Annotated in this window: 60 protein-coding genes, 13 tRNA genes, 1 rRNA gene, 2 pseudogenes, 1 CRISPR repeat array and 1 riboswitch (1 of these 78 running past the window's edge); of the genes and pseudogenes, 15 read left to right on the forward strand and 61 right to left on the reverse strand. The window is 58.0% G+C overall.

The window, feature by feature from the left end:
* From AXE86_RS04825 to AXE86_RS04860, 8 genes are all read right to left on the reverse strand, one after another.
* Positions 1-274, reverse strand: partial view of a hypothetical protein gene (locus AXE86_RS04825; protein WP_061945226.1) — the 5' portion only. It extends 281 nt beyond the left edge of the window; the window shows 274 of its 555 coding nt (coding positions 1-274); it begins with the start codon at positions 272-274; the stop codon falls past the left edge of the window.
* Positions 255-584, reverse strand: a complete 330-nt coding sequence (locus AXE86_RS04830) for a hypothetical protein (protein WP_061945228.1) — start codon at positions 582-584, stop codon at positions 255-257. The genes AXE86_RS04825 and AXE86_RS04830 overlap by 20 nt, the downstream gene beginning before the upstream one ends.
* A 157-nt stretch (positions 585-741) precedes the next feature.
* Positions 742-1,632, reverse strand: a complete 891-nt coding sequence (locus AXE86_RS04835) for a site-specific DNA-methyltransferase (protein WP_061945230.1) — start codon at positions 1,630-1,632, stop codon at positions 742-744.
* A 155-nt stretch (positions 1,633-1,787) separates the two neighbouring features.
* A complete protein-coding gene (locus tag AXE86_RS04840) occupies positions 1,788-2,051 on the reverse strand; it encodes a Txe/YoeB family addiction module toxin (RefSeq protein ID WP_009753315.1) in 264 nt (87 codons plus the stop codon).
* Positions 2,051-2,317, reverse strand: a complete 267-nt coding sequence (locus tag AXE86_RS04845) for a type II toxin-antitoxin system RelB/DinJ family antitoxin (RefSeq protein ID WP_050342403.1) — start codon at positions 2,315-2,317, stop codon at positions 2,051-2,053. The genes AXE86_RS04840 and AXE86_RS04845 overlap by 1 nt, the downstream gene beginning before the upstream one ends.
* 75 nt (positions 2,318-2,392) lie before the next feature.
* A complete protein-coding gene (locus AXE86_RS04850) occupies positions 2,393-3,028 on the reverse strand; it encodes an LUD domain-containing protein (protein ID WP_061945232.1) in 636 nt (211 codons plus the stop codon).
* Positions 3,029-3,100: 72 nt separating this feature from the next.
* Positions 3,101-4,186, reverse strand: a complete 1,086-nt coding sequence (gene mqnE / locus AXE86_RS04855) for an aminofutalosine synthase MqnE (RefSeq protein WP_198145291.1) — start codon at positions 4,184-4,186, stop codon at positions 3,101-3,103.
* Between the two features lie 159 nt (positions 4,187-4,345).
* Positions 4,346-5,113, reverse strand: a complete 768-nt coding sequence (locus tag AXE86_RS04860) for a cyclase family protein (protein WP_061945236.1) — start codon at positions 5,111-5,113, stop codon at positions 4,346-4,348.
* An 801-nt stretch (positions 5,114-5,914) separates the two neighbouring features.
* Here AXE86_RS04860 and AXE86_RS04865 point away from each other — a divergent pair.
* Entirely contained in the window at positions 5,915-7,942 is a 2,028-nt protein-coding gene (locus tag AXE86_RS04865) for an OPT family oligopeptide transporter (RefSeq protein ID WP_061945239.1), read from the forward strand.
* 106 nt (positions 7,943-8,048) lie between these two features.
* A complete protein-coding gene (locus AXE86_RS04870) occupies positions 8,049-8,468 on the forward strand; it encodes a pyridoxamine 5'-phosphate oxidase family protein (RefSeq protein WP_061945241.1) in 420 nt (139 codons plus the stop codon).
* Positions 8,469-8,743: 275 nt separating this feature from the next.
* Here the strand turns inward: AXE86_RS04870 and AXE86_RS04875 are convergent, their stop codons facing one another.
* The 21 genes from AXE86_RS04875 to AXE86_RS04970 form a co-directional block, all read right to left on the reverse strand.
* Positions 8,744-10,012, reverse strand: coding sequence for a pectate lyase family protein (locus AXE86_RS04875; protein ID WP_061945243.1), 1,269 nt, complete (start codon positions 10,010-10,012; stop codon positions 8,744-8,746).
* A gap of 234 nt (positions 10,013-10,246) precedes the next feature.
* Positions 10,247-10,642: a CRISPR direct-repeat array (repeat unit 35 nt; unit sequence GTTTCCGTCCCCTTGCGGGGATGTGGTTTTAAAAT).
* 354 nt (positions 10,643-10,996) lie between these two features.
* Positions 10,997-11,314, reverse strand: a complete 318-nt coding sequence (gene cas2 / locus AXE86_RS04880) for a CRISPR-associated endonuclease Cas2 (RefSeq protein WP_061945245.1) — start codon at positions 11,312-11,314, stop codon at positions 10,997-10,999.
* 10 nt (positions 11,315-11,324) lie between these two features.
* Entirely contained in the window at positions 11,325-11,747 is a 423-nt protein-coding gene (gene cas1, locus AXE86_RS04885; protein ID WP_257721074.1) for a CRISPR-associated endonuclease Cas1, read from the reverse strand.
* Positions 11,748-11,765: 18 nt separating this feature from the next.
* Entirely contained in the window at positions 11,766-13,118 is a 1,353-nt protein-coding gene (gene csm6 / locus AXE86_RS04890; protein WP_061945247.1) for a type III-A CRISPR-associated CARF protein Csm6, read from the reverse strand.
* 5 nt (positions 13,119-13,123) lie between these two features.
* Complete coding sequence (gene cas6, locus AXE86_RS04895) at positions 13,124-13,879, reverse strand: CRISPR system precrRNA processing endoribonuclease RAMP protein Cas6 (RefSeq protein WP_061945248.1); 756 nt, start codon at positions 13,877-13,879, stop codon at positions 13,124-13,126.
* Positions 13,863-15,095: a type III-A CRISPR-associated RAMP protein Csm5 gene (csm5, locus tag AXE86_RS04900; RefSeq protein WP_061945250.1), complete on the reverse strand. Its 1,233-nt coding sequence runs from the start codon at positions 15,093-15,095 to the stop codon at positions 13,863-13,865. The genes cas6 and csm5 overlap by 17 nt, the downstream gene beginning before the upstream one ends.
* A complete protein-coding gene (csm4, locus tag AXE86_RS04905; protein ID WP_061945252.1) occupies positions 15,092-16,102 on the reverse strand; it encodes a type III-A CRISPR-associated RAMP protein Csm4 in 1,011 nt (336 codons plus the stop codon). Before csm4 ends, csm5 begins: the two co-directional genes overlap by 4 nt.
* A complete protein-coding gene (csm3, locus tag AXE86_RS04910) occupies positions 16,099-16,836 on the reverse strand; it encodes a type III-A CRISPR-associated RAMP protein Csm3 (protein WP_335338505.1) in 738 nt (245 codons plus the stop codon). The genes csm4 and csm3 overlap by 4 nt, the downstream gene beginning before the upstream one ends.
* Positions 16,836-17,261 (reverse strand): type III-A CRISPR-associated protein Csm2, encoded by a 426-nt coding sequence (csm2, locus tag AXE86_RS04915; protein ID WP_061945256.1) that lies wholly within the window; start codon positions 17,259-17,261, stop codon positions 16,836-16,838. The genes csm3 and csm2 overlap by 1 nt, the downstream gene beginning before the upstream one ends.
* The gene (gene cas10 / locus AXE86_RS04920; protein WP_061945258.1) at positions 17,254-19,674 is read right to left on the reverse strand and encodes a type III-A CRISPR-associated protein Cas10/Csm1; all 2,421 of its coding nucleotides are present in this window, start codon (positions 19,672-19,674) and stop codon (positions 17,254-17,256) included. Before cas10 ends, csm2 begins: the two co-directional genes overlap by 8 nt.
* 135 nt (positions 19,675-19,809) lie before the next feature.
* Positions 19,810-19,944, reverse strand: coding sequence for a secretion protein HlyD (locus AXE86_RS13160; RefSeq protein WP_071884687.1), 135 nt, complete (start codon positions 19,942-19,944; stop codon positions 19,810-19,812).
* A 28-nt stretch (positions 19,945-19,972) separates the two neighbouring features.
* On the reverse strand, positions 19,973-20,377 hold the full coding sequence (locus tag AXE86_RS04925) for a type II toxin-antitoxin system HicB family antitoxin (RefSeq protein WP_061945260.1): 405 nt from the start codon (positions 20,375-20,377) through the stop codon (positions 19,973-19,975).
* A 17-nt stretch (positions 20,378-20,394) separates the two neighbouring features.
* The gene (locus AXE86_RS04930; RefSeq protein ID WP_061945262.1) at positions 20,395-20,577 is read right to left on the reverse strand and encodes a type II toxin-antitoxin system HicA family toxin; all 183 of its coding nucleotides are present in this window, start codon (positions 20,575-20,577) and stop codon (positions 20,395-20,397) included.
* Between the two features lie 57 nt (positions 20,578-20,634).
* Positions 20,635-21,123: an energy coupling factor transporter S component ThiW gene (thiW, locus tag AXE86_RS04935; RefSeq protein ID WP_061945264.1), complete on the reverse strand. Its 489-nt coding sequence runs from the start codon at positions 21,121-21,123 to the stop codon at positions 20,635-20,637.
* On the reverse strand, positions 21,117-21,920 hold the full coding sequence (gene thiD / locus AXE86_RS04940; protein WP_083501156.1) for a bifunctional hydroxymethylpyrimidine kinase/phosphomethylpyrimidine kinase: 804 nt from the start codon (positions 21,918-21,920) through the stop codon (positions 21,117-21,119). Before thiD ends, thiW begins: the two co-directional genes overlap by 7 nt.
* 12 nt (positions 21,921-21,932) lie before the next feature.
* Entirely contained in the window at positions 21,933-22,754 is an 822-nt protein-coding gene (gene thiM / locus AXE86_RS04945) for a hydroxyethylthiazole kinase (protein ID WP_061945266.1), read from the reverse strand.
* Between the two features lie 16 nt (positions 22,755-22,770).
* Entirely contained in the window at positions 22,771-23,943 is a 1,173-nt protein-coding gene (gene cytX / locus AXE86_RS04950) for a putative hydroxymethylpyrimidine transporter CytX (protein ID WP_061945268.1), read from the reverse strand.
* Positions 23,944-23,992: 49 nt separating this feature from the next.
* Positions 23,993-24,099: riboswitch (TPP riboswitch) on the reverse strand.
* A gap of 7 nt (positions 24,100-24,106) precedes the next feature.
* Positions 24,107-24,985, reverse strand: coding sequence for a PRC-barrel domain-containing protein (locus AXE86_RS04955; RefSeq protein ID WP_061945270.1), 879 nt, complete (start codon positions 24,983-24,985; stop codon positions 24,107-24,109).
* Between the two features lie 26 nt (positions 24,986-25,011).
* Complete coding sequence (locus AXE86_RS04960) at positions 25,012-25,899, reverse strand: tetratricopeptide repeat protein (protein ID WP_061945272.1); 888 nt, start codon at positions 25,897-25,899, stop codon at positions 25,012-25,014.
* Positions 25,900-26,237: 338 nt separating this feature from the next.
* Positions 26,238-27,527, reverse strand: coding sequence for an O-acetylhomoserine aminocarboxypropyltransferase/cysteine synthase family protein (locus AXE86_RS04965; RefSeq protein WP_061945274.1), 1,290 nt, complete (start codon positions 27,525-27,527; stop codon positions 26,238-26,240).
* Between the two features lie 73 nt (positions 27,528-27,600).
* On the reverse strand, positions 27,601-28,467 hold the full coding sequence (locus tag AXE86_RS04970; RefSeq protein WP_061945276.1) for a helix-turn-helix transcriptional regulator: 867 nt from the start codon (positions 28,465-28,467) through the stop codon (positions 27,601-27,603).
* Between the two features lie 249 nt (positions 28,468-28,716).
* Here AXE86_RS04970 and AXE86_RS04975 point away from each other — a divergent pair, with 249 nt between their 5' ends.
* The 6 genes from AXE86_RS04975 (at position 28,717) to AXE86_RS05000 (ending at position 35,141) form a co-directional block, all read left to right on the forward strand.
* Positions 28,717-30,507: an L-fucose isomerase gene (locus tag AXE86_RS04975; RefSeq protein ID WP_061945278.1), complete on the forward strand. Its 1,791-nt coding sequence runs from the start codon at positions 28,717-28,719 to the stop codon at positions 30,505-30,507.
* Positions 30,508-30,521: 14 nt separating this feature from the next.
* Positions 30,522-31,994 (forward strand): rhamnulokinase, encoded by a 1,473-nt coding sequence (locus AXE86_RS04980; RefSeq protein WP_061945280.1) that lies wholly within the window; start codon positions 30,522-30,524, stop codon positions 31,992-31,994.
* Positions 31,988-32,431 (forward strand): RbsD/FucU family protein, encoded by a 444-nt coding sequence (locus tag AXE86_RS04985; RefSeq protein WP_061945282.1) that lies wholly within the window; start codon positions 31,988-31,990, stop codon positions 32,429-32,431. Before AXE86_RS04980 ends, AXE86_RS04985 begins: the two co-directional genes overlap by 7 nt.
* A 12-nt stretch (positions 32,432-32,443) precedes the next feature.
* On the forward strand, positions 32,444-33,130 hold the full coding sequence (locus AXE86_RS04990; protein ID WP_061945284.1) for a class II aldolase/adducin family protein: 687 nt from the start codon (positions 32,444-32,446) through the stop codon (positions 33,128-33,130).
* A gap of 31 nt (positions 33,131-33,161) precedes the next feature.
* Positions 33,162-34,499 carry an L-fucose:H+ symporter permease gene (gene fucP / locus AXE86_RS04995; protein ID WP_061945286.1) on the forward strand — a complete coding sequence of 446 codons (1,338 nt, stop codon included), beginning with the start codon at positions 33,162-33,164 and terminating at the stop codon, positions 34,497-34,499.
* A 189-nt stretch (positions 34,500-34,688) separates the two neighbouring features.
* Positions 34,689-35,141, forward strand: a complete 453-nt coding sequence (locus AXE86_RS05000; protein WP_061945288.1) for a Dps family protein — start codon at positions 34,689-34,691, stop codon at positions 35,139-35,141.
* Positions 35,142-35,250: 109 nt separating this feature from the next.
* Here AXE86_RS05000 and AXE86_RS05005 read toward each other — a convergent pair whose 3' ends face one another.
* Both AXE86_RS05005 and AXE86_RS05010 read right to left on the reverse strand, forming a co-directional pair.
* Positions 35,251-36,438 (reverse strand): MFS transporter, encoded by a 1,188-nt coding sequence (locus AXE86_RS05005; RefSeq protein ID WP_232294928.1) that lies wholly within the window; start codon positions 36,436-36,438, stop codon positions 35,251-35,253.
* 120 nt (positions 36,439-36,558) lie between these two features.
* Positions 36,559-37,590: an AI-2E family transporter gene (locus tag AXE86_RS05010; protein WP_061945292.1), complete on the reverse strand. Its 1,032-nt coding sequence runs from the start codon at positions 37,588-37,590 to the stop codon at positions 36,559-36,561.
* Positions 37,591-37,725: 135 nt separating this feature from the next.
* On the opposite strand from AXE86_RS05010, the gene AXE86_RS05015 reads away from it, so the two are divergent.
* A complete protein-coding gene (locus AXE86_RS05015) occupies positions 37,726-38,004 on the forward strand; it encodes a hypothetical protein (RefSeq protein ID WP_061945294.1) in 279 nt (92 codons plus the stop codon).
* A 204-nt stretch (positions 38,005-38,208) separates the two neighbouring features.
* A pseudogene (locus AXE86_RS13565) lies at positions 38,209-38,412 on the forward strand (DUF4160 domain-containing protein); the annotation flags it as partial.
* Between the two features lie 52 nt (positions 38,413-38,464).
* Here the strand turns inward: AXE86_RS13565 and AXE86_RS05020 are convergent.
* The 11 genes from AXE86_RS05020 to AXE86_RS05070 all read right to left on the reverse strand — a co-directional run bounded on the left by AXE86_RS05020 (position 38,465) and on the right by AXE86_RS05070 (position 45,988).
* Positions 38,465-38,776, reverse strand: coding sequence for a type II toxin-antitoxin system RelE/ParE family toxin (locus AXE86_RS05020; RefSeq protein WP_061945296.1), 312 nt, complete (start codon positions 38,774-38,776; stop codon positions 38,465-38,467).
* The gene (locus tag AXE86_RS05025; protein ID WP_061945297.1) at positions 38,766-39,026 is read right to left on the reverse strand and encodes a type II toxin-antitoxin system prevent-host-death family antitoxin; all 261 of its coding nucleotides are present in this window, start codon (positions 39,024-39,026) and stop codon (positions 38,766-38,768) included. Before AXE86_RS05025 ends, AXE86_RS05020 begins: the two co-directional genes overlap by 11 nt.
* Positions 39,027-39,135: 109 nt before the next feature.
* A complete protein-coding gene (locus AXE86_RS05030; RefSeq protein ID WP_061945299.1) occupies positions 39,136-39,570 on the reverse strand; it encodes a F0F1 ATP synthase subunit epsilon in 435 nt (144 codons plus the stop codon).
* A gap of 3 nt (positions 39,571-39,573) precedes the next feature.
* Entirely contained in the window at positions 39,574-40,986 is a 1,413-nt protein-coding gene (atpD, locus tag AXE86_RS05035) for a F0F1 ATP synthase subunit beta (protein ID WP_061945301.1), read from the reverse strand.
* A 42-nt stretch (positions 40,987-41,028) separates the two neighbouring features.
* Positions 41,029-41,877: an ATP synthase F1 subunit gamma gene (gene atpG / locus AXE86_RS05040; RefSeq protein WP_061945303.1), complete on the reverse strand. Its 849-nt coding sequence runs from the start codon at positions 41,875-41,877 to the stop codon at positions 41,029-41,031.
* 18 nt (positions 41,878-41,895) lie between these two features.
* Entirely contained in the window at positions 41,896-43,413 is a 1,518-nt protein-coding gene (atpA, locus tag AXE86_RS05045) for a F0F1 ATP synthase subunit alpha (protein ID WP_009753343.1), read from the reverse strand.
* A 17-nt stretch (positions 43,414-43,430) separates the two neighbouring features.
* A complete protein-coding gene (locus AXE86_RS05050) occupies positions 43,431-43,970 on the reverse strand; it encodes a F0F1 ATP synthase subunit delta (protein WP_061945305.1) in 540 nt (179 codons plus the stop codon).
* Complete coding sequence (atpF, locus tag AXE86_RS05055; RefSeq protein WP_009753345.1) at positions 43,964-44,488, reverse strand: F0F1 ATP synthase subunit B; 525 nt, start codon at positions 44,486-44,488, stop codon at positions 43,964-43,966. The genes AXE86_RS05050 and atpF overlap by 7 nt, the downstream gene beginning before the upstream one ends.
* Positions 44,489-44,527: 39 nt before the next feature.
* Entirely contained in the window at positions 44,528-44,779 is a 252-nt protein-coding gene (gene atpE, locus AXE86_RS05060; RefSeq protein ID WP_050342353.1) for a F0F1 ATP synthase subunit C, read from the reverse strand.
* Positions 44,780-44,872: 93 nt separating this feature from the next.
* Positions 44,873-45,553 (reverse strand): F0F1 ATP synthase subunit A, encoded by a 681-nt coding sequence (gene atpB, locus AXE86_RS05065; RefSeq protein ID WP_006690455.1) that lies wholly within the window; start codon positions 45,551-45,553, stop codon positions 44,873-44,875.
* A gap of 51 nt (positions 45,554-45,604) precedes the next feature.
* Positions 45,605-45,988, reverse strand: a complete 384-nt coding sequence (locus AXE86_RS05070) for a hypothetical protein (RefSeq protein WP_061945307.1) — start codon at positions 45,986-45,988, stop codon at positions 45,605-45,607.
* Between the two features lie 339 nt (positions 45,989-46,327).
* On the opposite strand from AXE86_RS05070, the gene AXE86_RS05075 reads away from it, so the two are divergent.
* Genes AXE86_RS05075 through AXE86_RS05085 form a run of 3 tightly spaced genes read left to right on the forward strand, consistent with a single transcriptional unit; the run spans position 46,328 to position 47,246 of the window.
* Positions 46,328-46,588: a hypothetical protein gene (locus tag AXE86_RS05075; RefSeq protein WP_061945308.1), complete on the forward strand. Its 261-nt coding sequence runs from the start codon at positions 46,328-46,330 to the stop codon at positions 46,586-46,588.
* 57 nt (positions 46,589-46,645) lie between these two features.
* Entirely contained in the window at positions 46,646-46,837 is a 192-nt protein-coding gene (locus tag AXE86_RS05080; protein WP_061945309.1) for a type II toxin-antitoxin system HicA family toxin, read from the forward strand.
* A 13-nt stretch (positions 46,838-46,850) separates the two neighbouring features.
* Complete coding sequence (locus tag AXE86_RS05085; RefSeq protein WP_061945310.1) at positions 46,851-47,246, forward strand: type II toxin-antitoxin system HicB family antitoxin; 396 nt, start codon at positions 46,851-46,853, stop codon at positions 47,244-47,246.
* A 72-nt stretch (positions 47,247-47,318) separates the two neighbouring features.
* Here the strand turns inward: AXE86_RS05085 and AXE86_RS05090 are convergent, their stop codons facing one another.
* On the reverse strand, positions 47,319-48,041 hold the full coding sequence (locus AXE86_RS05090) for a DUF4198 domain-containing protein (RefSeq protein WP_061945311.1): 723 nt from the start codon (positions 48,039-48,041) through the stop codon (positions 47,319-47,321).
* A 124-nt stretch (positions 48,042-48,165) separates the two neighbouring features.
* Complete coding sequence (locus AXE86_RS05095; protein ID WP_061945312.1) at positions 48,166-48,885, reverse strand: hypothetical protein; 720 nt, start codon at positions 48,883-48,885, stop codon at positions 48,166-48,168.
* Positions 48,886-49,087: 202 nt separating this feature from the next.
* On the opposite strand from AXE86_RS05095, the gene AXE86_RS05100 reads away from it, so the two are divergent.
* Positions 49,088-50,023 carry an LPP20 family lipoprotein gene (locus tag AXE86_RS05100; RefSeq protein ID WP_061945313.1) on the forward strand — a complete coding sequence of 312 codons (936 nt, stop codon included), beginning with the start codon at positions 49,088-49,090 and terminating at the stop codon, positions 50,021-50,023.
* 268 nt (positions 50,024-50,291) lie between these two features.
* On the forward strand, positions 50,292-50,516 hold the full coding sequence (locus AXE86_RS05105; protein WP_061945314.1) for a TOBE domain-containing protein: 225 nt from the start codon (positions 50,292-50,294) through the stop codon (positions 50,514-50,516).
* 63 nt (positions 50,517-50,579) lie between these two features.
* On the opposite strand, the gene AXE86_RS05110 is transcribed toward AXE86_RS05105, so the two are convergent.
* From AXE86_RS05110 to rrf, 17 genes and pseudogenes are all read right to left on the reverse strand, one after another.
* Positions 50,580-51,260, reverse strand: coding sequence for a trimeric intracellular cation channel family protein (locus AXE86_RS05110; protein WP_442983644.1), 681 nt, complete (start codon positions 51,258-51,260; stop codon positions 50,580-50,582).
* 258 nt (positions 51,261-51,518) lie between these two features.
* On the reverse strand, positions 51,519-52,808 hold the full coding sequence (locus tag AXE86_RS05115) for a lipase family protein (protein WP_061945316.1): 1,290 nt from the start codon (positions 52,806-52,808) through the stop codon (positions 51,519-51,521).
* 22 nt (positions 52,809-52,830) lie between these two features.
* Positions 52,831-52,953, reverse strand: a pseudogene (locus AXE86_RS13170) (secretion protein HlyD); the annotation flags it as partial.
* Positions 52,954-53,119: 166 nt separating this feature from the next.
* Positions 53,120-53,205 (reverse strand) — tRNA-Leu (locus AXE86_RS05120).
* A gap of 10 nt (positions 53,206-53,215) precedes the next feature.
* Positions 53,216-53,301: transfer RNA gene (locus tag AXE86_RS05125), tRNA-Leu, on the reverse strand.
* 72 nt (positions 53,302-53,373) lie between these two features.
* A tRNA-Leu gene (locus AXE86_RS05130) sits at positions 53,374-53,459 on the reverse strand.
* 13 nt (positions 53,460-53,472) lie between these two features.
* Positions 53,473-53,559: transfer RNA gene (locus AXE86_RS05135), tRNA-Leu, on the reverse strand.
* An 11-nt stretch (positions 53,560-53,570) separates the two neighbouring features.
* A tRNA-Gly gene (locus AXE86_RS05140) sits at positions 53,571-53,644 on the reverse strand.
* A 1-nt stretch (position 53,645) separates the two neighbouring features.
* Positions 53,646-53,721 (reverse strand) — tRNA-Thr (locus AXE86_RS05145).
* A 52-nt stretch (positions 53,722-53,773) separates the two neighbouring features.
* Positions 53,774-53,849: transfer RNA gene (locus AXE86_RS05150), tRNA-Phe, on the reverse strand.
* A 36-nt stretch (positions 53,850-53,885) separates the two neighbouring features.
* Positions 53,886-53,962, reverse strand: a tRNA-Asp gene (locus tag AXE86_RS05155).
* 18 nt (positions 53,963-53,980) lie between these two features.
* Positions 53,981-54,056: transfer RNA gene (locus tag AXE86_RS05160), tRNA-Val, on the reverse strand.
* Positions 54,057-54,062: 6 nt separating this feature from the next.
* Positions 54,063-54,138: transfer RNA gene (locus tag AXE86_RS05165), tRNA-Lys, on the reverse strand.
* Positions 54,139-54,154: 16 nt separating this feature from the next.
* Positions 54,155-54,230: transfer RNA gene (locus AXE86_RS05170), tRNA-Lys, on the reverse strand.
* 39 nt (positions 54,231-54,269) lie between these two features.
* A tRNA-Gln gene (locus AXE86_RS05175) sits at positions 54,270-54,346 on the reverse strand.
* A 68-nt stretch (positions 54,347-54,414) separates the two neighbouring features.
* A tRNA-Asn gene (locus tag AXE86_RS05180) sits at positions 54,415-54,490 on the reverse strand.
* A gap of 5 nt (positions 54,491-54,495) precedes the next feature.
* Positions 54,496-54,612 (reverse strand): 5S ribosomal RNA (gene rrf / locus AXE86_RS05185).
* Between the last annotated feature and the right edge of the window lie 164 nt (positions 54,613-54,776).

Below are 54,776 nucleotides of genomic sequence, written 5' to 3' on the forward strand. Positions count from 1 at the left end.
CGGAAGGAGCAGGACGAAGCCATTTCAGCACTTTGACATCCTGTTCACAGAGTCTGGCAAAAGTCAGTTCCGGAATACTGTCGAACTTTGCCCTATCGAAGACTCCCTTCTCTATCCCCGTGAAGACCACGGAGCGGATGCCGTCCGCTTTAGCGTCTGGGGAGAACAGATCCAGCTCAGAGCTGCCAAACAGTTCCTGAGGCATATTGAAATCATTGACCTTCACGATATCGTAGGAGAACATTTCCTCCGTCTTATGAAAGTGCTGCATCATCTGCCTGTAAATCTTTCCTGCAATGTCCTGCCGGTACATCATGACGATGTTTCGCATATCCTCGCAGCCATGTCGCTCCGTATAGTGCCGGCAGGAGGGAAAGGAACTCCCTCTCGAAGTCCGTGCATGTGGGATAAAGGCCATGCACCTTCTGCAAGGCGCCCTTGAGGTCGATGCCCTTCTCCGGCGGCACGACCTGAAGAATATTTGCCAGCACCTCCAAGGAAATCTTTTGCGGTTCTCGCAGGGACATCGTGCCGCTGATAAAATCCGGTGTATATTGGAGGAAACGCAGGTCAGCCTTCATCATCTTCGCCCTCACTTTCCTCGTCCTCGTACTGTGGCGGGCGCACAATGTTCAGAGCGTAGTCCTCACGTCCAAACGCACAGCTGCCCAAAAGCATCTGGGGAATTTTCTTGATGCGAATTTGAGGCGTTCCCTTGTCAGCGCCCTCATCAAAGGACTTTCAGGCCCAAACAGGGCGATGACTTCCTTCTTGGTTGTGCCCGACCTCTTTATTCGTCCACCAAGTCCAAGGAACGACACCCTTTGCTTCTGACAGAAATTTCTTTTGTCTGGGACGAGACGTTCCGTCTGCGCCAAGCCAAATCCTGTTGTCCTTCAATAGAGAGTGAAAGGTTTCTTCGGATAAAGCCCAGCACCTGCCATCAGGAGGAGGCAATTTTCGTCCGTCCGGGAGTTCGATTTCATAAAACTGGCTGGCGGCAGCATGACCGACCTGTCCGGTCAAATCAATCGAACGCCATGGCCCTCTGGGATCGTTATCTGGATTCTTGTAACTGGATGCCTGCTCTGGACTGAGTGGCAAATAATTGCGGGATGCCTTGAATGCATCTTTGTCTTTGGCATAAACAAGCACATAGTCATGACCATCGCTGATGACGGATCTCATGTCCGGAGATGTCCGTTTTTGCCAAACGATGGAGGCGATGAAATTCTTGCGTGAGAATATCTCATCCAGCAAAACCTTGACGTATGCCTGTTCGTCATCGTCAATGCTAACCCACAGGCTGCCATCCCTATTCAACAGCTGGTAGAGGATTTCCATACGTGGCCTGATGAGGTTCAGCCATGTACTATGTTCCAGATTGTCATCATACTGAGAGAACGCCGATCCCGTATTATACGGGATATCTGCATACACGCACTTCACCTGCCCGCCGTACCTCGGTAGTAGTGCCCTGAGGGCCAGCAGATTGTCCCCGTGAATCAGCATATTTCCTGTCCCCGTCTCACCGTAGGACTTCTCTTTGTGATGCAGCAACAGGCGCGGCTCTATCTTCTGCATGGGTTCGTCTTTTCCCACCCATGTCAATTCCAGTTTCGTTACCGCCAAGAAAATCCCTCCTACTCATTTTATATCCGTTATTATACAATAGAAAGTCAAAAGCCTCTTTCTTGGTTGGATATCCACTGTATATAGACAATAAAAACAGCCCCTCTCGAAATGAGATACGGCTGAATTCGTGAAAACTCCGTCTTTTTTGTTGTTCATTTGTCCCGATAGTGCGAGCCGCATTGTGCAATCTCCATGCGGTTATCCACAATCCGAAAAACAATGCGATTCTTCGCGTCGATGCGAACACTCCAAAAGCCCGAGAGATCCCCCTTGAGCGGTTCGGGCTGTCCCTGGCAGTCATAGCCGCTGCGGTCAATGCTCTGAAGAAGACGATTGATTTTCTTGAGTGTCTTCTTATCCTGCATCTGCCAGTACAAATAATCTGCCCATGCCGCATCCTGCCAAATCTTATCCATCAGTCAGCCTCGATGAGTTCATGCTCCGTCAGATTGCGCCCCGCTTTGACATCCGCAATCGCCGCACGGAGACGCGCCATGTTCTCCTCGCTGTAGAACGGATCGGGTTCTGCCGTTACCTCGAAGGGAATGCGGCGATCCTGTGTCACCTTTGCCGCAAACATCGTAAATGCAGCGGTCAGCGTCAACCCCATCTTGTGGCAGGTCTCCTCCATACGCTGCTTAAGCTCTGCATCCATACGAAAATTTACCATCGTCTGTGCCATATCAATCGCCTCCTTTTTTGTAGAATATCATGTTTGTATAGGCAAATCAATCTTTTCGCATCATTTGCTTTGCATCTATAATCCCAGTTTCTCCTCGATCAATACCAGCTCCATCGGGCGGTAGCTCATTTTCTTGTAGTGGATGGTGAGGGCATTGCAGATGCGCTCAAGTGCCGCGCAGTCATAGCAGCGATCGCCCGCCGCTGCGCAGGGCGTTTTCTTCCCCTTGCGCTGGGCGTTGCGCGGGGCGGCAATGCGGTGGATGCGGTCGATGCCCGCCTCAATGTTGGGAACGAGCTTGTTGATGCCCACGACAAAGTAGGTCTTTTCATGTCCAAAAAGGGAGCCCGCAACACGGTTGCCCGCGCCGTCCATGTTGAGGATCTGCCCCTCCTCCGTGATGGCGTTCGCCGAGAGGACAAAGATGTCCGTCATCAGTGCCTCGCGCCCTGCGGCAAGAAATGCCTCGATGCCGCCGACGTGTCCTGCACGTGGCGGATCGACCACCTCGTTATGCTCACTTAGCCGCTCGTAGAGGGAAAGCGCCCGCAGCGTCTCGGAGTCGCCGAATCCGACGCGTTTGCCGCGAATCTCACGAGCGAGATAGTCCGCCGCTGCAGTCCGCTCCGCAAAGCGCGAGACATCGTAGCGATTTTTGCGGAATGCCTCCATCGTGCGCACAATGCGTTCCTCGTCCGTCGTGTCGGACATTGTCCTCATCTCCTTCGTCACGCCATATTCCCTGATTCCAAGGGATTCGCGGTGGACATATTGGCGAAATTCTCAATACGTCTCGATGATGTTGAAATTGCTGTCACACGCGGCGGGCGTGCGTCCGATCTCGCGGATGATGCGGATGATGTGATCCTCGGAGAGGGCGCGCGGGCTCTTTGCCCCCGCGTCGTGGAGGATCGTCTCCTTGTGCACGGTGCCGTCGATGTCGTTCGCACCGAACCCGAGCGCGACCTGCGCCACGGGCACGGTCAGCATCACCCAGTACGCCTTGATGTTGCGGAAGTTATCGAGCAGGAGGCGTGCGATCGCGATCGTCCGCAGATCGTCCCACATCGACGTCTGCCGCACCGTCCGCCCCAGCTCCGTATGTGACGGCAGGAACGGGAACGGGATGAACGTCTGAAAGCCCCCCGTCTCGTCCTGCAGGTCGCGCAGGCGCATCATGTGCGCGACGCGCTCCTCGAGCATCTCGATGTGTCCGTAGAGCATCGACGCATTCGTCTTAATCCCAAGTTCGTGCGCCGTACGGTGCGTTGCGAGCCACTCATCCGCCGTCGCCTTGTTCGGGCAGAGCTCCCCGCGCACGCGGTCGGAGAGGATCTCCGCGCCGCCGCCCGCGATCGACTGCAGCCCCGCCTCGCGCAGGCGCAGGAGCACCTCGCGCACGGAGAGCCCCGACGTGTGGGCAAAATGCGTGATCTCCACGCCCGTGAACCCCTTCAGGTAGAGTGAGGGGAAGGCCTCGTGCAGCGCGCGCAGACGCAGGAGATAGTCGTCAAACGTCCACGTCGGATGCAGCCCGCTCACGACGTGCAGTCCCGCGAGATGCGGGTCGCGCATCGCCTCCGCGACGTGTGCCACCGCCTCCGACGCGCTCATCTCGTAGGCGCCCGCATCCTCTGCGTCACGCCCAAACGCGCAGAACTTACAGTGCGCCATGCAGATATTCGTCAGATTCACATGGCAGTTCACATTGTAGTAGACAATATCGCCGCATTTCTCCGCGCGCACATGGTCGGCGAGCGCACCGAGCCACGCGATATCGTGCGAGGCAAAGAGCGCCACGCCGTCCTCATACGTCAGCCGCTCTCCGCGCTCTGCTTTCTTCTCAATATCGAGGTATTTACTCTGCAATTCATCGTCTCCTAAACACACAAGTTATCTCTTTATGATTCGATACCCAGCGCAAAAGTCCTGCCGCAGATGCAAAAGGAGCCGCCTGCAAGCCGGAAGGTATCGGCTTTGCAAAACGGCTCGAAGACGATGGCAGCACCTCTGCCACAGGTCATTCCCTTATTTTTTCGGCGTAATCGCCAGCGCGCGTACGGGCAGCCCCGTCGCGCCCTCGATGTTCGGCCACCCGAGGAAGAGCAGCGCCCCTGCCGGCGCCACGCGGTCGAGATTCGTCAGCACCTCGACCTGCAGCTTCCCCTTGCCGAGGACATAGCGCTCGCACGCGAGATCCCCCGCCTTTGCCGCCTCCGTCGAGGCATCCGTATCGAGCGTCTCATGACCGTTCGCTGCGGCATTGCGCGTCTCATAGATATACTTCAGCGCATCCATCGACCACGACGGGAAGTTCTCACTGCCGTCCGCGGCGATCCCGGAGATCGCATCCATATCCGGCCAGTGACGGCTCCACCCCGTATAGAGCGCGACAAATGCGCCGTCGGGGATCGCTCCGTACTTCGCCTCGTACGCCTTGATGTCCTCCACTGTCACCGCATAGTGCACATCGCGCGCGACCTGCTCGGTGACGTCGATCACACACAGCGGATAGAGCATGTGGCGCGCACCGAAGTCCTCCGCGAGCGGGAGGTTGCGCACGAAATGTCCCGGAAAGTCAATGTGCGTCCCGAACTGCCCCGGGAACTTGAACGTCTGGATGAGGCAGTCGAGCATCGGATTGCCCCAGTCAAAGCACGTCTTTGAGAGCTCCACCGAGCCCTCGGGGATCCCCGCCCAGCACGGACTGTCGTTATTCAGTGGGTGCGTCAGATCCACCCACTCATACGCATCCGACTTCAGCTCCTCCAGTGCGTTCCACAACTGATATCCCATCGTTCCATCTCCTTAATAACATAGTAAATTTATATGTCATTCTATTGCGAATTTCTGCGTTTGTCAATCCACCGCGAAAAAAATTTTTCAAAAAGCGTTGACAATTTTCTGAAGTTTTACTATACTAAGGATAGTTAGGGAGATCTTAAAGCGGCAGGCTGATTCAGGACAGGCTGCCCCCATGTGATCTGTAAGCACATGGTGTATCTCCTTCGGGGATTTCCCACCGTGTTGACCGACGGTTGTTGGAGAGGGACACGGGATGCACCTCGCTGGCTGAGTGAGGAAGCAGCCGCAGCGTCCACGACGGACTGGGAGGAGATTCCGATGGGTTACTGAGTGGCCGCAAAGGTCTGCACTGTGCACCCCGCCCCGCTGGGTCGGACGGGGATGCCGAGCGAAGGTGCGGCAGGGAATGCGGCAGCCCGCGTGGGGTGGGCACACAAGAGGGCATGGATTAGCGCATGACGAGGAGGACGTTCCCCAGAGAGGAACAGAATGTGCGCACAGAGAACATGTCGTGGTGGTTTTTCTCAGCGTTTTCGCCGGAAAGTTCCGCATCTCAAGCTAGCGGCGATGCGGAATGAAGCGTGGATCGTTTGAATGCAAGAGAGTTACCTATCACTTCCCGTATTTTCCTCAGAACCGCCGATGCGTGACGAGAAAGCGCATCGGCGGTTTTGTTTTCGGCGTATCTTTCCTAGCGCTGCGGACACAGCGTTCCTATGTATTTTTGCTATTTTGGATTTACGTGCTATAATACAGATGTTTTTCATTTTATTATAGATAGGTGGTATTGGCATGAAACACTCCGAAAACGAGTTCATGCAGCACGAATTGCGGCTCCCTGAGCTGACAATGCGCGGCATGATCCTCGGCGCAATCCTCACCATCATCTTTACCGCATCGAACGTCTACCTCGGCCTCAAGGTCGGTCTGACGTTCTCCTCCGCCATTCCGGCGGCGGTCATCTCGATGGCGGTACTCAAGATGGCAAAGGATGCAAACATCCTCGAGAACAACATGGTGCAGACGCAGGCATCGGCAGCAGGTACGCTGTCCGCCATCATCTTCATCATCCCGGGTATGCTCATGATCGGCTACTGGCAGGACTTTGAGTTCTGGCAGACGCTCGTCGTCTCCGCCTGCGGCGGCTGTCTCGGTGTTCTCTTCACCATCCCGCTGCGGCGCGCGATGGTCGTCCACAGCGACCTCGCCTACCCGGAGGGCGTTGCTGCGGCAGAGATCCTAAAGGTCGGCTCGCACGACGACAGCCGCGAGCAGCACGGCTCGGGACTGAAAGAGATCCTCTCGGGCAGTGCCATCGCTGGCGTGATCGCGTTCCTCACGAACGGCCTGCAGGTGCTCGGCGGCAGCCTCTCCGCATGGTTCCACGTCGGACGCGGCATGACGCAGCTCCCGCTCGGCTACTCGTCGGCGCTCGTCGGCGCGGGCTACCTCATCGGCATCACGAGTGGACTCGCAATGCTGATCGGTATCGCCATCGCATGGGCGGGCTTCGTCCCCTATTTCACCATCACCGGTGCACTCCCCGACGGCATGACCCTGCAGAAATTCGCGGGTACCGTCTATCAGCAGAAGGTGCGCCTCATCGGCGCGGGCGCCATGGGCGTCGCCGCGATCTGGACGCTGCTCTGCCTCGCGCGCCCCGTCATTGACGGCGTAAAGGAATCCATCGCAGGCGCACGCGCAGACAGCGCAGAGCGCGGTCTGCACCGCATGGACATCGACATGACGATGAAGAGTGTCGGGCTCGTCTTTGCCGTCACCGTCATCGGGCTGCTCGTCATCTTCTACGCCTTCGTCAGCCCCGAGCAGATCCCGGGCAGTCAGAAAGTCATCTTCACCCTCGTCGGCGTCGGCGTCGCCGTCCTCATGGGCTTCTTCGTTGCCGCCGCCTGCGCCTATATGGCAGGTCTCGTCGGCACGTCCTCCAGCCCGATCTCGGGCATCGGCATCCTCGGCATCATCGTTGCATCGCTCGTCATGTACTCGCTGTGCTCCATGTTCGGCATCTTCGCGCTGCCGGGCGGCGAGAAATTTGCGACGGCGACCGCCATCTTTACCACGTCGATCATCCTCGCAATCGCCTGCATCTCGAATGACAATATGCAGGATCTCAAGACCGGCTATCTCGTCGGCGCAACGCCGTGGCGTCAGCAGGTCGCGCTCCTCATCGGCTGCGTGATCGGCGCGCTCGTCATCGCCCCCGTGCTCAACCTCCTCTATGAGGCGTATGGGTTCTCGGGCGCGCTGCCGCGTGCGGGCATGGATCCCGCGCAGGCACTCGCCGCACCGCAGGCAGTGCTCATGACGACCATCGCTCAGGGCATTTTCTCGCAGAAGCTCGCATGGGAGTACATCTACATCGGCATCGGGGTCGGCATCGTGCTCGTCCTCATCGACCTCTTCCTGCGCCGCTCGACGAAGAATCTCGCCATGCCGCCGCTCGCCGTCGGTATGGGCATCTACCTCCCGCCCGTCATCCAGACACCGCTCGTCGTCGGTGCGATCCTCGGCTACTTCCTCAACCGCCGCCTGCGTCAAACGCACGGCGAGGATGAAGAGCGGGTAGGACTGCGGCGCGGCACGCTGTTTGCCTCAGGGCTCATCGTCGGCGAATCCATCATCGGCGTTCTCCTCGCCGGCATCATCGTCGTCTCCGTCTCGAACGGCGGCAGCGAAAGCCCTCTCGCCGTCGTCGGTGCCGACTTTGCCGGCACTGCCGAGATGCTCGGGCTCCTCGTCTTCCTCGGCGTCCTCGCCATCTTCGGCAAGGTCGTACTGAGCGGGAAAAAGGAAACATGAAATTTCTCGCAAAAGCGGAAACGCCATCGGCAAACATGACCGATGGCGTTTCTTTTCACATCTTTCACACGAAGAATATTGTATCATCATCAAAGAGGTGAATGAGATGAATCTACGGGACGAATTTGAGCGCATCATGCGCGAACAGCGCGAGATCGCGCTCGCAACAACGACGGACGGGCTGCCGCATGTCCGCATTGTGAACTTCTACTATACCCCCGAGGAACACTGCGTCTACTTCGCCACGTTCAAAGACAACGAGAAGGTCGTCGAGATCGCGGCAAATCCGAATATCGCATTCACTACCGTTCCGCACAACGGCACAAACGAACACGTCCGCGCGAGCGGACGCGCCGTGAAGTCTGCGCGCACCGTCTACGATCTCGCGGCACTCTTTGCCGCAAAGATCCCACGCTATCAGGAGACCATTGATGCTGTCGGCGACGACCTCATCCTCTACGAAATCTCGCTCGACACAGCGGTTGTCACCATCGATATGGAGCATATCGAGCGCATCCGGCTCTGAGAATGGGCCGGCAATCGAGGCTGCCGCACGAAGTTTTATGACCTGCCCCCCAAAGGTTAGATGAGAAGATCGGCCTTTTGGGGGGCAGGTCATATTCCAATCGGAACAAATTAAGGAAGCACTGATAAATTCAGCACCATCATCTTGACGCATCTTTTTTGCCCGCACTTCGGCGGAAAATCCTCCACAGAGCACCACTCTGCGTCCGGTTTTCCGCCTTGTTCGGACGAAAAAATCTACGCCAATCTGACGGACTTCATTTTATCAGTGATTCCTTAATCTTCATTTTTTAGCACGCCTGCCTGCTGTAAAACTTTTGACTTCACCTCATTCACATCGTCGATTTTCATAAATCGCTCGGGCGTCCACATGACCGGGGATAAATGCTCGTTAAATGTATCGATTTTCTCGCCATTAAAGATAGTATTGACCGCAGTAAACTCCGTCCCGCCAAACACCTTGACAAAATCTTGATACGTCCTGCCGTCGATATCCGCGACATTATTTTCGGCATATATTTTCGAGTTTTTTCCGACGCCCAACGAATACGCATAACGGTATGCGCCGTTTTCATCGTCCGTTTGGTAGTAATTATTATACACGTGAACCTTGCCAAATCTCACTCTCGGTGCACGCTGAACCAAATTATGGAAGTAGTTATGATGCAGCGTCACATTCAGTTTCCCGTCATCCGCCGTTTTTGCATCGCTGTTCCCGATCAAAATCGCTTTATTATGCCGTTCAAAAACATTGTATGACATCGTGATGTCGTCCGCCTGATTTACGATATCGACCAAACCGTCCCGATGCTCGTATTCACGATGAAAATACGTTTCCGTCGGCTGCTGCCCATCCTCGAAATGGCAATGATCGATCCAAATATGCGTGCCTCCGCGGATCGTAACGCTGTCATACTGAGAATTCCAGCTGCCGTCCGGCCCATCGTTTGGATCCCACGACGGGAAATAATCATACGGGGACTCAAACATAATATTTCGGATGATAACATTATCCGCGTCGAGGACTAAATCCACGCCCTTTAATTTCGCATGTTCAATCCCTATGATGCTCGTATTGGCAGGGACATGAACCATGATGTTTTTTTCCTGATTTTTTTGAGATTGTTTTCTCTTTTCTTCCTGCTCTTCTTTTCGGCTTTTCGGCGCATTACTATGCGGCGCATGCGACTCCAGATACTGCTGAAAATCATAGCCCTCCGCCATATAATCTTCCTTCGTCAGGTGCTTGCCATCCGCGTCCGTATCGAAGTCGATCGTACCGTAAATCATCAAAAGCCTAGGTTCTGTATTTTTGCGATTCCCCAATGCGGCAATAAACTCCTGCCGATTGGTCACGCGGAAAATATTGTCCTCTACGGCAGCAGCCCCGCCGGTTGTCCCGCTGCCCTCTGCGGCAAATCCATCATTTTTAGCGAGCACCTCCCGGATAAAATCCGTCTTCCCCATCGAGCTCTGGACGAACGGCAAGATGAAAATAGCCGCTAACGCGCCGATGCAGGCAATCAGTAAAAGTTTCTTTTTCATAGTCTTATCTCCCTGTCGTCATCGTCTTAATGAAGAGCCCCTCCGACCTATAGTATACCACTTACGAAAGGAAAAATTAGGAGTGCGCGTGTATGACCAATCAAAAAAGCTCGCTTCACGTCATCTTCTTTGATGATTTTCGCGGGAAGAGAAAAACGCATTAGTGAGAGCACACGAAAAGAGCAGCCAGAGATGTGGCTGCTCTTTTCGTGTAGCTGATTGGCTCGGTGCGTGGGTTCCGGCCCCTTACGGGGATATGGTTTTGAAATGTCAAGAAGGTGCATGGAACCATTATGGTATGCCTAGTTTCCGTCCCCTTGCGGGGATGTGGTTTTAAAATAGTGTGCGAGTGTTGCATAGGGCGTCGCGCCTCATGGCCGTTTCCGTCCCCTTGCGGGGATGTGGTTTTAAAATTCCCTTAACTGGAAGCGTTGGTGCTCTGTTTTTGGTTTCCGTCCCCTTGCGGGGATGTGGTTTTAAAATATACTGTTTCCCTTATCATTTCGGCAATCTGCCCTATTGTTTCCGTCCCCTTGCGGGGATGTGGTTTTAAAATTGTAAGCGCGGTGAAGGCGTTCAGGACAGCACGAAAAGAGTTTCCGTCCCCTTGCGGGGATGTGGTTTTAAAATCCTTGCGGCTGAAAGCCTTGCTGTGCCTGCCTCAAAATGGCACTTTGCGGCGCGGATGTGTTTCCCCTCCTTTTTGCGTCGATGATACGTTCTAAAAACCTTCGCCAAGGCTGTGGCTCTAAGTGCGGCGCGGATTTCACTTTTGAGTATAGCACATTGTCCCTCTTTCTGCAATCCCTCCACGCCTTTGGACGCTAAAGGAAGCACTGATAAATTCAGCACCGCCATCTTGACACATCTTTTTTGCCCGCACTGTGCCCTCGATCCTCCACATAGCTTTGGCAGCGTTGGGTTTGCCTCCTTGTTCGGACGAAAAATCTACGCCAATCTGAGGGTCTATTTTATCAGCGATTCCTAAAAAATGATAACATCCTCGACGTGACGATCTCCGACACCCCACGAGCGGACGGAGGTGTGGTTGGCGAGGAGGTAGATGCGCAGGGAGTCGGTGCGTGGGTCGATGAGGCGCGTTGTGCGTGCGATGAGATCGTCGTATTTCCGCGCGGTGAGGAATGCCTCGAATGCGGATTTCTGTACGCGCACGCCGTAGCGTTCGAGGCATTTCACCATTTTCGTCCGCCGCTTGTTGTCGGTGATGTCGTAGATGATGAGGACGATGCAGCGGCGTTCGTCTGCGGCGCAGAATTCGCTCTCGTCGTAGTCGTACTCCATACGTCTCACCTCATCGCAGCCGCACGGGCTCGTAGATATCGGCGTTCTCCGCCATGAGTGCCTGCGCATACTGACGTGCCTGATGTGCGAGTGCGTGCCGATAGGAGCGTTTTCCACCGCTGTAGAGGTTGGTCGCCCGCATTTTCTTTTCGTAGGCGCGCAGGAAGATGGCACGCCCCTCACGGGTGAGGAAGATGCCGGGGGTGTCCTCGTCCTCCGCGGGGGAGAAGTGCTCCAATTTGATTTCGTGGTGATGGACGAGGGAGAGTGTCATGGCATCGACGATGACGGCGCGCCATTCCTCCATGAGGTCGGAGGCGAGGGCAGGATGGCGGTTCTTCACGGCGTGGAGGAATCCGAAGTACGGATGCAGCCCCTCGCCCGTGATGGCGGTGTAGAGGTCGTACATGAGGAGGGTGTAGCCAAAGCTTATGGCGCGGTCTCCCTTCCCCTACTCGTGGATTTCGAGAGCTTCTTCGAGCCAGCTGTTGATGCGGCTGTAGGTTGTGAGTGCCTCCTTGACTTTCCCGCCATAGACAAGAGTGAGCATCTGTGTGAAGATCGCCATGAGTGCGGGCGGCGTCATCTGTATGACCTTCTGAAAGCTCTCTCTGGTGACGTTGGTGATTTGATGTGCGACGTTGTTGCGCAGACTCCTGACGTTGCCTAACTTGCCGAGTTCCGCCATCATATCATCATGGAGTTTTGTGTCCTTTGTCAGACCTTCTTCCTGCATATAATCGCAATAGTGGATGAGCAGGGTAAAGGAGAGGTCACTGTCTTTGTAGCCCCCATATTCCCGATCCAAACGCTCCAACCATTTGGGCGCAGCCTGCTTTATGCGTTCACGCTCAAGTCTATAGCCGCCTTTACGTGCTATATATTTGGAGAGGTTACGGATGTTTTGCGGATGTTGTCTTCCTCCCTTTACGTTTTTCTGAACGTAATCAAACAGAAATTTATCGAGGAATGGGGAGATGCGCAGCATAAAGTTGGAGAGATGGTCGTTTTCCTGATCAATTTGCATGATAAGGAAGTATTCCATGAGAAGTTCCTCCTCTCCCGTAAAGAGGAAGAGTTTCTGCCCATCGTACTCTGCGAGGATTTTACGTGCCTTGTCAGGGAGAAGGTCAGTGCGGGCGGCGGCGTGTTTGAGCAGCAGTTTCGCGTCAGCAGGGACAAGGCTGCTGCTACGCGCAAGAGTGAGTGCTGCGTTGTACTCGTACGCGCGAATGAGAGAGATGATACGGTTCTTCTCCGCATGGTAGCGGAAAACAGAAAGGGGCGGTTCTTCGCATCGGTTTTTTGCGCCTTCTTCATCATCCTCGTTTAGTTCGAGCAGGATATCCACGTCAACATCATCACTTGCAGGTCTATTCTTCCGATTGGATTTGCCGCTGTGACTTGGCACCTGTATGCCCCTGCATCGTTCCGTGTCTGCCGCAAGCATAGCGAGCACGGTCTTCATCTGCGGGGTACCGGAGCTGAGATTGATCAAGATCTCATGTTCCGGATACCTGTCCCTGACCGATTGCACTGCCTCCGGAAGGATTTTGCTGAACTCCTCGTAGAGATATGCGGCGACGATTCCTGAGAATATCTCCTCGATTGCGCAATTCGGTGAGAGTTTGTGGATGGCACGCGTGTAGCGGTGATCGCGCCGCTCCTTGTTTTCCATATCCTTTGTATAAAAGAGGACGACACGCTCGGGCTGATAATGCCGCAGGATATGCAGACAAGCCCCATCGTGACAGTCGCGAATTGGGTCGGTATCTCCCAGTGGTGAGAACAAAATTCGCTTCATTTCGTTCATCCTTTCCAGATATCAGTCTCTACCGCGCCCATGCCGAGGGCGGTTTTGATGCCGAGCCCCGCATAGGGGGCAAAGGTGAGGAGTGTGCCGAGGATGCGGCGCACCATGTCGCTGCCCGCGAACTGCAGGGCGATCTGTCCGCGAAAGCCGCGGATGTTATACCCCTCGACGGAGAACGCCGCAGAGCGCAGGGCGTAGCGTGTGAGGCGCGTATGCGCTGCCAGGGTCTGCGCGAGGTCGTCTTCCTCGATGCGGATGTCGGGACAGAATCTGTTCCACCGTGCGAGGAGGCTCTGCAGGATGAGTGCGCTCTCGGGCAGGATGATGTATGCGCCGCCCTGTTTGAAGCTGGTCGGTGTGAGAAAGTGGATCTCTGCACCACGCGGTGCGGTCTCCGCGCGAAAGTATTCATCGGCGATGTCCTGATAGCCGCGCTCCTCGATGCATTGTATATTTTGCATATCGACGGTGTAGCCCTTTTGTCTGAGATGGATGTGCTCCAAGCTCTGCAGTACCGCGCCGATGATCTCGCCCGCTGTGCGGTCGAGTGTACCGATACGCCAAATGACGCGCTCCCGCGCTCTGTCCCAACGGATGCTCTGGCTGTAGGGGCGCAGGTTCTCTGTGTGCAGGTAGTCGGCGTAGTCCTCCGGCAGCTGCTCGATGAGTGCGCCGTGGAGGATGGAGCCCATGGAGGAGGGTGCACGCGCGCCGTCGGGCAGGCGCAGCTCCGCCTCAAAGCGTCTCAGCATTGCCAACCCCCGTGATGGAGCAGAGACCCATGATCCAGTCCGCCCCGTCGGTCTGCGCTCTCTTGAGTGTACGAGGGGTGAGGCGCACGTCCGTTTCCATGTGTTTATGTGATGGGTTGGTGAACTGTTCGTCAAAATACGCCGCCGCAAACCGCCGCGCATCGTTTTCTTTGTCGGCAAGCGCATAGATAAGGCTCTTGGTGAGGAACCCTGTGCCGCCGCCGAGGAGTGCATTCGCCTTAAATGCGGTAATGTCGTCAAAGAGCGCGCCATAGTATTTGGCGTCAATGGCTTCAAAGACGCGCTGCTGGCGCGTCAGTCCGTCGAGGGTGCAGGTGCGCAGCATATTGAGGACGGATGGCAGCGAGTCAATGCCCGCCGCGCGGAGCATGGGGAGGTTCGCGGTGATGGTGAAGCGCAGTCTGCTGTCTGCGGGGATGCACTCGCGAAAGAGGACGATCGGACTTTCGCCGCGCCGCTCGCCGGGCTTGATGAGGGTTGTTGCGTCAATTTTCTGCACGATGATGGTCGGAGCCTTTGCCGCGCATCCGACGAGCATCGCGTCACTGACACAGAGTCCGCGCAATGCGCTCGCGGCGGCATCCCCGCGCTCTGTGTCCTCATAGGTGAGGGTGTGCAGGAGTTCCTGTTCGAGCCGCAGGATGATCTCGTTCCACTTGTGTCCCTTCTCCTTCAGCGAGCCGCGGACAGAACAGATTTCCTGCCAGTAGGGGCGGAAGCGCGCGGGGTCTTTGCGGATGAAGTGATGGAGGATGCCCGTGCGCAGTGTGCCCTTGATACTGCTGCCGGGGATGTAGGGCTGCGCGTTGTCGGAGCGCACGAGGTGACACACGACTTTGTTGAGCGTGGGCTTTCTATTCTTATATTTTTTCTCCGAGAGCTGCGCCACGGGAACTTTGCGGCGGATAGCGCCCGCCTTTCGCAGATCTGCCTCGGTGACACGGTTGGCAGTCAGCCACTCAAGCAAGTTGCGCGGACTGCGCCCTGCGCCCTCGATCTCAACGTACTTGATGAATGCCTCGGTAAGTCCGCGCGTCTCAAGAAAGGCAAGCCATTTGGATTCGTTCAGGAGGCACAGCTCAAGCTTGTCCCTGTTATAGAGATACTCGAAGGTTCTCAGTTCCTCGCCCGAACCGATGTGGACGGGGGCAATGCACTTGATCTCGTAGGTTTGCCGTATGATGTCACCCTTCATGCTGTCACCCCCGCGTAGAGTCCATAGCCGTAGCGCCAGACGGGATGTCCGTCGTGCGTCCCCAATGTGCTGCATGTACCGCCAATCCGCACAGGAAAACAGGAACCTGCGTCGAGGAGATAGACGCTGTTCTTCTTCTCGGCGGCATGGGTCGGGTAGCTGATGAAGCCGCCCGCACGGCGCAGCCGATACGCCCCCGCCTTGACGGCGGCGAGGTCGTCCGCTGTCGGGAGGACGGGCGCGAGCGCGAGCTGCCACGGGGCACGATCCGCTGCGAGCATGTCTCTGAGTGCTGCGATGTCGCCGCCATCGTCCGCATCCGTGTGAATGATTTCGCCGACACGGAATTTGCCATAGCCACTCGTACGCTTGCCGCCGATGCCTGCCATGCCAAGCCATGTGAGGAGGCGATGCAGCCACGCGCCCATCTCCGCGTCCCGCACGCGGGCGATGAGGAAGAGCCCCGCGCGGGCGGCAAAGGTGAACTGAGCGACGTAGTAGGGCAGCGGTTCCTCGCCGCGTGTGTTCACACGCTGGCACAGGAACTCGATGCCGAAGGCGGCGTCAAAATCGTTCTCCTCGAAAGGGATGCCGCGCTCCATGGCGCGGATGTAGTCCTGCATACGGCTCGCACGGATGTATTTGAGTTTTTTCTGCTTTTTACGCAGGGTGGCGTTCGCGCAGGTGGTTTGGTAGTCCTCGCGCCACTCCCGTTCTTTGCGCTCCACGCGCAGGACGGGGCGTGGGAGGAAGAGTGCCATCGCGCCGTCGCTTTTGCGGCTCTGCCACGGCAGGAGGTCGGAGAGGCGCAGGTCGCCGCGCTCGACTTCCTCCGCGAGGCGTACGAGGCTCTCCTCCTCCCCTGCGGCAGCGAGCTCGGCGCAGAGCGCACCAAAGAGGACATCGGCGGGGTACTCCATGCACGCCTCGTCCAGTCTGCCGCCGCGTCCCGGCTGTCCGAAGTGAACGGCCGTCTCGAAGTGGAGCGGATAGATCACATAGCTCACATGGATCCGCCACCCTTCTGCAGCATCTCCGCAATCCTCTGCAACCGTTCCTGGGTCATGGCGTTCTCGGCATGGATCGTAAAGTGCTTTACATGGAAGTCGCGCAGCAATACTCTGCCATACCCGCGCGAGCCGTGCCCGCCGAGGTAGTCCATCTGCAGGAGACGGATGCCATCGGCGAGGATCTGGAGATCCTCTGCCAGATCGCCCTCGTCCTCGATGTTGTAAACGAGACGGAAGTCGAACTCTGCGCCGGCGGGGACGCGTTCGATCTGACGCGGGTTTGCGGCGGCGCTGATCCGACTGATGGTGTTTTCAAATTTGATCTCGCCGATGTAGGTGTCCAGTTCCATCGCGGCAAACCGCTGACAGGACGCCTCCGTCATGCGGATGTCGGAAAACTGCAGACGCGCGCCCAGACCTCCCGCACCACTCTGCGCTGCCGAACCGAAAAGTCTCTGGATCACAGGGCTGTCCTCATCGATCTTGTTCAAAAAGTATTCGTCCGTCGAGAAGCTGCGTGCAAGGAGTGTGCGGATCTTCCCCTTGAGCGAGCTGCCGGGGATGATGGGCCGCTTCGTCATCGGATCGCGCAGGAATGGGCTGTCCACTGCACCGATGGGCGCAAAGTCGGAGGACGCACCGATGTGCAGCCCTGTTTCGAGGCGCAGGATCGCCCCAATGTCGAGTTTTCCCTTCAGTGCCCGCTGTCTTGTATTCTTCTGCTCCATCATCATTCACCTTCCTTTTCTCCGTAAAATTTATGATAGGCGACCAGTGCCTCAATGAACTGTGCGAACGCCATGTACTCTTTGAGATCCGTGCCGACCGTGTCGATGTACTCCTTCAGCTGCGTATCCTTCGCGAACTGCTTAACCCCCTTGTTGCCGCGTGCGACTTGATAGGCGAGCTTGACCTTGAGAAACCGAACCTCCTTGGCGAGGTCTTCGCTCAGCTCGCGGGTCTGCTCCTGCTGGTGGCGGTAGAGGGTGATCTTGTTCGTCAGCGTGTTGACCGCCGTGAGAAATTTACGGATCTGGTTGGTTGTCAGTCCATTTGTTCCCCCGAGCAGTCGGTCATTTTTGAGTCCGAGGATGATCTTCTCTGCTTTTCCTGCAATATCATCCGTCTCCGTCAGTTTTTTGATCGTCTCAGCCATTTGATCCCTCTCCCTTCTCTCGGATGCTGTAAATGATAAGCTGCAATGCGGTGGACAGCTGTCGGCGCTCTGCCGGGTCGCGGTACCACTCGTAGAGCTGCGTACGCACGCGCCGATACGCCTCCTGTGCGGGGCTCTGTGCCGGCGGAGCGAGCCGTGCGAGCGCGTACGCAAAGCGTGCGAGCTGGATCTGTCCGTCCTGCTCCAACAGGGTGAGCAGCCGATAGACGGCACTCTTGCCAAGGCTCAGCCGCTCTCCTTTCGCCCCCTCTTCAAAAATGCAGTGCGCACGCAGGAAGGCGAGTTTCTCCCCGCAGACGTGGTCGATGAATACGTCCCAGCCATAGATCGGCGTGTGTCGCTCGAACTCTGCGAGGGAGCGTCCCTCGGTGACCGCACCAAAGAGGGCGACGCTGTCCTTCTGCGGTCTTCCGTCCGCACCGCGCTGATCCTTGGCGCGCGATTCGAGATCGCCGGTGCGGCGCGCCATCTCGGCGACGGGGCATTTGTCCTTGAAGAAGCCGAGCCCCGCCGAGAAACGGAGTTTGCCGCCCGTAAAGCGCAGGAAGGCACGGCGCAGATCGACGGCGAGCTCGACGATGTCGTCCCACGCGCCGAGGAGGAAGATGTCATCTCCGCCCGAGTAGACGATGTGGACGTCGCGCTCCGCCTTCTTTTCCCTGCCAAAGAGGGAGAAGGGCGCGGTCTTTTGTCGGTCGCCGACACCGCTGACACTGCCGCTGCAGAGGAGGTTGATGTAGTGCTTGAAAAAGAGCGAGAGCCGCTGCGAGAGCGCCGCCGTGCGCGTCATGGTGACGTACTCCGACGGGAATCCCGCGAGGAATGCCGCGCCGAGGTTGTCCACGTCGGCGCGCATGACACCGATGCGCGGGATGCCCTTGCTGTCCTCCGTACCGCCGCTGCGCTGTGCAAGGTTCTCCATCTCGAGCAACGCCTTGTTTTCACGCGCAGAGTAGTCGCCGAGCCAGAGGTGCGCGGCGGGCAGATCACCCGTGTACGCTGCGTTCTTCGCATAGATGCGCTCGATCTTATACGAGAGACGGTCGACATCGTCCAGCTCCTCTGCCGTGAGGTAGAGGGTACGCCCGATGCCGGGCAGGGAGAGCGCCTCCGCACTGCGCTCTGCAGAGACGCAGAAGGCGTTCTTTGTCAGGATGCGCTCGCCAAAGGTGAAGAGATGAGAGCACACCCCGCACGCCTCAATGGAGGAGTCGGCGGAGTAGGGCATGAGATGTGTTGTGGAGGTGTGGCAGACGGCACATTCACGGTCCTTGTCCCGCGTTTTGTTCCACGCGCTCTCGGGCACGAACATCGCCGCGAGCTGATCCTCGGAGTAGCGGCAGAGTTTTTCCGCCGAAAGCCCCTCGCTCACGCGATGAAACGCCTCCTGTGTGCCCTGCCCCGCAAACTCCGCCCCCGTGCACGCCGTCCACGCCATCGCGAGGTAGAGACTGCTGCCGAAGTGCTCCAGCATCCAGCTGTTGGCCTCCGTATGGCAGCGTGTGAGGAGGTTCTGCACGTCCACGGTGTTCGGCAGGAGCAGGTAGAAGTGTCCGCCGCCCGTGTAGAGGAGTGCACTGCGGCTGATGCCGCACGCGCTGAGGATCTCGTCCACGATGTTCTCAAGCAGGATCTCAAGGTAGAACGAGCGGCCGCGCAGACTCTTGAGTGCGCCCTTGGACGGGATCGCGTAGATGAACGGCTGTATCCCCGAGATGTCCGCCGATACGAGGAGGAATGCGGGCAATGCTTCGCCGCCCCGCTCCTCGTATGTGTGTGCACTGTGGATGTCCTGTGCCGCCGCATAGCGATGGAGCGCAGCCGCGTACGCCGCTGTCATGCGTGCGTAGTCATAGAGCGCGATGTCCGCGCCCGCAGGGGACGGCACATAGCTCATTGTCTCCTCAAGGACGCGCAGCAGTTCGCCGAGCGGCATGTGTACGGGGGATTTGCGTGCAAAGTGTCTCGCGAGCCGATCGCAGACCTCTCGATGCCCGCGCACTGCGTCATCAAGGTCGCCGACGGGACGCGGAAAGAGCATCCCCGCCCCATCCGTCAGGCTGCGGATTGGAAAGCCCTCCTTCGATCCATTGGCAGCACCGAAGCGATTGAACACGCTCTCAAGGTGTGTGGGCTCATGCGGCGCGGCATGTTCCGATGCGGATGTTCCCGCACCGGCAAGCCGCTGTGCCGCATCGAGGATCCATCCAATCGCGTCGTCGGATGCGCCTGCGTCGGCACGCAGCAGCTGCAAAAGCGCCGCATCCTCCGCGCAGTATTCTGCGAGGAATGCCGTCCCCGCATCGTGTGCAGCAGGATGCGCACGCGCCGCGAGAATGCGGACGGTGCGCAGGAGTGCCGCCCGTTCGATCCGTTCACACAGATCTTCCATAGCCTCATCTCTTTTCGTTTGCCCTTAATCTTAAACTAATAAGAAATATTCTCTCTCCCGATGAAAATTCCTGCATGTTTTTAAGACAGCAACAAAAAAGCAGCACACGGCTGCTTTGCTTATGTTATGGGAATATTAAGGAAGCATTGATAAATTCAGCACCGCCATCTTAGCGTATCTTTTTTGCCCGCTCAATGTCTGCAAATCCTCCACATAGCTTTGGCTATGCGTCCGATTTGCCTCCTCAATCGGACGAAAAATCTGTGCCAATCTGAGGGTCTATTTTATCAGTGATTCCTTAAGCCTCCATCCCGCATTCGCGACGAATCGCGTTCTGTAGGAGCTGAGAGAAGTTGATGTTGTGCTCGCGTGCGAGCGTGTCCATCCATGCGGGGATGGTGAGGGTCTTCTTGACCGAACGGTTGTCCGTACGGCGTAGGTATGCCTCCTCGTCCCATTCGATGAGTGTGGTGAAGTCGCGCCCATGCGTCTCAATGTCAGCAGGATCGGTCGCGGGCGGAAAGGGCTTCTTGTCCGCTTTGAGCGTATAGAGATAAAGCCCGAGCGCATCACTCGCCATATAGAGGGCTTCGTGGAGAGTATCGCCCTCGGTAACACAGCCGAGCAAGTCCGGAAAATCCACGGTATATCCTCCCACACACTCATCTGGGCGAAAAACAGCCGGGTAAACAATTTTGTCCACAGCAATCCCTCCTTAACTCATTCAAGCCCCGCTTGCTTTAGAATTGTTTTGAATGTCCCAATACGCAAATCTTTGTTGTGCATAGGAATGATTGGCATACCAGGCTTGGTCGGATGTTTTAGGATATAATGCGATCCATTGATGCGTTCGATCTGCCAACCATCCTTCTTGAGAATTTTCAGCAATTCCTTCGAGGTCATAATGATTGCCTCCTCGCATCACGTGTATTCATATTTTAACACATATCAACACGTATATCAATCCTGCCGCAGCTTCGGCAGCAGGAAGCGCAGGAGGACGTAGGCGAGGAGGCTGCCCGCGCCTGTGGAGAGGAGGAAGGGGACGATGTAGATGGTGTAGCTCGTGGGGTTCAGTCCCATGAGGAGGGCGGCGACGGGATAGGCGGCGAGTGCGCCGAGGATGCCGGTACCGAGCGCCTCGGCGATGCAGGTGATGCCGAGGCGCTTCGTATAGTGGTAGGCAAGCCCGCACGAGAGCGCGCCGATCATGCTGCCGGGGAATGCCATGAGGCTGCCGAGCCCTGCGATGTTCCTGAGGAGGCTCGCGGCAAATGCGACGCCGATGCCCCAGAGAGGGCCGAGAAAGACAGCGGCGAGAATGTTGACAAGGTGCTGCACGGGGGCGCAGCGGCTGCCGAGCACGGGGATGCTGAACAGTCCGCCGAGGACGGCGACGGCGACGAGAATTCCGGCGAGGGTGAGTTTGCGGGTGCGTGTGTCTAGCATATAAATTCGCTCCTCAGATCAAATCCATGCGCCAAGGGACCACTGCCCGCGCCGAGGTCAAGCCCTGCGGCAAGTGCCCCCGAGATGTATGCCTTCGCACGTTCGACGGCGCGGTCGATGTCCATGCCGCGTGCGAGGTTCGCGGCGATGGCACTTGAGAGGGTACAGCCTGTGCCGTGGGTGTTCGCAGTTGGAATGCGCCGCCCCTCGAACCAACGCGTGCCGGCACCGTCGACGAGCAGGTCGTTCGCGTCGTCAACGCTGTGTCCGCCCTTCATGAGCACCGCTGTGTGTGCACGCTCATAGATGCGCGCCGCTGCTGCGGTCATGCCCTTTCGGTCGGTGATTGCCGTATCCGCGAGCACCTCCGCCTCGGGGATGTTCGGTGTGATGATCGCCGCACGCGGCAGGAGCAGTGAGACAAGCGCCTCCACAGCATCCTCGCTGATGAGACGTGCGCCGCTGGTCGCGACCATGACAGGATCGACGACAACATTTTTTACCCTGTATTCGTCCAGTTTCTCGGCGATCACGCGGATGAGCGCAGCATCCGCGACCATGCCGATCTTCACCGCATCGGGTGGAATGTCGGTAAAGACGGCATCGAGCTGCGCCGCGAGAAAGGCAGGCGGGACGGCGAGGATGTCGGTGACGCCCGTGGTGTTCTGCGCGGTGAGCGCGGTGAGTGCGCTCATACCGTAGACACCGTGCGCGGTCATGGTCTTGAGATCCGCCTGAATCCCCGCGCCGCCGCTTGAATCGCTGCCCGCAATGGTCAGTGCTGTGTGCATTTTCATCGTGTTCCCTCCTTAGAGCTTCGTGATTCTGCTGTGTGCCGAGAGTTCTTCGTCCGTCATGCAGTAAATGCTGTCTATGATCCGTGTGCGGTACGTGGCATTGCCGTCGCGCTCCCCCATCTGCGCACATGCGATCTCCCCCGCAACGCCCATCAGGGCAACAGTCTCGGCAACGGACGCGAGAAGTCCCAGAGGCTCAACAGCGAGAGCTGCCGCAAGGAGGGCGGAGAGTTGACAGCCCGTCCCCGTGACCCGCCCCATTTCGGCGCGCCCATTTCGGACAGCATACACGGTCACACCATCCGTCACAAGGTCGATGGCACCCGTAACGACAACGATCACCTCCGCGCGTGCCGCAAAGCCGCGCAGGAAGTCCGCCGTCGCCGCGAGAGTCTCCTCGGTGACGGCATCCGCTGCGCTCGCGTCGACGCCCTGTGTTGTGCCGCTCCCGATCGCCAGTGTACGAATCTCGGAGATGTTGCCGCGCACGACGGTCAGATGCACCTCATCGAGGATACGCAGAGCGGTCTCGGTGCGCAGTCTGCTTGCCCCCGCGCCGACGGGATCGAGCACAACAGGATGTCCGAGAGCGCGTGCGTGTTTGCCTGCCGCAATCATGCTCGGGATGGTACGCGCGTTGAGTGTGCCGATGTTGAGGCAGAGTCCCGCGCAGAGGGCGGTAATCTCCTCCACCTCCTCCGGATCGTCCGCCATGATGGGACGCGCACCGATGGCGAGCAGGACGTTTGCAACGTCGTTGACGGTGACGTAGTTGGTGATGCAGTGGACGAGCGGGGAGGCCGCGCGGATTTGGTTGAGGGTTGATGAGGTCATCGCAGTTTTTCCTTTCTTATGCTGCACGTTTTCCAAAGATACGATTTGCCGCGAGTGCAAGCAAAAGCGTGATTGCCATGGTCGGGAGGGTGCTGCCGACGGGGGTATCGAGTGTCATAAGATAGCGATAGCAGAGAAAGCCGATGAACCAGACAGCGAGGTTGACCGTGTGGACAGAGCGTCCCACCGCATCCTCGCGCAGGAGGAAGTAGCTCGCGATCTGGACGGCAATCATCGGGGCAAAGACCGAGCCGATGATGTAGAGGAAGCCAGTGATGTCGTCCATCGGATAGAGCGATGCCGCAACCGCACCGAGGATGGTCACGCCGATGCCGACGGTGCGCCCTGAGACGGAGCGCACGATGCTCTCGCTTGAGACACCCGCCGAGTACGCATCGAGATACGTCGTGGTGACGGTAGAGAGGATGACAACGCCGAGCCCCGCCACACCAAGCCCCGCATGCAGCATGATCTGCGCGATGTCCGACTCGCCCGTGAGAATCGCCGCCCCCATGCCGATGAAGTACATCCAGCAGCTGACGAGCCCGTAGACGAGTGCGCTCACGGCGGCAGCGGTGGCGGGTCTCTCTGCCTCGCGCGTGTAGTCCGAGATGAGCGGCAGCCATGAGAGCGGCATCGCAATCGAGAGCTCGAGTGCCATCGCAAAGCTCATCGTCTCGCCTGCAGGAGATCCCGTCGCCTCCGCGCTGCCCCAAATGACAGAGCAGAGAAGTACGGTGAGCAGGAACAGCCCTGTCATGGCGACGGCGTTCACGCGCTCGATGCGCAGGATCCCGATCCGAATCCAAACAATAATCAGTATGCCGATGACAAGGCACCAGAGCCAATGCCCTGCATCCATCACCGTATTTGCCGCGAGTGCACCGTCGTAGATCATGATGCTCGTCCAGCCGACGAGCTGAAAGACGTTCAGTGCGGCGAAGAGCAGCCCGCCACGTGCACCGAACGCCATCTTGACCGTCTCCATCGCACTGCGGCGCGTACGTGCACCGATCAGCCCTGCAAGAAAAAGTAAAAAACAGCCAATGATGTGCCCGACTACAATGGCAATCCCGCCGTCGCGAAAGCCGAGCGGCGCGAAGAATGTGCCCGTGAGTATCTCCGCGAGCGAAACGCCCGCACCGAACCAGATCAGTGCATTTGCGGGGATACTTGTACGCTTGTCCATGTGAGCCTCCTTCTATGCAAAAACGCGGCTATGCCAACTGACATAGCCGCGCTATCTGCACATATATCCCTACGTTGGCATTATCCAAATCAGGTTATGGGTCGGGACGCATTGTCCCCTCTCAGCCGACTGCTGTCAGCTCCCCTATTCTATTGTTTGTTCCTTACTGTGCGCTCATCGAGAGTTCGATGAACTTGTTGCCGAGCTTGGCCTTCTGGAGGACTTCCTCGGTGATGTCCGCGCCCGCCTCGACGATGACGACGCCGTTGTCCATCTTGATGGTGCGCGTCGCCTTCTTGCCGAGGAGGAAGCGGCGGTGACGATCCTCGTTCGCGCGCTCTGCGTCCTTGGCCTCGTCCTCTGCCGGTGCCTCAGGGGCAGGCTCCTCTGCGGCAGGTGCGGGCTCCTCTGCCGGTGCCTCGGGGGCAGCCGTCTCCTCCGGAGCAGCCGGCTCTTCGGCAGGCGTCTCCTCCGTAGGGGCAGTCTCCTCGACCGGCTCAGCCGCAGCGGGCTCTGCTGCGGGGGCTGTCACAGCGGGTGCCGCCGGTGCAGACGCTGCATCAGATTTTTTTACGGCATCGCCCTCCGGCGAGATGACCGTGACTTCCTTTCCGAAGATGGCGACCTGATCTGCCGTGACCTCGGATGTCGATCCCTCAGGCGCAGTGATCTCGCATTTCTCAATGCTGCCGTCGTCACCGATGTAGATCTCTGTGATATTGCCCTGAATGACACCCGTGCGCGTGATCGCCTTTGTACCGATGACGCGGATGTTGTCGTCGAGCAGGGTTTCAAAATCTCCCGCCGCATCGAGCGTAAGGATGTTCTCGCTGTTGTTGATGGTGACGGCATCGTCACCGACGGCAATCACGTTATCGTAGGGGATGAGCTTGACTCCGCGATACCAGTCCTCGTCCTCAATCGTGATCGCTGCGACGATGCGGTTCGGCGCATCAATGAGGAGGGTCTTGCTCATGCCGAGCTCGCGCCCCTCTGTGATGCTGATGACGGGAAGTCCTAGGATGTCAACGCTTTTCTTCATATTTATTCCTCCATTTTCATAAAATGTCAGGTGTGATTGCCCGCCTGTCGGTCAGCCGCCGCCAGTACATCCTCCGGCACCTCGCCGAAGGGGAGCGCAGGGGTTCCCCGCGCGCGGAGCATATCCGAAACGGCGTGCAGGGTGCGGCGGGAGTGTCGAAACTCCTGCACCATGACGGCGTTCTTGGCAATGATGGGCAGCGCGAGCGCCTCGTCAAAGAGACGAAGCGCCTCGTCGTAGTTCCCCAGACGCTTGTAGAGGGTGGAGAGCTCGATGATGAGATATGGCATGTAGGAGTCCTGCGGGTACCGTGCGAGTGCCTTTCGGTAGGCGGCGACGGCGCGCTCAGGCGCAGGCTCTGCCGACACATAGGCGATGTCGAGCAGCGCATCGAGCCCATCCGGCAGGTGTTCTGCCGGCGAGGGATCTGGCGGTGGACTCTTCGCGGGCGGTGCCGCCACTGGGGGCGGTTCTGCCGCCAAAGGCAGTACTGCCGCGAGGGGTGGAGCTGGCTTCGCTGCGTTCTTCTCCACGTGTGCCTTTGTCTTTTTCTTTTTTGCCGCCGATTTCTTTCCCGCCGGTTGGGGCGGGGCTTGGGGCATGGCAGCTGCCGTTGTCTTTGCAGGGAAGATGGAGACGGACGGTCGCTCCGTTATGGTCTCTGCCGCAGCGGGCATGGCGGTCTGCCCCTCCTCAAAGGAGAGCGGTGGATTCTTTGCCGCACGCCGCCGCGCCCGCGCCGCCATCAAGCGGTCAAAGAGGGTGACGAGCAGCCCCGCGCCCGCGATCAGTCCGCCGAGTCGCCAGTAATACGTCTGCGTCAGCGGCGGAGCATAGTGGATCAGCCCGACCACGAGGGCAACACTGATGAGGACGGTGAGAATGAGTGCAGAAAGCCGTATCTCCGAAAACATCGCCGCCCTCCTTCCCCTAGGGCATCCCCATCACCGATGAGGTACTGCGCGTCCATACCGCGTGGTGCCCGGTCAGAAATTCGAAGCATCCACATATAGGTACTCTAGGACGCTTTCGACGTAAATGCGGAAAATCCTTCTATCATATACAAAATTTTGCGAAAAACATTAAAAACTTTTCCAACAGAGCTCATACAGAGCGACGATCAGTGTATCAAAATGATGGATGTCCCAGTGAAGCATCGACACAAACAGGCAAAATGGATGACACCCAACACAAAAACCTCTGCACGACGGAAAGCCTTCGCGCAGAGGTTTTACTTTTACAGGAGAACGGCTCAAACAGCGTCAAATGCTGCCGTGAGGTCGGCGAGGAGGTCGTCGATGTGCTCGATGCCGATGGAGAGGCGGATGGTGCCTCTGCCGATGCCGGACGCTGCGAGCTCGTCGTCGTTCATCTGGGAGTGCGTGGTGGTCGCGGGATGGATGACGAGCGACTTGACATCCGCGACGTTCGCGAGGAGCGAGAAGAGTTTCAGGTGATCGATGAAGCGGAACGCCGCCTCCTGCCCGCCCACGATGTCAAAGGTGAAGATCGATACGCCGCCCTGCGGGAAGTACCGCTCGTAGATGGCGTGATCGGGATGATGCGGGAGCGAGGGGTGGTTGACGCGCTCGACCTTCGGATGCTTCGCGAGGAAGTCCACGACCTTCAGTGCGTTCGATACGTGCCGCTCGGCGCGCAGGGAGAGTGTCTCGAGCCCCTGCAGGAAGAGGAATGCGTTGAACGGAGCGATCGCCGCGCCCGTGTCACGCAGGAGGAGGGCACGGATGTAGGTGACGAAGGCGACGGGGCCGAGTGCCTCGACGAAGTTCACGCCGTGATAGCTCTCGTTCGGCTGCGTGAGGTGCGGGAAGCGTCCCGATGCCTTCCAGTCGAAGGTGCCGCCCTCGACGATGACGCCGCCGAGGCTGGAGCCGTGCCCGCCGATGAATTTCGTCGCGGAGTGCACGACGATGTCCGCGCCGTGCTCGATGGGGCGCAGGAGGTACGGCGTCGCAAAGGTGTTGTCGATGACGACGGGAACGCCCTGCGCGTGTGCCGCCTGTGCTACGGCCTCGATGTCCACGAGATCGGCGTTCGGGTTGCCGACGGTCTCGATGAAGACGCATTTCGTGTTCGGGCGGATGGCATCGGCGAAGCCCTGTGCGCCCGCCCGCGGCTCGACGAAGGTCACGTCGATGCCCCAGTCCTTCGCCGTGTGCGCGAGGAAGTTGTACGTACCGCCGTAGATGCTCTGCTGTGCGACGACGTGGTCGCCCTCATGGGCGAGTGCCTGGATCGTCGCTGTGATCGCCGCCGCACCCGAGGCAAAGGCGAGGGCCGCCGTGCCGCCCTCGAGTGCCGCGATGCGCTTTTCAAAGACGTCCTGCGTCGGGTTCATCAGGCGTCCATAGATATAGCCCGGATCCTTGAGCGCGAAGCGGTCGGCAGCGTGCTGCGCATTGTGGAAGACGTACGAGGTCGTCTGATAAATCGGCACAGCACGCGCATCCGTCACGGGATCGGCTTCCTCCTGTCCGACGCGCACCTGCAAGGTCTCAAAATGATATTTCTGCTCACTCATGGCGATTCCCCTCTCAGCCAAAACGATATAACATATTTTATTGCTATGTATTATATATAAAATATGCTGTTTGTCAAGCAGAATTTGCCTTCTGATACTTCAGCGGTGAGATGCCCTTATACTTTCGGAACGTCTTAATGAAGTAGCTGATGTCGTTGAACCCCGTCGCAAGCGCAATCTCCGTGATGCTCTCTCCACTGTGCGCGAGGCGGATGCACGCCGCCTCGATGCGGTAATGATTCAGGTAGTCGATGGGGCTGCGGTTCGTGATCTTCTGGAAAAACCGGCAGAAATAGTTCGGCGTCAATCCTGCCGCTGCCGCGAGATCGCCGAGGGTAAGCGGCTGATCGTAGGCATCGTCGATGAGCTGAAATGTCTTCTTGAGCTGCATGACACGCCGCCGGCTGCTCTCGCGCAGTGCCGCATTCGGTGCGTGGCAGAGTCTATGCTGCAGCACCGCACCAATGAAGCTGTAGAGCATCCCCGTGACGATCAGCTCATACCCCTCTCGCGCCCCCTTCATCGCCGTAAAGAGCGCGGCAATCATCTGTGGTACATCGTGTGTCTCGCCGGGGATGTATTTATTGATGAGAAGTTCATGCTCGAGGATCTTGCTCACGCGCTCCCCCGTGCATTGACTCCCGTGCAGGAGTTTCTTCATATCAAATACAATGCACTCGTAGACGGTCTCCTGATCCAGCGGCGCACCGCCGTGAACGATGCCGTCACGGATAAAGATGATGTCGCCCGCACGCGCCTGCACGGTGTCTTCGTTGAGGGAAAGCGTCAGCCCGCCGTGCAGAACGTAGACGATCTCGTACTCGATATGCCAGTGATAGGGCATGTGAAAGCGCGGGTGATGGCAGTCCACATGATGGAATTCGATCGGAAAATCAAAGCGTCCGCGCGTACGGAATTCGTTGTATCCCGCAGGTTTCATTGTATTCTCCTCTATTTCACAAAAGATAATATCGTCGCATTTTTAGTCAAGATCGTTATACCCCCCCATTTACCCTTATTGGTAATATTTCTCAAGTTATATCCATTTTATCAAAAAGATAAAATCGTTCTATTTTTACATAGTATAGCACAAGCACTGTACTCTGTTCAACGCTATAATACAGACATAACAGAAAAAAGCAAATATTCATCAACACGATGAATCACATGTGAAATGGAGGAAATTATCATGGCAGAAGCAAGATGCATTGGCGGTTATCCGGTGATCGGCATCCGTCCGACGATTGACGGGCGGCGCGGTGTTCTCGATGTGCGCGGCGCACTTGAGGAGCAGACCATGGGTATGGCACGCGCCGCGAAGAAGCTCTTTGAGGAGAACCTGCGCTACTCGAACGGCGAGCCTGTGAAGGTCATCATCGCCGACTCGACCATCGGCCGCGTCCCTGAGGCGGCGGCGTGCGCAGAGCAGTTCCGCCGTGCGGGCGTAGACATCACGCTGACGGTCACACCGTGCTGGTGCTACGGCTCGGAGACAATGGACATGGATCCGATGACGATCAAGGGGGTCTGGGGATTCAACGGCACGGAGCGCCCGGGCGCGGTCTATCTCGCCTCCGTCCTCGCGAGCCATGCACAGAAGGGGCTGCCCGCATTCGGCATCTACGGCCATGACGTGCAGGAGGCAGACGCCGAGGGTATCCCCGCCGACGTTGCAGAGAAGCTGCTCCGCTTCGGCCGCGCTGCCGTCGCCGCCGCTACGATGCGCGGCAAGTCCTACCTCCAGATCGGTGCGATCACCATGGGCATTGGTGGATCGATCATCAGCCCCGAGTTCTTCGAGGAGTACCTCGGGATGCGCGTCGAGTCGGTCGACGAGGTCGAGATCATTCGCCGTATGACGGAGGGCGTCTACGATCCCGAGGAGTACAAGAAGGCTCTCGCATGGACGAAGGAGCACTGCAAGGAAGGTTTTGACAAGAACCCCGAATTCGCGCGCAAGAGCGACAAGGAGAAAGAAGAGGCGTGGGAATTCGTCGTCAAGATGATGTGCATCATCAAAGACCTCTACAACGGCAACAAGAATCTGCCGAAGGGCTGTGAGGAGGAGGTCCTCGGACACAATGCAATCGCAGGCGGTTTCCAGGGGCAGCGCCAGTGGACGGACTTCTACCCGAACGGCGATTTCGCCGAGGCGATGATGAACTCCTCGTTCGACTGGAACGGTGCGCGCGAGCCGTACATCCTCGCCACGGAGAACGACACGCTGAACGGCGTTGCAATGCTCTTCAACAAGCTGCTCACGAACCGCGCCCAGATCTTTGCCGATGTGCGTACCTACTGGAGCCCCGAGGCGGTCAAAAAGGCGACAGGCTACGAGCTGGAAGGACGTGCAAAGGAAGGCAAGGGCTTCATCCACCTCATCAACTCCGGTGCAGCGTGCCTCGACGCGTGCGGTGAGATCAAGGACGGTGCAGAGTCTGTCATCAAGCCGTTCTGGGAGCTCACGGAAAAAGACCAGAAGGCGTGCCTCGATGCGACCGAGTGGTGCCCGGCGGACAACGGCTACTTCCGCGGCGGCGGCTTCTCCTCCCGCTTCCTCACGCGCGGCGAGATGCCCGCGACCATGGTGCGCGTCAACCTCGTCAAGGGTCTTGGCCCCGTGCTGCAGCTCGTTGAGGGCTGGACGGTGAACCTGCCCGACGAGGTCTCGGACAAGCTCTGGAAGCGCACGGACTACACCTGGCCGTGCACCTGGTTCACCCCGCGTCTGACGGGTGCGGGCGCCTTCCGCTCCGCCTACGATGTGATGAACAACTGGGGCGCGAACCACGGTGCGATCAGCTACGGACACATCGGCGCCGACCTCATCACACTCTGCTCCATCCTGCGCATCCCCGTCTGCATGCACAACGTCGCGGACGTCGATGTCTTCCGCCCCGCCGCATGGAACGCATTCGGCATGGACGCGGAGGGACAGGACTATCGCGCCTGTGCCGCCTACGGGCCAATGTATAAATAACATCGGAGGCTTCCATGGCTACGGAAAAATATGTGCTCTCCTTCGACCTCGGCGCCTCGGGCGGCAGAGCCGTCCTGGGCGCGTACGACGGCAGCCGCATCCGCATGGAGGAACTGCACCGCTTCACAAACGACCCCGTCCACCTTGGACGCACGATGTACTGGGATGTCCTGCGCCTCTTTCACGAGATGAAGCAGGGACTGCTGAAGGCACGCGGGCATAACATCGCGAGCATCGGCACAGACACATGGGGCGTGGACTTCGGGCTTTTGGACGCTGACGGCTGTCTCCTTGAAACCCCCGTCCACTACCGCGACCGCCGCACCGTCGGCATGAGCGGCGCGGCATTCCAAAAGATTTCACGCGAGGAACTCTACCGCATCACGGGCAATCAGATCATGGAGATCAACACCGTGTTTCAGCTGCTCGCCCTCAGGCAGCAGCGCCCCGAGCTGCTCGCGCGGGCAAAGACGCTGCTGCTCATGCCGGATCTCCTCAACTACTTTCTCTCGGGGGAGAAGCAGACCGAGTACTCCATCGCCAGCACGACACAGATGCTCGATGCGCAGAGGCGCACATGGTCGCGTGAGGTACTCACCGCACTCGACCTGCCCGCGCACATCCTCACGGACATTGTCCCCACGGCGACGCCCATTGGGCGCATGACGGAGGAGCTGTCCGCCGAGCTCGGCATGGGCAGACCCGACATCATCGCCGTTGCGGGGCATGACACGCAGAGTGCCATGGCGGGCGTGCCCACGGGAGAGGAGGACTTCATCTTCCTCTCCTGCGGCACATGGTCGCTCCTCGGCACAGAGCTGCGGGAGCCGATCATCAACGAGACCTCCGCCGCGTGCAACATAACGAACGAGGGCGGCTACGGTGCGCGGATCTCCTTCCTCAAGAACCTCATCGGCCTCTGGCTCATTCAGGAGAGCCGCCGTCAGTGGATGCGCGAAGGGCACGAATACTCCTACGGCGAGCTGGAGCAAATGGCGGCGGCAGCCCCCACACAGCGCTCCTTCATTCGCCCCGACGATCCCGCATTCCTGCCCTCGGGCGATATGCCGCTCCGGATCCGCGCCGCGTGTGAGCGCACGGGACAGCCCGTCCCCGAGACCGTCGGCGAAGTCGTCCGCTGCATCGACGAGAGCCTTGCCCTCTCCTACCGCGCGGCACTCACGGAGATCGAGACCTGCACGGGCAAACACTACGACAAGATCTATCTCATCGGCGGCGGCGTCCAGAGTCGGCTCCTCGCCCAGCTCACGGCGGATGCGTGCGGACGCACCGTCCTCGCGGGACCCATCGAGGCGACCGTCCTCGGCAATATCGCCCTGCAGCTGATTGCGGCGGACGAGGTCAGGGATCTCGCCGAGGCACGGGCACTCATCCGCGCCTCCTCCGACATCACGGCGTACGAGCCGAAGGACACCGACCAATGGGACGCACATTTTGAAAAATGGAAGGGGCTGACCCCATGCTGAAAGGAATCCCGAAAATCATCTCCCCCGCGCTGCTCAAGGTACTCGCCGAGATGGGACACAGCGACCGCATCGTCATCGGCGACGGCAACTTCCCCGCCGAATCGGTCGGTAAGGACTGCATCGTCATCCGCGCCGACGGGCACGGCGTTCCCGAACTCCTCGACGCGATCCTCACACTGTTCCCGCTCGACCCCTACGTTGACAAACCGATCAGCCTCATGGAGGTCATGCCGGGCGATCCCGTCGAAACACCGATCTGGGACACGTACAAGGAGATCATTGCAAAGCATGACGCGCGCGGCGCGGCAGCCGTCGGCACGATCGAGCGGTTCCGCTTCTACGACGAGGCGCGCACGGCGTACGCCATTGTCACCACGGGCGAATCCGCGCTGTACGCCAACATCATACTGCAAAAGGGTGTCGTCACGGACGCCTGAAAGGTGAGAGAAATGGATAATATAAAGGAAACCAAAGACGCCATCTGCGATGTCTGTCACAAGATGTGGCAGCTCGGCTGGGTCGCTGCGAATGACGGCAACGTCACCGTCCTCCTCGATGACGACACCCTGCTCGCAACGCCGACCGGCATCAGCAAGAGCTTCATCACACCGGAGAAACTCGTGCGCATCGACCGCGAGGGCAACATCCTTGAGGCAAATGAGGGCTATCGCCCCTCCTCCGAGATCAAGATGCACCTGCGCTGCTACAAGGACCGCGCAGACGTGCGCTCCGTCGTGCACGCGCATCCGCCCACGGCGACTGGATTTGCCGTCGCGCACATACCGCTTGACCGCTACGACATGATCGAGACCGTCGTCTCGCTCGGCTCCATCCCCATCACGCCGTACGGCACGCCGTCCACATACGAAGTCCCCGAGGCGATTGCGCCCTACATCCAGGAGCACGATGCCGTACTCCTTGAGAACCACGGCGCGCTGACCCTCGGCGCGAACCTCATTGACGCCTACTACAAGATGGAGACACTCGAACTGTTCGCCAAGATCAACCTCACCGCCTATATGCTCGGCGGACCGAAGGAAATCTCGCGTGCGAACATCGACAAGCTCATCGATCTACGCAGCTACTACGGCGTTCAGGGACGCCACCCAGGCTATAAGCACTACGCTGAGGAATAACTGAGATCAAACCGAACAGAGGGTGATTCACATGACCAAAGATACTGCCGCCTTCACAGCGGACGTGCGCGACGTGGACGATGCCCCCGTCGTGCCCCACCAGTACCGCGTATACTTCTTCCTGCTCGTCTCCTGCTTTGCACTCTGGGGACTGCTCAACAACATGACGGACAACCTCGTCCCGTCCTTTGCCAAGATCTTTATGATCAAGGCAGTCGACTCCTCTCTCGTGCAGGTCGCGTTCTACGGTGCGTATGCCGTCCTCGCACTTCCTGCCGCCTTTATCATCAAGCGCTACTCCTACCGCATGGGCGTCCTCGTCGGACTCGGCTTCTACATGATTGGCGCGTTCGGCTATATCCCTGCGGCGATCCTGCAGAGCTACAACCTCTTCCTCGTCTCCATCTTCATTCTCGCGGGCGGTCTCTCCGTCCTTGAGACCACGTGCAACCCGTTCGTTCTCTCCCTCGGCGACGAGTCGACCAGTGTGCGCCGTCTCAACTTTGCTCAGGCGTTCAACCCGCTCGGGTCCATGGCAGGGCTCTTCCTCGCGAAATATGTCATCCTCGCGCACCTGAACCCCGCCACGCTCGACGACCGCCTCGCCATGAGTACGGAGGCGCTCACCGCCGTCCGCGACGCCGAACTCTTCTGGGTCTGCGTCCCCTACGTCGGACTCATCCTCATCGCCTTCATTATATGGATGTTCTTCTATCGCAGCGGTCTCAGTGACCGCGATGCGGACGACACCATGAGCGTCGGTGAGGCAATCCGCCGCCTCGTCGCCCGCCCGCGCTATGCGTTCGGCGTTGTCAGCCAGTTCTTCTACGTCGGCGTACAGATCGCCGTCTGGACATGGACGATCAAGTACGTCATGACGAACATGAACCTCGTCGAGGCGGAGGCAGCAAACTACTACATCTACTCCATCTTCCTCTTCATCGGCTGCCGCTGGATCTGCACGTGGCTCATGAAGTACATCGTCCCCGCAAAGATGATGGCGGTCTTCGCCCTCAGCGGCATCCTCTGCTGCCTCGGGACCATCTACCTCCCGATCGAGATCTCCATCTACTGTCTCGTCGGTATCTCAGGATGCATGTCCCTCATGTTCCCGACCATCTACGGCATCGCCCTGCGCGGGCTCGGTCCTGAAGTGAAGTTCGGTGCAGCCGGCCTCATCATGGCCATCCTCGGCGGTGCCATCATCACCCCGATGATGGGCGCACTCGTCGACGGCGGCACACTCTCCGGACTTGTCAGCGGCTTTACCCCCGAGATCGCCGCCATCCGGACCGCCTTCTACCTCCCCGTCCTCTGCTTTGCCGTTGTGCTCGCGTACTCGCTTGCATTCCGAAATGTGAAGGACTAGGGAAAGATAAACATACATACCTCTCTCGGAGCTGTTGCAAAAATCGTGGCAGCTCTATTTTATTTCCCGCTATTTAATAATTACTATTGACAAATAAAAGCACGTGGTCTATAATAGCCAATGTCAACAGGATATGAAACAGATTCTTAAGGATCTGCGGTACAAAATGATGAAAGGGGATTTTCCACTATGTCACACGCAAATGACGCAAACCTGAACAACGCACTCAACACCTACATCGCCAACATCGGCGTCGGCTACATCAAGCTGCACAACCTCCACTGGAACGTTGTCGGATCGCAGTTCAAGGCAGTCCACGAGTACCTCGAGTCGCTCTACGATGCGTTCGCGGACGTGCTCGACGAGACGGCGGAGCTGCTGAAGATCGCGGGCGCACAGCCGGTTGCGAGCCTCAAGGGCTACCTCGCGATCGCTACGATCAAGGAGCTCGGCGACGAGGCGGTCGATCAGAAGAAGGCGCTCGAGATCACGCTTGCCGACCTTGAGCTGCTCCGCGATCAGGCGCTCGCGATCCGCAAGGCGGCCGATGCGCATGACTGCTTCGGCGTTGCGAACCTCATGGAGGATCACATCACCAACTACGCAAAGCAGATCTGGTTCCTCCGCTCCATGCTTGCATAATATTCTTCCCGACAAAAAAGCCGCCGTGCACCTGCACGGCGGCTTTTTCTGTTGAGAAACGAGGCGCAGCGCATTTCTGAGCCGCATGCCCGCTCATTAATCCGATCCGCTATGATTGTTCCTCCTGCCCTCTGTGCTGCGTCTCCTTCATAAAGAATGCAACGACGACGAGCACCGCCTCGAAGGCAATGACAATGATATCAAGTGCCGCCGCATGGCCGAGCGTACTCGTCAAAAAGCCCATCAAAGGACCGGAAAAGAACGAGAGGAAGTAGCTCGATGCACCGACGATGCCGGTCGCAAGCCCAATCTGCTGATGACTGACGCCATCCTGTGCGATCGTGTAGCCGAGAACATAGACAGCATGAAGCCCGATGCCCATCATCGCACCGACGATGTAGAGGAGCGGTGAGTTCTGCGGCATAATGTGGAAAATGACGAGGGCGCAGAGCGCGTTAAGTGCCGAGAGGAAGAGCACCGTCGGCCGCCGGCCGAAGCGATCGGCAAAGAATCCCAAAAGGACGCCGCTTAGTCCGCCGATCCCATAAATTGCGCCGAAGAACTGCCCTGCCTCCGTCGCACTGAATCCCTTATAGGTCATAAAGAGATACGGTCCCATCGAGGCGAAGCCCCAATATGGGATGATGTTCAGAATCTGAATCAGCACGGCGAGCCACACGACCTTGTTGAAGCCGACGGTGCGCACTGCCTCACACAGGTGAAGGCGCTTGACATCCTTGGACGTGTCTGTGTACCGCGCCCGCAGTCCTACGATGAGGAGAAGGCCGAAGATGACGGTCACAACGCCCATGTGCTGAAGGCCGACGCTCCACTCTCCCGTGCGCTCGAGGCTCCATCCGTAGTAGGCGGGGCCGACATACGCGCCGATCGAATAAAAGGTCATCATGAGACCGTTGAGCATTGCGCGTGCCGCAGGAAAAATCGAGCCCGCCACGGAGTACATGACGATGTTCCAGCAGCCCTCTGCGACACCGAACATAAAGCGCCAGAACGCCGCAGCAGCGAAACTCGCCGAGGTCGTCACAAGAGCCGTCATACAGCCGAGCCCAACCATCCCCATGACAAGCATCCGCTTGCGTCCAAAACGGTCTGCCAGATAGCCTGCAGGAATGTCAACAAGTGCCTGCCCAAGAGTAAATATCGTGCCGATCGTGCCGAGCTGAACGGCGGTCAGTGAGATGCTCGCCGCGACGGCTTTGAGTCCGACGCCGAACGACAAACGGTTGGCCGAGTAAAAAGCATAGCCTAGAGCCAGCAGGAAAAGCTGAAACCACACGATTTTGGGGATGTTGGAAAGACTTTTTTCATGATAGGTCGCTTCTTTCGGTTTGTATTTGTGTGAGTAAAGCTGCATTCCCACAGTTCATATCATAATGCCTCATCAAAGAATTTTCAATCACGGCTTTTCTTCCTCCCCCTCCGGCGTCTCGGTTTTCTGCTCATGATAGATGTCCGTCACAACGATCTTGACAATAACCATGAAGGGAACGGCGAGGAACATTCCTGCGGCACCGAGGATCTCGCCGCCGAAGACGACGCCGAGAATGACGGCAACGGGGTGGAGGTGGAGGCTTTTGCCGACGAGGGCAGGATAGACGATGTTGTGGTTGACCTGCGTAAGCGCGACGTAGAAGAGCGCAGTCTGCACGGTGAGCTCGCGCATCGCTGAGGCGGTCATGAGTGCGCCGAGGGTCGAGGCGACGGTGGGTCCCAGCACGGGGACAAACTCGCTGACGCCCGACAGCAGGGCAAAGACCGAGGCATACGGCAGCCCCATCAGTTTGAAATAGGCGAAGACGACGACACCCGTGATGACACACATGACGATCTGACTGCAAATGTAGGCGCGCAGTGCGATGAGCAGGGTGTCAAAGAGGCGGAGGACACGCCGCCGCGCGGTGTGCGGAAAGAGATCGGCGAGCCAGAGTTTGATCGTGAGACCATCCTTCAGAAGGTAGAACGATACGAAAATGATGATGACAAAGTCGATGACCTTCCCGAATGCAACAAGGAGAAAGGAGAGCGAGGCGCGCAGCAGTTCTGCGCCGACGCTGCGCAGACGGTCGAGGATGTTCACGAACTCATCTTTGATAAAGTCGGTGTCCGAGAGAAAGGGAGGCTGCTGCAGGCTCTGACCGATGGTCGGCAGCTCCGCGACGAACCGCTGAAAGGATGGGAGGACGGAGCGTGAGATGATGCTCGCGAGTGCGGCGAGCACGAGGATGAAGGCGATGATGGCGATTGCCGACGCAACCGAGCGCGGTATCCGTCGTGCCTCCATGAAGTCCACCGCAGGCTTTAGGAGGAGCTGCAGGAGCAGCGAGAGGAAGATGATGAATGCAAAGTCCTGATAGAACCAGAACGTTGAGAGCAGGAGCGTAAACGTTACGGCGAGAATGATGGACGTGCGGTAGTTGGCAAGATTCATAGATGCCTCCTTTCTGCGAGCGGTATAGGCTCATGATAGCATATTCAGTTCGCACCGTCTATAATGCTTATGTCTCATGGAGTCTATTGACCGAAAACACGGTCTGACGTATACTTTTTATAAGGAGGCGGCATTATGAAACACTACTACAGCACGATCGACGGCATTGTCACGACGTTTTCGGATATTCACTGCTCCGCCGCAAAAGGTGAGAGCCTTCTCGTACACATGGAGCGCGCCCAGGAACACGGATTTGACACGGCTGAATTCCTGCTGCCGAGCATTACCTGCACGAAGTACAGCGGCTTCACCGAGGACGAGCGTACGAAGCTGACCGAATTTGTACGGAATAACAGTGCGCTGATCTGGGAGATTGCACGGGAGGATGGTGAGCTCGTTGCCGACGTGGGGTGATTTGTTCGGTTATCGTATCTTTGGGGGAATCACTGATAAAATGAAGTCCGTCAGATTTGCGCAGATTTTTTCGTCCTGTCAAGGAGACAAACCGGACGCATAGCCAAAGCTATGTGGAGGATTTGTCGACACAGACAGGGCAAAAAAGATGCGTTAAGATGGCGCGGCTGAATTTATCAGTGATTCCTTGGGTCACACGAGGAAAACGAGCCTGTCTACGTTCATGTGTGCAAGGGCGCGCCGTCTCCGAATGCCACAAAGATTTGGATACCGGCGGACGGCAATCCCGTTGTTGCACACAACCATGGAAATATCCCCGCAAAGGATCTGAACCGGCTGCTTAAAGGTATCTCGGCAAACAAAGAAAGCATTGTATTCGCTTGGTATCAGCACTTTGGCTGTCTATAAAAATCAGAACCGCCCTTACACTAGACTGCACAAGAGTGGTTCTTTGTCTATATTACAGTTTATTTCTATAATTTTCACGCATATGAAAGAATCCGACGACGTAGACGATGCGCTTCTCAATACGATAAATAAGAAGATAGTTATGATGCGGGAGGGCTATCTTCCGATATTCCTTTGCCCGGAGGCAAGTATCACGACATAGCGGAAAGGCTTCCGGCAGATGTTCCAATCGCTCGTAGACGACTGCAACATCATCCAAGACGCTGCGTGCTGCATCGGGATTGCGTAGTGTCTGTGCGATGTACGCAATGCACGTATCGATCTGCTCATTCACATACGCCGGAACAATAAGTCTATAGCACATATTTCAGTCTCGTACGAGCCAGTGCCTCGCGTGCGTCATACGTCCGCCCCGCCTCAATATCCTCCTCGGCACGAGCAATCTCGCGATAGATATGTCCCCGTTCCTGCATGTTTTCGTACGTTTCCATGCTCATAAAGACCATGTCGCCGTAGCCGTTCTTCGTGACGTAGATCGGCTCGTCACTCGCGTGGCACATCTCCGAGATGCGCGCGGTATCCTTGAGATCCTTGATGGGAATAATCTGTGGCATGATGCACCGCCTTTCTAGAATGGGATAATTATACCATAGTTTATACAGATTCTCCAATACAAAAACGCCCCAACCAATACGGCTGAGGCGGTTTTTCTATCCCGGTGAATCATGCACCGGGCTTCACTGTCTTCGCGGTCTGCAGGCGTGCTGCGGCGCGTTTCAGCGCGAGGGAGGCGCGCTGCTCGTCGATGATGCCGCCCTGTGTATCGGGGCTCTCGCGCAGGAGCTGGAGGCGCTCCTGCGCACGCTCGTAGGCGCGCTGTGCACGGAGGACGTCGATCTCGATCGGCTCCTCCGCAGCAGTTGCGAGAACGGTGATCTTGTCGGGGGTAACCTCCATGAAGCCGCCCGCCACAGCGATGAGCTGTTCCTTGGCGTCGACATGAATCTTCATGGCATGGGGCTCAAGTCCCGTGACGAGGGGAATGTGCTTCGGCAGTATGCCGATCTCGCCGCCCGTGGAGCGGGCGATGAGCATGTCGATGTCGGCGGCATAGACCACGCGGTCGGGAGATACGATCTCCAGCTTGATGGTCGCCATCCGTCATTCCTCCTCTTTGAGCTTCTTCGCCTTCTCGATGACTTCGTCGATGCTGCCGACCATGTAGAAGGCAGCCTCGGGGAGGTCGTCGTGCTTGCCGTCGAGGATTTCCTTGAACCCGCGGATCGTGTCCTTCAGCGCGACGTATTTTCCGGGCGAGCCCGTGAACACCTCGGCAACGGCGAACGGCTGCGAGAGGAAACGCTGGATCTTGCGCGCACGCGAGACGGTCAGCTTATCCTCGTCGGAGAGTTCCTCCATACCGAGGATGGCGATGATGTCCTGCAGATCCTTGTACTTCTGGAGCACCGCCTGTACACCGCGCGCGACTTCGTAGTGCTCCTGCCCGATGACGTGCGGGTCGAGGATGCGCGAGGTGGAGTCCAGCGGGTCAACGGCGGGGTAGATGCCGAGCTCGGCGATCTGACGGGAAAGAACCGTCGTCGCGTCGAGATGGGTGAATGTCGCCGCCGGTGCCGGGTCGGTGAGGTCGTCCGCGGGGACGTAGACCGCCTGCACGGACGTGATCGAGCCCTTTTTCGTGGAGGTGATGCGCTCCTGCAGGGCACCGACGTCGGTCGTCAGCGTCGGCTGGTAGCCAACGGCGGACGGCATACGTCCGAGCAGAGCCGAGACCTCGGACCCTGCCTGGATGAAACGGAAGATGTTGTCGATGAAGAGCAGAACGTCCTGTCCCTGCACATCACGGAAGTACTCTGCCATCGTGAGGCCCGTCAGAGCGACGCGCATACGTGCTCCGGGCGGCTCGTTCATCTGGCCGTAGACGAGGGCGGTCTTGTCGATAACGCCCGACTCGGTCATCTCCGACCAGAGGTCATTGCCCTCACGCGTACGCTCGCCGACGCCCGCAAAGACGGAGTAGCCGCCATGCTCGGTCGCGATGTTGTGGATGAGCTCCATGATGAGAACGGTCTTGCCGACGCCGGCTCCACCGAAGAGTCCGACCTTTCCGCCGCGCGAGTACGGGGCGATGAGGTCGACGACCTTTATGCCCGTCTCGAGGATCTGGGTCGATGTCTCCTGCTCGTCAAACTTCGGGGCGGCGCGATGGATCGGCCACACCTCTTTATTGCCGACGGGTTCGGGATTGTGGTCAACGGTCTCACCGAGGACGTTGAAGACGCGTCCGAGGGTCGCCTCGCCGACCGGCACGCTGATCGGCGCGCCCGTGTCGTCCGCCTCCATGCCGCGCATCAGGCCGTCGGTGGAGCTCATGGCGATGCAGCGCGTGACGCTGTCGCCGAGGTGCTGCATGACCTCGACCGTGAGGTCGATGTCATGGTCGGCCGTCTTGCCCCTGACCTTGATGGCGCTTAAGATCTCCGGCAGTTCGCCCGCCGGAAACTCAATATCTACGACAGGTCCGATGACCTGTACGACTTTACCTTTTGCCAATGGAAAACCTCCTTACCTCCATGCACGCGGCGTACATGGATGTCACTTGAGTGCCTCGGCGCCGCCGACGATCTCGTTGATCTCGTTCGTGATGCCCGCCTGACGTACCTTGTTGTAGTAGAGGTCGAGCTTCCCGATGAGCTCCCCGGCGTTGTCGGTCGCGTTGCTCATCGCGTTCATGCGTGAGCTCAGCTCGCTCGCCGCCGACTGGAGGAGCGCCGCATAGATGGTGGTGAAAAGGTACTGCGGCAGCAGTGCCCCGAGCACCTCCTCGGCATTCGGCTCATAGATGTAGGGTGCCTGTGCGTGTCCCTCGCCTGCCTCTGCGGTAAAGGGCAGGAGTTTCACGGCCTCGGGCACACAGGTAATGGCCGACACGAAACGCGTGTAGACCATGTAGACTTCTTTGATCTCACCGGACTCAAACGCACTGATGAGCGTGCGCGCGATCTTCTGCGCGTGCGACGCCTGCGGGCGCTCGCTGATGCCGACGCGCTGACTGATGATGTCAAAGCTGCGGTTCTTGAAGAAGTCGCGTGCCTTGCGCCCGACGGTGACGATCTGCGTGTTGGACTTATCCTCGACGAGCGTCATCGCCTTTTTGAGTGCGTTGCTGGAGTATGCGCCTGCGAGCCCCTTGTCCGCCGCCATGACGAGGATGAGGCGCTTGCCGCTCTCATGCTGCTCGAGGAGCGGATGCGCGATGCCCGTCGCCGCTGCCGCCACGCTGCGGATGACCGCAGCCGTCTTTTCGGCATAAGGACGGTTGCTGTTGGCTGCCTCCTTGGCACGGCGCAGACGCGAGGTCGCGACCATGTCCATGGCGTTCGTGATCTGCTGGATGCTCTTGACGCTGCGGATGCGCCGGCGGATGTCCTGTAAATTTGCCATATACGGTCACCTCTCCCCTTACGCTTCTTTGTAGGAGATGGTTTCCTTGAACTCCGCGATCGCCTTCGTGATGTCTCCCTCGAGCCCATCGTCCAGCTTCTTCATCTCCGTGATCGCCGCTGCGATCTCCGGATGCGCCGTGCGCATGAACTTCAGGAAGTCCGTGTGGAAGGTGACGACCTTGCTGACGGGGATGTCCGCGAGATGGCCGCGCACCGCCGTAAAGATGACGAGCACCTGCTCCGCAACGGAGAGCGGGCTGTACTGCGCCTGCTTCAGCGTCTCAACCATGCGGGCACCGCGGTCGAGCTGTGCCTTCGTCGCCTTGTCGAGGTCCGAGCCGAACTGCGCGAATGCCGCGAGCTCGCGATACTGTGCGAGGTCGAGACGCATCGTGCCCGCGACCTGCTTCATCGCCTTGATCTGGGCGGAGCCGCCGACACGCGAGACCGAGAGACCGACGCTGATCGCCGGGCGGATGCCCGAGTAGAACGAGTCGGTATCCAGCATGATCTGACCGTCGGTGATCGAGATGACGTTCGTCGGGATGTACGCCGAGAGGTCGCCCGCGAGTGTCTCGATGATCGGCAGTGCCGTGATGGAGCCTGCACCGAGTGCGTCGGAGAGCTTTGCCGCGCGCTCGAGGAGGCGGGAGTGTAAGTAGAACACGTCGCCCGGGTATGCCTCGCGTCCGGGCGGACGGCGGAGCAGGAGCGACATGGCGCGGTAGGCCGCCGCGTGCTTGGAGAGGTCGTCATAGACGCAGAGCGCGTGACCGCCCTTGTACATGAAGTACTCTGCCATCGCCACGCCCGCATACGGTGCGAGGTACTGCAGCGGCGCAGAGTCTGCTGCCGTCGCCGCGACGATGATCGTGTAGTCCATCGCGCCGCCGTCCTCGAGCGTCTTGACGACGCGCGCGACGGTGGAGGCCTTCTGACCGATGGCGACGTAGACGCAGATACAGTTCTGTCCCTTCTGGTTCAGGATCGTATCGACGGCAATCGCCGTCTTGCCCGTGCCGCGGTCGCCGATGATCAGCTCGCGCTGGCCGCGGCCGATCGGAACGAGGGCATCGATCGCCTTCAGACCCGTCTGGAGCGGCTCATGGACGCTCTTGCGGTCGGCAATGCCGGGTGCCGGCGACTCGACCGGACGGAACTCCTTCGTATCGATGGGTCCCTTGCCGTCGATGGGGCGGCCGAGTGCGTCCACGACGCGTCCGACCATCGCCTCGCCCACGGGCACCTGCATGATGCGTCCCGTACGCTTTACGGTGTCACCCTCCTTGATGAGGGTCTCGCCGCCGAGCAGCACCGCGCCGACGCTCTCCTGCTCGAGGTTCAGCACGAGCCCGTAAACATCGTTGCCGAAGTCGAGCAGCTCGCCTGCCATCGCCTTGTCAAGGCCGTAGATATGCGCAATGCCGTCGCCGACCTCAAGAACCGTGCCGACGTCGTTGACGTTCAGATCGACATCATAGTTCTTGATGCGTTCCTTGATGATGGAAGTAATCTCTTCCGGATTCATTTTCATATTTCGCTGTCACCCCGCTAGTTCGCCATTAACTCTGCCGTCATCGCTGCCAGACGTCCCTTGATGCTGCCGTCGATGCGGCGGTCGCCGATGCGCACCACCACGCCGCCGATGAGCGAGGGGTCGCGGTGCTCGCGCAGGGAAACCTCTTTGCCCGTCACGCGTCCGAGCTTTTCCATCAGCTCTGCCTTCTGCATCTCGCTGAGCGGCTCCACCGTCGTGACATCCGCCACAGCGATGCCGAGCTTCTCGTTCGAGAGCTGCACAAAGATCGCGCTGATCGCCTCGAACACCATCATGCGCCGCTTGTCGATGAGCAGCAGGAGGAAGTTCAGCACCATCTCGCGCACATCGTCCTCGAACACTTCCTTCAGGAGGGACTTCTTGTCCTCGGGCTGGATGTTCGGGTTGCAGAGGTACGCCTTCAGCTCCGGGCAGTCGACGTATGTCTGCTGCACCTTGGCGAGGTCATTTCCGTAGGCGCTGAGCGCGTTCTCCTCGCACGCCAGCTCGAAGATCGCACGCGCATACTTGCGCGCCAGCTCCATGTTCAGCATGACGCGTCACCGACTTTTTTCGCGTCGAGCTTTGCGATGAACTCGCCGATGATGGCGTCATTGTCCTTTTCGTCCAGATTCTTCTGGATGATCTTGCCCGCCGCTGCGAGCGATAGGGCGACGACCTCGGCCTTCAGCTGCTCCACCGCATGGGCGCGCTCGCGCTCCATCTGTTCCTCGGCGGACTTCTTCATCTGCTCGATCTCACGCTTCGTCGCCTGGATGCTCGCCTCGCGCTCCTCGCCGGCACGCTTTTCTGCCATGTCGACGATCTCCTGCGCCTTCGTACGCGCCGCAGCGAGCTGCGCCTTGTACTCGTTCAGCGTCGCCTCCGCTGCCGCGGCATCCGCATCCGCCTTCTCGATGCTCTCAGCGATCTTCGCCTTGCGCTCGTCCATCATGCGCACGATCGGCTTGTATGCCACCGCGCGCAGAAGTGCAACGAGAATCAGGAAGTTGATGATTTGGATGGGCAGCGTCCCGTTGAGATCAATCAGGCCTTGCGTAATTTCACTCAATTCCTATGCCCCCTTTGCAAAATCCGTGCCACATGCGTCTTAGTGAATCAGCGGATTTGCAAAGAGCATGATGATGCCGAAAACGACGCCGATGATGGCAAGAGCCTCGATCAGACCGACCGAGATCAGCGTACGCGTAAAGAGGACGCCGCCCGCCTCCGGCTGACGTGCGAGGCCTTCGATGAAGCGGCCCGTGACAAGGCCGTCACCGATACCTGCGCCGATTGCGGCAAGACCAAAGCAGAGACCCGCACCGATAAGAGCGCCTGCGACCATGATTGCGTTTTCCATGAAAAGATCCTCCTTAAATATGTGAACAAAATCTTCGTGTCCGTGCCTGCTGCACGGTGTGCAAAACCTGTGTGGTCACGACCGATACTGCCGTTAGTGACCGTCGTCCGTCTTGATGGCAGCGCCGATGTACGCCGTCGACAGCATCGTAAAGACCAACGCCTGCACAATGCCGACGAACACGCTGAACGCGAGCCAGATCACCGACGGGATCGTCGAACCGTTCCCGAGGAGCTGCAGCAGGATGTGAATCAGAATCTCACCCGCCAGAATGTTGCCGAAAAGACGGAACGACAGCGTAATCGGTTTCGCGAGCTCCTCGACAATGTTGATGATGATGAACGGTGCGACCGGCTGGAAGAAATGTGCCACATAGTGCATTCCCTTCACCGCCAGTCCCAGGACGTGCATCATGACGATGACCAGCAGGGCCAGTCCCAGGGTGGTGTTCAGATCATTTGTCGGCGATGCCATCGTCGGAATAAGACCAATCCAATTCGACACGAGAAGGAACAGGAACAGGGACACGATGAACGTGGACAGGAATCCACGCCCGCGCGGGCCCATGTTCTCCTCCACCTGGTCATGCAGAGCCTCGATCACCGTCTCCATCATCATCTGCCAGTTGGACGTCGGCACAACCTTCAGATTGCGTACCGCCAGCCAGCCGATCAGGAGCACCACGGCCATCGAGATCCACGTCATGACGAGGGTCTGTGAATTGAAGGTAAATCCGGCGATCTGCACTGCCTCGCGAACACCGATTTCGTGCATAACCTCTACCTCCCTCGGGGGTCTCCCCCAGTTACCTATCGAAACCGCCTTTCAGCGATTCCGTCTATCGGCGCGTATCGTCCGCACGATCAGCTGCACCATCATGATCGCGTGCATCAGGAGGAATCCTCCCACTGCCGCGAAGAAATGCCGCACGTCCGTTATCGTTGCCGCCCAGAGAACCGCTCCGATGAGGACGAGCATCAGCACCAGCCCGATCTGCACCTGCGCCGCACCGCCTGTCCCGCGCCGCGCCGCACGCAGAAGGCGCCGCGCAAGCTGGACAAAGTAGAGCGCCGCCGCCGCCGCGCCCGCCGTGAGTGCCCCGATGAGCGCAAGCTCTCCCATCATGAGGAGAGCCGCCGCACCGAGGAGAACCGCCGCCGCAAACGCCAGACCGACCTGCCTCCAATACGCCGATAAAACCTGCCTCATATTCCTCCTCCGACCGCGCACGCAACAAGACCCCGACATCCACCATGAATGTCGGCGCACGCGCCGTCTTCGTTGAATATCAGTACCTTTATCGTATTCGACGCGATACCAAAAAATCCTTGCGAAAGAATACAATAGGCAAGGCACTTTTTCAATATTCCGTCAATACCATAAAGCGGGATTATTTACATTCGCCGTAACGATGTACTTCCCTTATGGTTATTATACGGGGTTCTACGGATTTCCGCAACCGTATTTTAATGTTAAATTGAATTTTATTCTTGTATTGTATCATAGGCTCTGATAAAATGAGCCGATTACAGAGAGAGGAGCGCATCCATGACCATCGAGGGAGCTGTCATTATCGAGAAGGGCGTCATCTTCGCCATCATCCACGTCGCGCCTGAGGTCACGCGCTACACCATCAAATCCACGCAGACCCGCCGCGCCCTCATGCGCTTCTTCCCCGGCATGCCCATCATCCTCATGAGCCTCACACCGCAGGGCAAACCGCAGTACTACGGACGCAAGGACATCGTGGACTTTTTGAATACCGTACGCCTCAATCAGATCCCGTGGAAGAAGTATCATATTGTGTAGGTATTTCTTGACAAAACGCGCATTAGTGTGTATAATCTATGCAAAGGAGGTGCGCCTATGACGACGGCAGAACTCGTACGCTTGCTCAAGAAAAACGGCTGCATCTTCGTCGGACACAACAAGCGTCACGATATGTACCGGAGTCCCGCGACAGGCAAGACCTTTATGGTTGGTCGTCATCCGAGCGAGGAAGTCCGCACCGGCACACTGCACAAGATTCTAAGGGATGCGGGCATCTCCATGCGATAAAGGAGGGTTCTCCATGAAATACATCTATCCCGCCATCTTTACTGAGGAGGAGGACGGTATCCTCGTTGACTTTCCCGATCTGCCGAACTGCTACACGGACGGCGCAACGATTGAGGAGGCGTTCGAAAACGCGGAGGACGCACTTGCCCTTGCTCTCTGGCAAATGGAGGAGACACAGCAGGAATTTCCTGCGCCATCCACCCCCGCCGCAATCAATGTACCGAGCGGAGCCTCTGTCGCTCTCGTGCGGGCAGATACACTCCCCGTACGTCAAATGAATGATACACGTACCGTGCGCAAGAACGTAACCTTGCCCGGTTGGATGGACACCCTTGCACGCGAGCGCAACATCAATTTCTCGAAGCTCCTGCAAAACGCCATCCGCAAGGAGTGCGGCATTGGTGTCTGATGCCTGATTGATCCCATCGAAAAAGCGCAGCCACACACGCAGCTGCGCTTTTTCCGTTTTCAGATATACATTTTACTCCGCAGGGAGGATGAACGAAAGCGAGCTGAAGATCTTCTTCGTCACGTTCGGATTGTCCGTCGGGAAGCCGACCTCGACGCCGATCACGTTCAGGCCGTTGTTCGCCACGCGCACGGAGACGAACCCATCTGCATCCGCCTGCGTCTCGGCCGTCAGGTTGCCGAGCACATCCGCGATGACGGGTGCATTCGCATAGGGCTTGCCGTCCTTATAGATGCGCAGGTTCAGCGTGTCGCCGCGCCGCAGGGTCAGCGGATTCACCATCGGAACGATCTGGATGGGCACATTGTAGATCCCCGCCGGACGCACCTTGTCGCTCCAGTAGTGGACGTTGTACTTGTAGGCGTACGTCACCGATACGAGGTTCTCGATGTTCGAGTAGTCGCGCGTCGGAATGACCTTGCCGTCCGTCGTCTTGGCGAAATAGCCATAGTCAAAGAACGTCGCCGTCACACCGAGATCATCGCCCGGCACAATGGTGATGTTCTTCTCGCCGTCCACGCGCTCCACCGTCGTCGGCTGGAAGTTCACATCGTACGCATCAATGCGCTGGACACATGCGGGGTCGTAGGCATTGTCCAGGGGGCCCTCGCCGAGCACGAGTGCCTTCGTATCGACGCGGTTCGCAAAGAACACGCCGTGCGCATCCGTCGATGCCGCGGTCATCGAGAGTCCGATGGCCGCACCGAGTGCCGCCGCCAAAAGCTTTTTCTTCATTAGATTTCCTCCCATCAAAAATAAGGGGTTCTGTGAATGCATACTGCCACTCCTGTATTATTATAGTATAATTGATTTCTATTTGCAATAAGAAAAAGTACATATGAACAAAACGGGGGCAGCGCTATCCATCGATCTCCCCCGAGATCAGCGCACTGCCCTTGGGAGTTTCGTCAACGGGGACGAGATTGCGCCCTGCAAGCGGCTCATCGACAGGGATAAGTCCGCGCGCGGCAGGCTTCGTCGGCGCAAGACCATAAGCGGCATCTCCTTGCCCGCGCAGAGCATCGATCTCATGGTGCAGCCACTTCAGCTCCTCTGCGTGCTCGTGGAGTTCCTGATTTGTATCGTTACTTTTTTTCAGCCGCGAAAGTTCTGACCGCAGTGCTCTGACCTCCCTACGCAGGGCATCTAGATCATCCTTATCCGCACTGGCATCTGACATGCTCGACGATAGGCTTTTGGCAAACTCCAAATCTCTTTCCAAACGCTCCTTTTCCCTCGTAATCTCCGCGATGTTTTCGCGCGCCTCCCGTCGAAAGTCCGTAAATCGGTCCTTATATTCCTTCTGCCATTCGTCGGTTTTCACCTCAAGCTGCTCCACACGATCCCCCATCAGAAACATGATACAGACACCAAGATAGATACCAGTCAGCAAAAGCCCTCCCAGAATGTACAGTATCGGTTCGTTCTCTGCGCCCATCTCCTTCAGCCCATGATAGACCAGCCCCACGCCGATCAGCAAAGGCAGAAGAAACCATGCCTTTTTAACAAAATATACCCCTGCTGCGAGCATTGCGCCCAGGATCGCGATCGCAGCTAAAGCAGCCAGAACAGCATTCATCTTCCGTCATCTCCTCTTCGTCCAATATCTCCACAAAGATACTGTCTCGATTATACCATGTCGAAAGTAATTTTCAACAGGATATGGCAACCATGTTCTAAGGATCTCATAGAATACTAATCGCTTTTTTATTGCTCTCTATTCTTCATCTGAGATATTCGATATAGATTCATGCTTCGGATAACTTCAAGGAGGAATATTTATGCACATTGTAAAAGCCTTTGCCCTTGCCGTCCTCATGCTCGCACTCGCCGTCTGCTTAGCTGACACGGCAGAGGCAGCGACCGACTGGGACGGCGGACGCATCCGCGCGGAGGGGACAGGCGTCGCTCCCGCACGTACGGTGAGTGCGGCACAGGCGCGTGCCCTCGCCCGCCGTGCCGCCATCGCCGACGCCTATCGTCAGCTCGCCGAGCAGATCCAGGGCGTCGCCGTCGATGCCTCGACCACCGTCGAGGACATGATGGTCACGAACGATACCGTCCGCACCCACGTCAGCGCCCTCGTGCGCGGTGCGCGCATCGTTGAGGAAAAAGCGCTGCGTGACGGTGCCTACACCGTCACCCTTGAGGTGCCCGTCTTCGGCGTCAGCTCCCTCGCGGGCTCCGTCTTTACCCCGAACACATCGCGTGAGCGTTGGGTAAGCCCCGACAGCGTCTATGAGCCCTACACGCCGCGCGACTACGACACGACGGGCTACGGCACATACGGCCGCCGCAGCGGTGATGACGGTACGACAACCACGCCTGCCGCACCGGTGCGACGTTCCCCCTCCACCAGCTCTGCCGCAGCAGCACCCGACGGACGCGCCATCGGCGGCTATACGGGGCTCATCGTCGACTGCCGCGGCATGGGACTGCGCCCCGTCATGAGCCCTGTCATCAAGACAGAAAACGGTCGCCCCATCTACGGCTACAAGAACCTCGACAGTGACAAGGTCGTTGCGAGCGGCATGGCAGGCTATGTCCGCAGTGAGGCGGACGCCACACGTGCCGGGCAGAACCCGCTCGTCGTCCGCGCCATCCGCGTGGATGGCAATGCGAACCCCGTCCTCTCCGCCGAGGATGCACGCCGCGTCCTCATCGAGAACGGCGCAAGCGGTTTCCTCGACGCAACGAATGTCGTCTTTATCCGCTAAGCAAAAATAAAGGAATCACTGATAAAATGAGGTCTGCCAGATTGGCGTAGTTTTTTTCGTCCGAACGAGGTGGAAAACCGGACGCAGAGTGGTGCTCTGTGGAGGATTTTCCGCCGAAGTGCGGGCAAAAAAATGCGTCAAGATGGTTGTACCGAATTTATCAGTGCTTCCTAAATACACAAAACACCGTATTGCTATGATAAAAATCATAAACAATACGGTGTTTGTGTGTTATAATATAAAAGATATCGAAAGAGGGGGAAACTATATGAAACTTAGTGCAAGGAATCAGCTTAAGGGCAAAGTCGTCTCCATCGAGAAGGGCGCCGTCAACGGCATCGTTCGCATCGAGCTCAAGGGCGGCGACGTCATCACATCCACCATCAGCATGGGCGCAATCGAGGAGCTCGGTCTCGAGGTCGGCAAGGAGGCGTATGCCGTCATCAAGGCAACGTCCGTCATGGTCGGCGTCGATCATCACCACAAGTGCTAAGAAATCTCTGGCTTAGACAGACGAATCCCCGCATATCGGAAATGTCCGGTATGCGGGGATTATTTATTCCAGCGATTCCTTCTCCTCATGGTGTCGCTTGGGCGGACGCGGATGATAGAGACTCCAGTTCCAGTGAATCGCAGCGAAACGGATGAGGAGGACGAGGAGGAAGGCGAGCCATGAGACGGTCTCGATGCCGAGAGTGCCGCCCAGAGCGCAGAACACAAATGCGCCAACGAGGGAGGCCGCTGCATAAACTTCAGCATAGAGGACGACGGGCATTCGCTTCGCGAGCACATCGCGGATCATCCCGCCGCCCACCGCCGTCGTCGCCGCGAGAAGGATGGGCAGGACATAGCTGTCCGCACCGCCGAATCGTACCCCCGTGAGCGCCCCCGTGATGGTAAAGGCGGCAAGGCCAATGGTGTCGGAGACGTTGAAGATCGTCAACAGTCGCCGACGCTGCATGTGATGCAGTTCTGTCCACTGATAGAGAAATGAAGTGGAGAGAGCAACGCCGACGGAGAGCAGAAAGTTCGTCGTGTCGCGCAGCGCCATCGGCGGGGTCAGCCCGACGAGGAGGTCGCGCACCATGCCGCCGCCCACCGCCGTCGCGAGAGCGAGAACGGAAATGCCGAAGATGTCCATGCGGCGCGACAGTCCGACCAGCGTGCCCGACACGGCGAAGGCGAGCGTCCCGATGATGTCAAAGAGACGCCAGAGATCGATTTCTCCCATGAGCATAGTTTCGTCCTTCCCTTTTGAAGCTTATTTTACTTGCGCCGCCTAGGACGTCTCCCCTGCTTTTTAGCTTCCCCCGCCGATGCGGGGGAAGTGCCGAACATAGTGAGGCGATAGGGCGCCTCTAGCTCATTCGACTCTCTCACGGAGAAAACCACGAATCGACCGAGGCGCCCCTTCCACCATGCTGCGCATGGTCCCCCTCCCCCGTGCCGCACGGGGGAGGCTTTCACCGTCCACGGTGTGACGATAGGAGCTCTCTCAATCCTGCGCAAACAGATAGAGAATAACCTCCATCGGCGTAAGCGCTCCCGTCGCCGCCGAGCGTGCCCCCGCCGCGAGGAGATTTCCATCGCGGTCATAGACACTGCGCTCAAGGGTCAGACGATAGGTCTCGTGCGCGTCACGGAGCTTTTCTCCCGAAATCCGATAGACCAGCATCTGCTCCGCCCCCACGGTACGTGCCGCCCTTGCCTGCGCCGTCACATCGAGTGGGCCAGACGTATCCGCGGGCGCAAACACCGTCGCCGCATTCCGTACGTACTGCGCATCACGCAGCACCGCACGCAGATAGGGCACATCCTCTGCGAGTGCGTCATCAACTTCCACCACAATCGGCGCGAGATAGACCGTATGCCCTGCCGTGCGGTTCTCCCGCCCCACGAGAAAGGTCAGCGCGCCGCTGCTGTCGTGCGTGTCATAGAGACGGCGCAGCGCCGCATCCACATAGACGGTCATCGTATGGGGAAATGCCGCCGTCGTCCGCGCGGGCTGCCAATCGATGCGCTCGCCGAAATGGTGAAAACCGAGTGGTGAGGGGAGCGCGTCCTTCACGGGATCACCGCGCATCACAACGCGGCGCAGGGTAAAGCGATCTTTATAGGTGCGGACAAAATCATCGTTTCCCACTGCAGGCGAGCCGAAGGTCGTCACGATAAGCTGATCGGGAGACACGCCAAGGTCAGAGAGACGCGCCGCCGCAAGAATGGCCGCCGCGCCGCCGAGGCTGTGTCCCGTGAGATAGAGCTTTTCCGAAGGATGCGCGCGCAGGTCGGCAGCAAGGTGCTCCCCTGCCGTCTGCCCATCCACTGCATCCGTAAAGAGCGCCGCCTGACAGTAGTCGAGGAACCCACGGTGGACCAGCGGCATCCCGCCGCGCTCCGCCTTTGGTGTATCACGCACGGTGAGAAACTCCGCCGGCGAGTGCCCGCCGAACGCCGCGCGTTTCATTCGCAGATCCGTCCAGACGTCACTGCCGCGCTCCGTCCCGGGAAAAGCGATAAGATGCAGCTCTGCTCCATCGGCATCACGGCGCACCATGTGAAAGAAACGCCCGACCGTTCCGCGGTGCCCCACGGTCTCAGCGCCGACGATCTCCCATCCCGCCGCCGTCAGCCGTGCACGCAAGAGCTCAGAGAGCTCCCCGCTGTAGGCCGCCTCGGACGCCGCCGCCTCGACAAAGAAGAGCGCAGGGAGATCAGGGGCGGCGGCGAAGGCACGCAGCGGAAATGCAAGCACGCAGAGGAGAATCAGGAAATGCAATACCTTCATCAGCACACCTCCCACACAATATAGGAAGCACCGATAAATTCAGCCCTGCCATCTTGGCGCATCCTTTTCGCCCTGCCATCGTCGACAAATCCTCCACATAGCGTTGGCTATGCGTCCGGTTTGTCTCCTTGACAGGACAAAAAATCTACACCAATCTGACAGACTTCATTTTATCAGCGATTCCTATATCTATCGCTATTATACCTGTTTTCCTTGAAAAATCATAGGAACGACAGATAAAACAACGTGTGAGCATACTTCATGACACAAAATAAAACCGCCGTGGTCGCCCACGACGGTAGATTTTCAGATGGTGCGGTTGATGGGACTTGAACCCATACGTCTTGTGAACACTACCCCCTCAAAGTAGCGCGTCTGCCAATTCCGCCACAACCGCGTATAAAATATGGTGCGGTCGAGAGGACTTGAACCTCCACGATGTTGCCATCACTAGCGCCTGAAGCTAGCGCGTCTGCCATTCCGCCACGACCGCATATTGAGTTGTCAAGGAATATCATCGAGCACAAGTAGCGCATCTGCGCCGCGCTGCCCGTAAGTCTCTAAATGGTGCGGTTGATGGGACTTGAACCCATACGTCTTGTGAACACTACCCCCTCAAAGTAGCGCGTCTGCCAATTCCGCCACAACCGCATAATATAAAAGTTGGTGCCGAGGACCGGAATCGAACCGGTACGATCTTTCGATCGGGGGATTTTAAGTCCCCTGCGTCTGCCTGTTCCGCCACCCCGGCGATAGGCAAAATGGAGCGGGTGATGGGAATCGAACCCACGTGACCAGCTTGGAAGGCTGGGGCTCTACCATTGAGCTACACCCGCATGGAGCTGGCGAGAGGACTTGAACCTCCAACCTGCTGATTACAAGTCAGCTGCTCTACCGATTGAGCTACGCCAGCAGCAAAGCACAAGCGGCGACTGCCGCAGACGCTGTCCCCAAGGGATAATAAGTGGTGCCTCAGAGCGGAATCGAACCACTGACACGGGGATTTTCAGTCCCCTGCTCTACCAACTGAGCTACCGAGGCATCGGATATATAACACAATAGCGTGTAATATGCAAATGGCGACCCGAAGGGGACTTGAACCCCTGACCTCCGCCGTGACAGGGCGGCATTCTAACCAACTAAACTACCGGGCCGTAAAAGGTAAGCACCTATGGTGGGCGATGACAGGATCGAACTGCCGACATCTTGCTTGTAAGGCAAGCGCTCTCCCAGCTGAGCTAATCGCCCATAAAATGGTGACCCACCACGGAATCGAACCGTGAACCTACTGATTAAGAGTCAGTTGCTCTGCCAGTTGAGCTAGTGAGTCATGATAAGTAAAGGAATGGTGGCTCACCCGGGACTCGAACCCGGGACCCTCTGATTAAAAGTCAGATGCTCTACCAACTGAGCTAGTGAACCTTTATCAGCGCCACGTAACCCGCCAAAAAAGGGTATATTTGGCTGGGGTAGTTGGATTCGAACCAACGGATGCGGGAGTCAAAGTCCCGTGCCTTAACCGACTTGGCGATACCCCAACTATCCACAGGCACACCGATCATGCGATCCGTATCCCCAAAGCGGCGACGCCGCTGTAAATACAAAATGGCTCCTCGAACTGGACTCGAACCAGTGACATTCTGATTAACAGTCAGACGCTCTACCGACTGAGCTATCGAGGAGTATGTTGCGGCAACTACCTACTCTCCCACGTCGTCTCCAACGAAGTACCCTCGGCCTGTGGACGCTTAACTGCTGTGTTCGGAATGGGAACAGGTGGTACCGTCCAGGCATCATCACCGCATTACTGACTTGTCCAAGAGCAAAGCCCGCAGGGCGCATGCGATTGGGTAACAAGTCGTATGGGAAAGTGTCCCAAGAGTCAAGTCCAAAGGACGCAGACGATTGGCTGACACTGACCGCTCTGAATGAGTCTTGCTCACTCAAAACTTCACAGAAGAAACGTCA

The organism is Selenomonas sp. oral taxon 136 (assembly GCF_001554015.1).
GTDB lineage: Bacteria > Bacillota > Negativicutes > Selenomonadales > Selenomonadaceae > Centipeda > Centipeda felix.

Bases quoted from the DNA above. Each gene is read 5' to 3' on its own strand.
- AXE86_RS04830 (WP_061945228.1), bottom strand. From the start codon at position 584: ATGATGAAGGCTGACCTGCGTTTCCTCCAATATACACCGGATTTTATC.
- AXE86_RS04840 (WP_009753315.1), bottom strand. From the start codon at position 2,051: ATGGATAAGATTTGGCAGGATGCGGCATGGGCAGATTATTTGTACTGG.
- AXE86_RS04845 (WP_050342403.1), bottom strand. From the start codon at position 2,317: ATGGCACAGACGATGGTAAATTTTCGTATGGATGCAGAGCTTAAGCAG.
- AXE86_RS04850 (WP_061945232.1), bottom strand. From the start codon at position 3,028: ATGTCCGACACGACGGACGAGGAACGCATTGTGCGCACGATGGAGGCA.
- AXE86_RS04860 (WP_061945236.1), bottom strand. From the start codon at position 5,113: ATGGGATATCAGTTGTGGAACGCACTGGAGGAGCTGAAGTCGGATGCG.
- AXE86_RS04865 (WP_061945239.1), top strand. From the start codon at position 5,915: ATGAAACACTCCGAAAACGAGTTCATGCAGCACGAATTGCGGCTCCCT.
- AXE86_RS04870 (WP_061945241.1), top strand. From the start codon at position 8,049: ATGAATCTACGGGACGAATTTGAGCGCATCATGCGCGAACAGCGCGAG.
- AXE86_RS04875 (WP_061945243.1), bottom strand. From the start codon at position 10,012: ATGAAAAAGAAACTTTTACTGATTGCCTGCATCGGCGCGTTAGCGGCT.
- cas2 (WP_061945245.1), bottom strand. From the start codon at position 11,314: ATGGAGTACGACTACGACGAGAGCGAATTCTGCGCCGCAGACGAACGC.
- csm6 (WP_061945247.1), bottom strand. From the start codon at position 13,118: ATGAAGCGAATTTTGTTCTCACCACTGGGAGATACCGACCCAATTCGC.
- cas6 (WP_061945248.1), bottom strand. From the start codon at position 13,879: ATGCTGAGACGCTTTGAGGCGGAGCTGCGCCTGCCCGACGGCGCGCGT.
- csm5 (WP_061945250.1), bottom strand. From the start codon at position 15,095: ATGAAGGGTGACATCATACGGCAAACCTACGAGATCAAGTGCATTGCC.
- csm3 (WP_335338505.1), bottom strand. From the start codon at position 16,836: ATGATGGAGCAGAAGAATACAAGACAGCGGGCACTGAAGGGAAAACTC.
- csm2 (WP_061945256.1), bottom strand. From the start codon at position 17,261: ATGGCTGAGACGATCAAAAAACTGACGGAGACGGATGATATTGCAGGA.
- cas10 (WP_061945258.1), bottom strand. From the start codon at position 19,674: ATGGAAGATCTGTGTGAACGGATCGAACGGGCGGCACTCCTGCGCACC.
- AXE86_RS04930 (WP_061945262.1), bottom strand. From the start codon at position 20,577: ATGACCTCGAAGGAATTGCTGAAAATTCTCAAGAAGGATGGTTGGCAG.
- thiW (WP_061945264.1), bottom strand. From the start codon at position 21,123: ATGCTAGACACACGCACCCGCAAACTCACCCTCGCCGGAATTCTCGTC.
- thiD (WP_083501156.1), bottom strand. From the start codon at position 21,920: ATGAAAATGCACACAGCACTGACCATTGCGGGCAGCGATTCAAGCGGC.
- thiM (WP_061945266.1), bottom strand. From the start codon at position 22,754: ATGACCTCATCAACCCTCAACCAAATCCGCGCGGCCTCCCCGCTCGTC.
- cytX (WP_061945268.1), bottom strand. From the start codon at position 23,943: ATGGACAAGCGTACAAGTATCCCCGCAAATGCACTGATCTGGTTCGGT.
- AXE86_RS04955 (WP_061945270.1), bottom strand. From the start codon at position 24,985: ATGAAGAAAAGCGTTGACATCCTAGGACTTCCCGTCATCAGCATCACA.
- AXE86_RS04960 (WP_061945272.1), bottom strand. From the start codon at position 25,899: ATGTTTTCGGAGATACGGCTTTCTGCACTCATTCTCACCGTCCTCATC.
- AXE86_RS04965 (WP_061945274.1), bottom strand. From the start codon at position 27,527: ATGAGTGAGCAGAAATATCATTTTGAGACCTTGCAGGTGCGCGTCGGA.
- AXE86_RS04970 (WP_061945276.1), bottom strand. From the start codon at position 28,467: ATGAAACCTGCGGGATACAACGAATTCCGTACGCGCGGACGCTTTGAT.
- AXE86_RS04975 (WP_061945278.1), top strand. From the start codon at position 28,717: ATGGCAGAAGCAAGATGCATTGGCGGTTATCCGGTGATCGGCATCCGT.
- AXE86_RS04980 (WP_061945280.1), top strand. From the start codon at position 30,522: ATGGCTACGGAAAAATATGTGCTCTCCTTCGACCTCGGCGCCTCGGGC.
- AXE86_RS04985 (WP_061945282.1), top strand. From the start codon at position 31,988: ATGCTGAAAGGAATCCCGAAAATCATCTCCCCCGCGCTGCTCAAGGTA.
- AXE86_RS04990 (WP_061945284.1), top strand. From the start codon at position 32,444: ATGGATAATATAAAGGAAACCAAAGACGCCATCTGCGATGTCTGTCAC.
- fucP (WP_061945286.1), top strand. From the start codon at position 33,162: ATGACCAAAGATACTGCCGCCTTCACAGCGGACGTGCGCGACGTGGAC.
- AXE86_RS05000 (WP_061945288.1), top strand. From the start codon at position 34,689: ATGTCACACGCAAATGACGCAAACCTGAACAACGCACTCAACACCTAC.
- AXE86_RS05010 (WP_061945292.1), bottom strand. From the start codon at position 37,590: ATGAATCTTGCCAACTACCGCACGTCCATCATTCTCGCCGTAACGTTT.
- AXE86_RS05015 (WP_061945294.1), top strand. From the start codon at position 37,726: ATGAAACACTACTACAGCACGATCGACGGCATTGTCACGACGTTTTCG.
- AXE86_RS05020 (WP_061945296.1), bottom strand. From the start codon at position 38,776: ATGTGCTATAGACTTATTGTTCCGGCGTATGTGAATGAGCAGATCGAT.
- AXE86_RS05025 (WP_061945297.1), bottom strand. From the start codon at position 39,026: ATGCCACAGATTATTCCCATCAAGGATCTCAAGGATACCGCGCGCATC.
- AXE86_RS05030 (WP_061945299.1), bottom strand. From the start codon at position 39,570: ATGGCGACCATCAAGCTGGAGATCGTATCTCCCGACCGCGTGGTCTAT.
- atpG (WP_061945303.1), bottom strand. From the start codon at position 41,877: ATGGCAAATTTACAGGACATCCGCCGGCGCATCCGCAGCGTCAAGAGC.
- atpA (WP_009753343.1), bottom strand. From the start codon at position 43,413: ATGAAAATGAATCCGGAAGAGATTACTTCCATCATCAAGGAACGCATC.
- AXE86_RS05050 (WP_061945305.1), bottom strand. From the start codon at position 43,970: ATGCTGAACATGGAGCTGGCGCGCAAGTATGCGCGTGCGATCTTCGAG.
- atpE (WP_050342353.1), bottom strand. From the start codon at position 44,779: ATGGAAAACGCAATCATGGTCGCAGGCGCTCTTATCGGTGCGGGTCTC.
- atpB (WP_006690455.1), bottom strand. From the start codon at position 45,553: ATGCACGAAATCGGTGTTCGCGAGGCAGTGCAGATCGCCGGATTTACC.
- AXE86_RS05070 (WP_061945307.1), bottom strand. From the start codon at position 45,988: ATGAGGCAGGTTTTATCGGCGTATTGGAGGCAGGTCGGTCTGGCGTTT.
- AXE86_RS05075 (WP_061945308.1), top strand. From the start codon at position 46,328: ATGACCATCGAGGGAGCTGTCATTATCGAGAAGGGCGTCATCTTCGCC.
- AXE86_RS05080 (WP_061945309.1), top strand. From the start codon at position 46,646: ATGACGACGGCAGAACTCGTACGCTTGCTCAAGAAAAACGGCTGCATC.
- AXE86_RS05085 (WP_061945310.1), top strand. From the start codon at position 46,851: ATGAAATACATCTATCCCGCCATCTTTACTGAGGAGGAGGACGGTATC.
- AXE86_RS05090 (WP_061945311.1), bottom strand. From the start codon at position 48,041: ATGAAGAAAAAGCTTTTGGCGGCGGCACTCGGTGCGGCCATCGGACTC.
- AXE86_RS05095 (WP_061945312.1), bottom strand. From the start codon at position 48,885: ATGAATGCTGTTCTGGCTGCTTTAGCTGCGATCGCGATCCTGGGCGCA.
- AXE86_RS05100 (WP_061945313.1), top strand. From the start codon at position 49,088: ATGCACATTGTAAAAGCCTTTGCCCTTGCCGTCCTCATGCTCGCACTC.
- AXE86_RS05105 (WP_061945314.1), top strand. From the start codon at position 50,292: ATGAAACTTAGTGCAAGGAATCAGCTTAAGGGCAAAGTCGTCTCCATC.
- AXE86_RS05110 (WP_442983644.1), bottom strand. From the start codon at position 51,260: ATGCTCATGGGAGAAATCGATCTCTGGCGTCTCTTTGACATCATCGGG.
- AXE86_RS05115 (WP_061945316.1), bottom strand. From the start codon at position 52,808: ATGAAGGTATTGCATTTCCTGATTCTCCTCTGCGTGCTTGCATTTCCG.